Source organism: Microbacterium sp. bgisy189 (assembly GCF_965345345.1).
Classification (GTDB): domain Bacteria; phylum Actinomycetota; class Actinomycetes; order Actinomycetales; family Microbacteriaceae; genus Microbacterium.
Window position 1 is genome coordinate 56,778 of record NZ_CBDRMZ010000009.1, and the last position, 57,536, is coordinate 114,313.

The following is a 57,536-nucleotide window of genomic DNA, read 5'->3' on the forward strand; positions in this document are numbered from 1 at the left end:
CCCGGCGACCCGGTCCGGGCCGTACTCCTTGACGGTGTACACGTGTGCGGCGGCGGCAATCTCCATCGCCTCGTCCCACGTCGTGCGCAGCAGGCCGCCCTTGCCACGGGCGCTCTTGTAGGCGCGCGACTTCTCGGGATCCTCGACGATCGAGGCCCACGCGTCGACGGGGTCGGGATGCGTGCGCTTGGCGTCGCGGTACAGCTCGGCGAGCGTGTCGCGGATGTACGGATACCGCACGCGCGTGGGGGAGTAGGTGTACCAACTGAACGCGGCGCCGCGGGGGCATCCGCGCGGTTCGTACTCGGGCGAGTCGGGGCCGACGGACGGGTAGTCGGTCTGCTGCGTCTCCCACGTGATGATGCCGTCCTTGACGTACACCTTCCACGAGCACGACCCCGTGCAGTTCACGCCGTGCGTCGAACGGACGACCTTGTCGTGCGCCCAGCGGTCGCGGTAGAAGACGTCGCCCGAACGTCCGCCTTTGAGGAACACGGAGCGCAGGTCCTCACTCGTCTCGCCGGGGCGGAGGAAGCGGCCCATGCTCAGCAGTGCGTCCGCCAGAGGACCGTCCGTCGAGGGAGTGCTGCGGATCTGTGGTGTCATCGTCTCCTCCAGCCCGGATGGCTGCCCTCAGTATCCGCATCGTCGCGGCAGGGAACCAGCCCGTACACCGTATTTAATACGGACTGAAGGTCGGGGGCAATGGATGCCGCGGACTCGTCGAATAAGGACGGTGAACCCGTGGTGCGGGAGTCGTCGTCGCCGCTACCGTGAGCGTGTCGAATGGAGTAGCCGTGACTACGAAAGTCCCGCACCGTCCCGCCACAGAGGCCGCCCCCGATCTGCGCGGGGGGCTCGGTCAGGTGATCCTCGCCACCCTCGCGTCGACTGTCGGCTTCTGGGCCTGGATGTCGATCGCTCCGCTGCAGAACGTCTACGCCGAGAATATGGGGCTCGATCAGGGGCAGATCTCGCTGATGCTCGCCACCCCCGTGCTCGTCGGTGCGCTCGGCCGCATCGTCGTCGGGGCGCTGACCGACCGCTTCGGTGGGCGACGCATGTTCACGCTCGTGCTCCTCGCCTCGGTCCCCGCCGTCCTCCTCGTTGCGTTCGCCGGATCGATCGGCTCCTACCCGCTCCTGCTCGTCGCCGGCTTCCTGCTCGGTGTGGCGGGCACGATCTTCGCGGTCGGCATCCCCTTCTCGAGCGCCTGGTTCCCCGCCGCGCGGCGCGGACTCGCCACCGGAATCTTCGGCATGGGCATGATCGGCACGGCGGTGTCGGCGTTCGTCACACCGCGGCTCGCACTCGCGATCGGGTACATCCCGACCCACCTGCTCATCGCCGGAGTGATGATCGTGGTGGCCGCGGCGGTGTGGTTCTTCCTCCGCGAGTCGCCGGCGTGGGTACCGAGCCATCAGGCGCTGGTCCCGAAGGTCGTCGGGGCGTTGAAGTTGACGGTCACTTGGCACATGTCGTTCCTGTACGCGATCGTCTTCGGTGGATTCGTGGCGTTCTCGACCTACTTGCCCAAGTACCTGACCACCATCTACCCCGACGAGGTGGACGCCGTGGGGGCAGGTACGCGGACGGCCATCTTCGCCGCGGCCGCGGTGATCGCGCGACCTGTCGGCGGCGTGCTGGCCGACAGGCTCGGACCCAAGGTCATCTCCCTCATCTCGCTGGCAGGCATCGTCTCCACGGCCTACATCGTTGGTCAGCAGCCGCCGGAGGGCGTGCTCACCGGCTTCGTCTTCAACCTCATGGCCGCCGCGATGGGCCTCGGGATGGGCGCGGTGTTCGCCTGGGTGGGGCCGTCGACGCCGCCGGACAAGGTCGGCGCGGTGACCGGCGTCGTGGCTGCCGCGGGCGGACTCGGCGGGTACTTCCCGCCGCTCGTGATGGGAGCGACGTACCAGGCGGAATCGAACTCGTACGCGCTCGGCCTCTGGCTCCTCGTCCTTGTGGGTGCGGCGGCGCTCGTGGTCGCCGGAATGCTGCGGGACGCGCGATCAGCCCCTGCCCTGAAGGAAAGCTAGTCCCGCGGCGGGGGTGATTCGTCGTGCGCGGGTCGCATCCGGAGGAGCAGCTCGCACCGATGCTCGGTCACGAGCGGGAGCAGTCGGTCGACCTCGACCGGCCCGCCCGCGCGCTCGAGGACGTCGCGGACGAGCCCTTCGTGCACGCGGCACAGCACCTCTCGGTGACCCTCGACGAGAGTGTGGAACTCGCACGGCCGCAGCGAGACCTCGAGACGATGCTCGTCGATATCGGGGTCGAGGCCCACCTCGTCGAGGTGCTCGTACAGCGCGTCGATCTGGTGGACGGCCGCGGGGTCGAGGTCGGGTGCCGCCGACGGCACCATGCGCCGCAGGAGATCGCCGCGGCGCTTCGCCTCGTCGACGCGTCTCTGGGCGGTCTCGTTCTCGGTGGCTGCATCGACGGGGTAGTAGAGCGCGCGCGGTCGACCACGGGTGCCGCGCTGCTCCGGCATGCTGCGGATGATCCCCTCCGTCTCCAGCACGCGCACGTGATCGCGGAGCGTGTTGGCGTGGAGGCCGGTCTCGACCGACAGATCGGCGAGCGAGACGCCCGGCCGCTGCATCACGGCATCCACGATGCGCAGACGGCTCGCCTGCGCGATCCCTCGGTGGGCATGCATCGGCCGTGGCATCCTTCGATTATCCGTGCATTCGGCCGCGGGTGGGCCCATGTATCGAAGCGCGCCGCGCGTGGGCTGGCTGTGTGCCGATTGCCGCTGCCGTTGTGACCGTGTCTGATCGCTCCGCCCGAGGCGAGCGCGTCGACGCCAGTGGCCCCCTCGCCGTCGCCGCACTGCGGGCGGCGGGCTACACGTGCCACGGTGCCACGGTCGTCGCCGACGGGATCGAGTCGGTCGAAGTGGCGCTGCGGCAGGCACTGGCGTCGGGCTCGAGAGTCGTCGTCACCACCGGGGGCACGGGGCTCGCGCGCCGCGACCTGACGCCCGAAGGGACAGCGCGTGTCGCAGAGCGCACCCTGCCGGGGATCGCGATGGTCGGCTTATCCGTGAGCGGGGTCTCCACGTCAGGCCCCTCCGTCGGCCAAGGCGACCGCGTGACGCCGGCACCACCAACCCGCCCCCAGGGTGCGCGCCAACAGAGTTTGTCAACCCTCTTCGGCACCTTCGCACCCAGGTGATTTGGTAGCTGTGAAGGCTCCGACACTCGGCTGCCGGAGAAGGGAACCATGGCTGACGTAGTGCGCCAGCGCGATCCGGAAGGGGACGCCATCGCGGGCGACGGTCGCGACGAGACGGAAGCGGAGAAAGCGGACCGCAACTGGAGCGACATCCTCCAGGAGCTGCGCGCCGTCCAGACCGGGACACAGATCATCACCGGGTTTCTGCTCGCCGTCGCCTTCCAGCCGACCTTCCACGATCTCGAGCCCTATCAGGTAGGTCTGTACCTGGTGTTGATTGTGCTCGCAGGTTGCGCGACAGTGCTGGGGCTAGCGCCGATCATCATGCACCGGCAGGCCTTCGGCAAGCAGCGCAAGCCCGAACTGGTCCGGTCGGCGAACCGACTGCTTCTCGCTCTCCTCGTGGTCGTCTCGCTGCTCGCCGCGGGCGTTGTCGGGCTCGTCTTCGACGTCGCCGCAGGTCGCGCGGCCGGACTGGTGGCACTCGGTGTTTCAACGGTGATCCTGATCGTCTTCTGGACCGTGGTGCCGCGATACGGACGGAGTCGGACATGACTGAGCGAGAGACGAGCACGGGGACCGATGCTGTCGACGACGTGATGGTCCGCCCCATTCACTCGGATGACGCGGGCGAAGTCCTCACGGTGCAGCGAGCCGCCTTCGTTCAGGAGGCGCTCATCTACCGCGACCCCGACATGCCCGCGCTGACTCAGACCCTCGAACAGCTCGAGGCAGAACTGGCCGACAACCTCGGGTTGGTCGCAGAGAGAGGGCCGCGCATAGTGGGCGCGATCCGGGCCGTCGCCGCCGACGAGCTGCTGCTGATCGGACGCATAGCAATCGTTCCTGACCAACAGGGCGAAGGCATCGGCCGAATGCTGCTCGAGGCTGTCGAAGAGCGTGGCTGGTCGGTCGGATGTCGCGAGGCCGAACTCTTCACCGGGTCGCACAGCGACGCGAATCTGCGGCTGTACGAGCGGCTGGGCTATCGCAAGACCGAGCAGATCGACCAAGGCGACGGCACCGCCCAGATCTTCATGCGCAAGCACTTGCGAACAGAATCGCCGTCCAGCTCCTCAGCGGAATAGCGCTCTGACCGGCCGCCAGAACGAGTTGCCGCGCATGGACGCCGGGATGGCAACCCTCTCCCCGGTTTCGTGGCCGTCGTGTTCGCTGAAGCCGCGAGAGGAGATCACCATGCCCCGGGGCAAGAACTCGAGTCTGAAGGACCCTGAGATGCCTGAGAACAACAGCGGACCCGCCCTGCGCGCGCTCGCTCTGAACTGCACGCTGAAGGCTCACAGCGAGTCGTCGAGCACGGAGAAGCTGCTGGGCGAGGTCCTTGATGCCCTGCGCGAGCACGGGGTCGAAGGAGAGCAGGTGCGTGTCGCCGACATGGACACTCGTCCCGGTGTCGAGACTGACATGGGTGACGGGGATCATTGGCCGGCGATTCGAATGAAGCTGCTCGCCTCCGACATCCTCGTCATGGGAACCCCGGTATGGATGGGGCACCCGTCGAGCATCGCTCAGCGAGTGCTTGAGCGCCTCGACGCAGAGCTCGCCGAGACGGATGAGCACGGACGCCCGGAACTGTTCGACAAGGTCGCGGCGGTCGCCGTGGTCGGCAACGCGGACGGTGCCCACAAGATCACCGCGGATCTGCTGCAAGCCCTCAACGACGTCGGCTTCAGTGTGCCCGCGCAGGCGGGGACGTACTGGGTCGGAGAGGCGATGCAGACCGTCGACAACAAGGACCTCGACACGATCCCAGAGCCTGTTGCCGGTGCGACCGCAATGCTCGCCCGCAATACGGCGCATTTGGCCCAGCTGCTTCGCGCACACGCCTACCCCGCCGAGTCCTGAGTTCGGCGAACGGTCACCTGAACCGGCTCCGGTGACCCGGGGGAAGCGGTGGCGACATAGCCTTCGGGCCACGATGGCGGTCGCCGCTGGTCTGAGTTCGGCGACGAGGCCCGTTCAGGACCAGAGTCGTGCGATCGCGAGCGCGTTCCCGATGACGCGCTCGGCGGCGCGGTGGCCGGACAGCATGGCTGCGGGTACCGTCGCCGGGTCGTCGGTCCAGGTCGCTTCTCCCGCGAGGTGCAGCACCCCGCCGATGGGCGTCGCGAGATCGTCGTGGTCGCTCGTCGTCGAACCGACAGTCATGTACGCGTACGAACCGTGCGAGAACGGGTCATCTTGCCAGTGCGTCACCGTGACGGTGACCGGGTCTGGCGCAGCCGGGAAGAGTCGTCTGAGCGCCGCCATGACCGATGCGGTCACCTGCTCATCGCCCCACCGACGGATCGCCCGGGCGGCCGGGCCCGCCGCGAACGTGAGCAGGGTCGGTTCGCCGTCGAGCGCCGACAGGTCGTACCAGGAGTGCCACCACGCGGCATCCGCTCCCTGTCGTCGCAGCGCGTACACTTCGTCGGGCCAGAACGCGCGATCGAAGCGCAAGAAGACCTTCTCGAATGCGTTCATCCGCAGGCGACCGAGCGGCTCAGCCACGACGGCGGGCAGCGGGGGATCGAAGGTGAGATCGCCTCGGTGGAGGACGCCGACCGGCACCGTGACGACGGCCTGATCGGCCGCGAACGCGCCCGCGTCGGTCGACACGATCACGCCGGTCTTCGACCAGCCCACCTGCGTGACCACGTGCTGCAGACGCACATCGAGCCCCGCTGCCAGACGAGCGGGGAGTCGGTCGTAACCGTCGGGGAAGACGACCTCGTCGCCTTCAACGAGATCGTCGTCGAGGCCGTGCGCCGCGAGGTCGGCGATCCATGCACCGTATTGCTCCTCCGACCGGTGCCGAAGGTACTCCCGCACGCGCTCGGTGCGCTCGTCCGCCCACCCCTGAGAGGCGAGTGCGACCTCTGCGACATCCTCGTACGACGCGTCGGGTGCCGACTCGGCGATCGCGCGCGCCAGGGCGGCGTCGACAGTGTGGATGTCGGCGATGAAGGCGGCGGTCGTCGCGCCATCCAGGCGCGCGTCGTCGGGTCCGTAGTACGCGATCGGGCGGCTGTCGGGCTGATACCCGCCGACGGTGAACTCCATCGTCGGCATACCGAACGCCGTGACAGCTGCCGCGACCGGGCAGCCGTCGACACCGTGGATCCATGAGGCGCCCAGATCGGTCACGCGGTCACCGGTGCGCTCGGTCACCACGCGTCCGCCGATACGATCACGCCCCTCGAGCACGACCACCCGCTGGCCGGCATCCTGCAGGAGTCTGGCCGCACTCAAGCCCGAGACGCCTGCACCGACGACGACCGTGTCGAACCGCTCCACAGCGCCACGCTACCGTCGCGGCGACGCTCAGCGCATCGCGTCGCCGATGTAGGAGTACTTCAGGAAGACCTCGCTCGCGATTCCGGCCTCTTCGAGCACGCCCTGCACCGCGGTCAGCATGTACTTCGAGTCCCAGCCCATGTAGAGGTACTGGCCCTCCGCGAGTTGATCCCACTGTCCGTTCCAGGCCATCTCGGCGTAGACGGGCCCGCCATGGCGAGCGCTGTATGCGATGACGCTCTGGCGCGAGTCCGCCCACAGTCGTTTGAAGATCCGGTTGAAGAGGTACCTGACGTCGGGGACTTCCCAGTGCTCACCGCGGTACTCGACGTAGGCGAACTCCCGCTGCCAGCCCCTGGGCCAGCCGCGTCGCCGCCGTCCGTCGAGGATGGGCGTGAGGTTGTCGTCATCGATCCCGACGACGGCGGGCCGACGCCACAACTGAACGAACGCCCTGGTCAGCTCCTCGGTGCGCTGCGCGATGCTCGCGGTGCCCCACGCTTCGTGCGCGGTGACGTCGGCGGTAAGGGGGATGCCGCTGCGTGCGTAGACATCGCGTTTGACGGGGAAGGATGCGTCGAACGCCTGCTCGAACAGGTTCGGTTCGAGCAGCGTCAGATTTCCGAGGGTCGATGCGAGCGCGCGGTGGCTGTTCTGCTCGTCCTCGGTGTACTGCGCCCACCGGCGGAAGCCGTCACCGCTCCATTCGTCGCCCGGCGCTTGCGGCACGATGTGGTCGAGGTCGGCCGTGGCACCCGGGTCGATGCCGGCGAGCCGCCCGAGCACGTATCGCGGGTGCGGAAGATCGCTGTACTTGAGGCCGACGCGCGTGCGCTCGTCGGACGGCGTGATCCGGGCGACGGCCAGGCGAAGCTCGTCCGCGCCGCGCGCGTATGCGCGGACGAGGCGCGCGACGAGCCGATCGGTGGCGAGCCCCACCACGGTGCGACGCAGCAGGAGCGATTGCAGGTCTTCGAGCGCGTCGATGAACGCCGACGGACTGATCGCGCCGTCGAGGCGGTCGCGGTAGAGCGTCAGGACGAGCGGGTACATGCCCCGACCGAAGGTGTTCAGGTGGGTCAGGTGGCGGGCCACTTCGGCATCCGGCGCCTGTGCGGGGTCCAGCAGCACGCCGTAGGTCTCGGCGAGTGCGCGCCACCGCGCCGCTTCGATGCGAAGTGTGGCGACGTCGAGACGGGGGAACTGGCCGCGGAACGCGTCGTAGACGCCACGCTCGCCGGCGACGGTGACCTCACGCCCCGTGAGCATGACGAGCACATGCCGCCAGAAGGAGCCGATCTGTTCGCCGGTGTGTGCTTCGATCGGCAGCCAGAAGTCGCGTTCGATCTCTGTCTGCTCGCCGTGCGAGAGGCCCATCAGCACGTAGTTGTGGATCAACTCGTGGTCACCAAGTGGTTCGCCCGTCGAGTTCAGGCTCTCGAAGATCTGCTGCGCGTTGGCTCCGGACCCGAGCGTGATGGAGACGTGCTCGAGCTTTTTGAGACCGCGCCAGATGTGTGCGGCCTCATCAGGGCGGATCTGGCTGCGGAAGAACGCGTAGTTGTCGTCGAACCGCGACTCGCGGGTGGCGTCCTCGGGGCTGCGCCGATCCAGCACGACGCTTTCGAAGACGTCGGCCCATGCGCGGTGAGGATGCAGCTTGGTGCGACCATCGGCACTCACCAGCACGCGTGCCAATTCGGATGCCAGTACCGGATCATCGTCGCGCAGCGTGTGCTGCAGCGCTGCGATGAGGAGCATGAGCGTCGTGATGCGCTGCTGTCCGTCGATGAGCACCAGGTGGGCGTCATCGACGGACGAGGTGCTCGCGGTCGAGAGGATGGACCCGATGAAGTGCGTGTGGCCGTCGTCGGTGTCGGCGACGCGGCGGATGTCGGCGAGCAGCTGTTCGCATCCGCCGATGTCCCAGCGGTACTGGCGCTGGTAGACGGGGACCACAATGGTCGTCTCGGCATCTGAGAGCCAGCCGATCGTGTTGACGGCTGTCGCTCCGACATTGGTGGCACGGGTCATGATGATGGGCGGCACTCCTTCGGCAAACCCTTTCGAGTCTATTCGGGCCCTGATATTCACGGCGTTGACACGGCGGGTTCGCAAGGGCCGAGGGTAGGGTGACCTCAGTCGGGCCTGTAAAAACTTCGCTTGTCCGACAGAAAGGTGATGAGACCCATGGGTTACATCAAGTCCGCTGCGCTCGAGGAAACCGGCTACGTCGTCCTCGACCGCTACAACCGAGAGATCGATCCGAAGGAATGGCTCGACATCGAGTATGTCGACTGGAAGTCTTCGGGCGACACCCGCTTCGCGCCGCTCGCGTCGGCCAAGGGTGAGATCGAATGCAACGGCTTCTGGAACCACAAGCCGCCGCGCACTGACAAGGACGGCGTCTGGATCGACGCGCAGACCGAGCTTGCGCCCACGCTCACCGAGCGCGCGCAGGAGCCCGGCGCGAACGTCGGACGCTGCCGCGTCATCGAACTGCAGCCGAACACGTACGCCGACTGCCTCTACAACCTCCACCAGGACGACAACAACCGTCTGAACCCGGACGGCACCGGCTGGGTCGTGCGTGGGTTCTTCAACCTCACCGACGACACCACGAGCTACTTCGTGCTGCGCGAGAACCGGACCGATCCGAGCGAGGAGACGCGCATCGCGCTGCCCGCCGGTGCTCAGCTGATCGTCGACACGCAGCGTCTGTGGCACGCATGCGCCCACTACGGCGACGAGCCGCGCTACTGCCTCATCACCTCGTGGGAGTCGGGTCCCGAACTCGACGCCTACATCGCCAAGTACAACGGCGTGAACAAGGTCGAGAGCTACCCGGTCGATCAGGAGACCCTGGATGCCGGTCAGATCGAGCAGGAGCGGCGCATTGCCGCTCGCGCCGCCGCCCTCGCTGCTCGTGGGCAGCAGGAGGTCGTGGCGATGAGCGAGGCCTGAGCCTCAGCATTCTGCCGCCGACGCCGGCCCCGATCACCACGGTCGGGGCCGGCGTCGCGTTGCGGGAGCACAAACGGACGGGAGGGCCCGGCCGCGGCCGAACCCTCCCGTATGCGCTCCGATCAGATCACGCCCGCTGCGCGGTTGCGGTGGCTGATGCGGTGTCCGATCCACAGTGCGACGGCGATCAATCCGGCCAGCCCAACGCCGATGAGCCACGGCAGCAGCGTCGGGGTGAGTCCGGACGTTCCGGCGACGAGTTCGCCCGTGCCTGCGGCGAGCTGCGCGTTGCCGTCGCTCAGTTCTCCGGTGCCGCTGGCAAGCGTGGTCGCACCGTCGGACAGACGGGTGGTGCCGTCCGAGAGCTTGTTCGCACCGTCCGAGAGTGAGCCGAGTCCATCCGACAGCGTCGTCGCACCGGCGGACAGCTTGGTGGCACCTTCGGAGAGGCTGCCCGCACCCGTCGAGAGCTCTCCGGCGCCGGTGGCGACGCTCTCGGCGCCGGCCAGCAGCCGAAGCGATCCGTCGGCGAGGCGCTGCGTGCCGTTGCGGATCTCGCCGAGGCCGTTCGCGAGCGTGCCCGCCTTCGTCGCGAGCGTCACACCGCCCTCGCTGAGCTCACCCGTCTTGCCGCTCAGAGTGTTGAGACCGGCCGCGACCGTGCCTGCACCGGTGTGGATCTTTCCGAGGCCTGCGGCCAGTTCGCCCGACTTGGTCGTCGCCGTGTCGAGACCGGTCGCCAACTCGCCCGACTTGTCGGCGAGGGTGTCGAGTCCGGCGACGAGCTCACCCGACTTCGTCGAGAGCGTGTTGAGCCCTGTCGACAGTTCGCCCGTCTTGGTCGCGAGCTGGCTGGAACCGGCCGCGAGCTGCTGCGTTCCTTCGTGGAGCTGAGCGGTGCCGTCGCGCACCTCGACCGCACCGTCGCGCACCTGGACGGCACCATCGCGCAGACGCTCGGCGCCATCGGCCGCCTCGTCCATCATCGGACCGTAGACGGGGTGTGCGGCCACGAGCACGGCGGCTGCGCGCAGCTTGGTGGCGAGCTCGGTCGCGCCGTCGGCGACCTGCGAGGCTCCGCCGGCCAGCGTCGTGGTGCCGTCGGCGAGCTTCGTGGTGCCGGCAAGGCCCTGCTGGAGGCCGGCATCCAACTGCTGAGCGCCGCCCGCGAGCTGCGATCCGCCCGCGGCCGCGGTGGCGATGCCGTCGGAGAGCTGCTTGCCGCCGGCCGCAGCGGTGCTCATGCCGGCCGAGAGCTGGTCGGCGCCGTCGGCGGCCGTCCCGAGCCCGGCAGTGAGCTGCTTGCCGCCGTCAGCGGCGGTCTTCGCACCCTTCGCGAGGTCTCCCGCGCCCGTTTCGAGCTTGACGACACCGGCCTGCGCCTTGGTGAGGCCGTCTGACAGACGACCCGCGCCGGCAGAGAGCGCGCCCGCGCCGTCAGCGGCGCTGATCGTGCCGGTGAGCAGTCGCTGCGCGCCGTCACGGTTGCTCACGGTGCCGTCGGCGAGGGTCTGCGCGCCGGTCGCGAGGCGGGTCGCGCCGTCCGAGAGCCGGGCAGCCCCGTCGGCAGCCGAGGTGGCACCTTCGGCCAGCTTGCCGGCGCCCTCGGTCGCGCTGACAGCCCCGTCGTCCAGTGCTGCGGCGCCTTCGGCGAGCTCGCCGGCCCCGGATGCGAGGTCGGCTGCGCCGTCTGCCACGCGCGTGGATCCGTCCGAAGCGGAGGCGGCGCCGGCGTCGAGGCGGTTGGCTCCGTCGGAGAGTTTGGCGGCGGTCAAGAGGAACAGGGTCGTCATGGCGGCAAGCAGCACGCCGAGGACGATCACCGTGATCCGCATGCCCATCCCGTGGACGTGTGCGTGTGTTCTCGACATCGAGGACTCCGTAGTGTCTCGCGCCCGCTGCGCTGCGGGCGTGGTGGGGGTGCTCCGATGGGTATCGGTACGACGGCGGACTCTTCGGTGGGTCCATGCGTTCTCGCGTGCGGCCATTGCCGTGGAGGACGTGCGCCGTGAAGCGTGACGACGCTAACAGCGGGGGAGACCGGCTCCGAGGAGGCTGGGAAGAAACTTCGGCTGAAACTAAGTCCCACGCCGCGTGGGCTTGAGTTTCTTGTGCGCTTTCTACAAATGGCTCGCAACTCGTTGGTTGAACCCGACACGTCGACTCGCGCAGATCATCGGCGAAAGATGGATCTTGTTCTCTGTGGGTCTGTGTTGTAATGTGTTGGAAACGCGGGGAGGCAACTGTGTACGCGACGGAGCGACAGGACCTGATCGAACGACTTGTCGGCAGCGATGGCCGGGTTGCCGTGATCGATCTCGCGGCCCGCTTCGGCGTCACGACAGAGACCGTGCGCCGCGACCTCGATCTGCTGGAGCGCGCGGGACTCGTCCGCCGTGTGCACGGTGGCGCCGTTGCACCCGAACGTGTGAGCACGGCGGAGTCATCGGTGATCGAACGCACCGCCCGGCACACCGGCGCCAAGCGCGCGATCGCAGCCGCCGTCATTGCGACGCTGCCGCCCGGCGGGTCTATCTACCTCGACGCGGGAACGACGACCGCGGCCGTCGCCGCGTTGCTGGCCGATCGTCGGGGTGCCGCGCCGGTGGAAGTCGTCACGCATTCCATGGCGGTCGCGCAGATCCTCGCCGGTGTTCCTGGCGTCGCACTCACCGCCATCGGCGGGCGTGTTCGCGGGCTCACCGCGGCAGCGGTGGGATCCGAAACCGTCTCGGCGATCACGCGCCTTCGACCCGACGTCGCGATCGTCGGCGCGAACGGGTTGACCGCGGCGTTCGGCGTCAGCACACCGGATCCCGACGAAGCGGCGGTGAAGCGGGCCGTCGTCGACTCGTCCCGCCGGGTGGTCGTGGCCGCCGACAGCTCGAAGTTCGGCGCGGAGTTGCTCGTCTCGTTCGCAGCACTGTCGGCGATCGATGTGCTTGCGACCGATGTCGCGCCGCCCGGCCCGCTCGCCGGCTCGCTGGCGGAGGCCGACGTGGAGGTGCTGCTGCCGTGATCGTCACCGTCACCGCGCATCCGAGCCTCGATCGCACCGTCTCGCTCGAGGCGGCCCTGACTATCGGCGACGTCCAGAGCGCCGCAGGCGTCCGCGAAGACGCAGGTGGAAAGGGGGTCAACGTCGCCGGCGTGGTCGCCGCGGCGGGGGAGCCCGCGGTCGCGATCCTGCCCCTGGCGCCGAGTGATCCGTTCGGCGCCGTCCTCGCCGAGACGGGCCTGCAGACGGTCGCCGTGCCGGCATCCGGACGTGTGCGCAGCAACATCGCGGTCGTGGACCCGTCGGGGGTCACCACGAAGATCAACCTGCCGGGCGCAACGCTCGGGCCCGAGGTGCTCGACGCGCTCGTCGATGCCGTGGTGACAGCTGCAGAAGGCGCCGACTGGCTCGTGCTCGCCGGCTCGCTGCCGCCTGGAGCGCCCGAAGATCTCTATGTCCGCATGATCCGTGCAGTGCGCGCGGCACATGCGTCGATTCCGCGAATCGCCGTGGACACCTCCGGCCCCGCGCTGCGCGCCGTTGTCGAGGCAGGGGGAGCGGACCTCATCAAGCCGAACGAGATCGAACTCGCCGAACTCGCAGGCGCGACGTATGGCGAGGATGTCGACCTCGTGGATGCTGTGACGGTCGTCGCCCGCGAATTGGTGCCCGGTCGCGTCGGGGCGGCTCTCGTGACGCTCGGCGCCCGAGGCGCTGTGCTCGTCGAGGCTGGGGGTGCGTGGGCGGGTTCACCGCCGCCGATCACGGTTCGCAGCACGGTCGGCGCCGGCGACAGCTCGCTCGCCGGATACCTCCTCGCTGCGGTGCGCGGGGCCGGCCCGGCCGAGCGCCTGCGCTCCGCAATCGGCTACGGCGCCGCCGCCACCTCGCTCGACGGCACGCAGCCGCCGACCCCGAACGACCTACCGGCCGGGGACATCCCGGTGCACGCACTTCCGAACTGAATCCAAACCGCCCGCACATCGACCACAGGAGGTCACCGTGGCAGACACCATCACCGCACGATTGGTCAGCATCGACGCCGACCTGGGCGCCGACAAACGCGCCGTCATCACCGCGCTCGCGAAGCGGGTCGCCGCCGAAGGGCGTGCCGACGACGCACAGCGGCTCGCCGATGACGCGTGGGCCCGTGAGCAGAAGGACGAGACGGGACTGCCCGGTGGGATCGCGATCCCGCACGCGAAGAGTCCCGCGGTGACGCAGGCATCCCTCGCGTTCGCCCGACTCGCACCGGGGGTCGACTTCGGCGCGCCCGATGGTCCCGCCGACCTGGTGTTCCTCATCGCCGCCCCGGATACGGCTGCAGAGGAGCACCTCGCGGTGCTGTCGAAGCTCGCCCGCTCCTTGATGAAGGACGAGTTCACGGCAGGACTGCGCGCAGCCGGCAGCGCCGACGACGTCGTCGCGATCGTCCGCGAGGCGATCGGCGAGGGCGATGTCGAAGCGGCTCCTGCAGCAGCCTCCGCCGCAGCAGCGCCCGCAGCGACCGAGCCGGCTTCCGGACCGAAGATCGTCGCCGTGACGGCGTGCGCCACCGGCATCGCGCACACCTTCATGGCCGCCGACGCGCTGACCGCGGCCGCGGCGGAGGAGGGGATCGACCTCGCCGTCGAGCCGCAGGGCTCGAGCGGCTACAAGGCGCTCGACCCCGCAGTGATCGCCGCCGCCGACGCCGTCATCTTCGCCGTCGACGTGGATGTGCGTGAGCAGCAGCGGTTCGTCGGCAAGCCGGTCATCCGCTCCGGTGTCAAACGCGGCATCGAGCAGCCCAAGCAGATGCTCGCCGAGGCGGTCGCTGCGGCAACCGACCCCAACGCGACCCGCGTGAGCGGCGTCGCCGCCGAGACCGTGTCGTCGTCGACCGAGAAGATGTCGTGGGGGCGTCGCATCCAGCGGATCCTGCTCACCGGCGTCAGCTACATGATCCCGTTCGTCGCAGGCGGCGGCCTGCTCATCGCGCTCGGGTTCCTGCTCGGCGGGTACGACGTCACCGACGATGCGGCGAAGGTCATCGTCGAGAATTCGCTCTGGAGCCTGCCGGCGGGTGGGCTCGGGCAGTATCTCGGCTCGGTCGCGTTCATGATCGGGTCCACGTCGATGGGCTTCCTCGTGCCGGTGCTTGCCGGGTATATCGCCTACGCGATCGCCGACCGTCCCGGTATCGCGCCCGGGTTCGTTGCCGGGGCCGTGGCGCTACTGATGACGGCCGGCTTCATCGGCGGAATCGTCGGTGGCCTCCTCGCCGGGTTCATCGCCTGGTGGCTCGGCACGCTCAACGCACCCCGCTGGCTGCGGGGGCTCATGCCGGTCGTGATCATCCCGCTGGTCGGGTCGATCGTGGCATCCGGCTTGATGATCCTGTTCCTCGGTCGTCCGATCGCGGCGCTGATGGAAGCGCTGACTGCGGGCCTCACCTCCCTCACCGAGAGCGGCGCAGGACTGATCGGCGTCGGTGTGATCCTCGGCCTCATGATGTGCTTCGACCTGGGCGGACCCGTGAACAAGGTCGCCTACGTCTTCGCCACAACAGGTCTGGCGGCCGCGAGTGCCGACAACACGGCGCCCTACCTGATCATGGCCGCCGTCATGGTCTCGGGCATGGTGCCGCCGTTGGCGCTCGCGCTCGCCTCGACGGTGCTCGCTCGTCCGCTGTTCACCCCGGTCGAGCGTGAGAACGGCAAGGCCGCGTGGCTGCTCGGCGCCTCGTTCATCAGCGAAGGTGCGATCCCGTTCGCGGCCGCCGATCCGCTGCGCGTGATCCCGGCATCCATGGTCGGCGGGGCGGTCACCGGTGCGTTGAGCATGTGGTTCAACGTGACGAGCTACGCGCCGCACGGCGGCATCTTCGTGCTGTTCGCGATCGAGCCGATCTGGGGCTTCCTCGTCGCGCTCGCGGCAGGCACAGTGGTCTCGGCGCTCGTGCTCGTCGTCCTCAAGAAATACGTCCGGCGCTCGACGCCGGCAGTCGCGACCGATAGCGTCGCAGTCACCGCGTGAAGGTAGGGAGACCGACATGGCAGAACGCACAACCACCATCGCCAGCAGCTCAGGACTGCACGCCCGCCCGGCGAAGCTCTTCGTGCAGGCCGTGCAGCAGACCGGCATCCCGGTGACGATCGCGGTCGAAGGCGGCCCTGATCTGAACGCGGGCAGCATTCTGAGCCTCATGGGGCTCGGCGCCACCCAAGGCACGGTCGTCACGCTCAAGGCCGAGGGCGACGGAGCCGATGCGGCACTCGACGAACTGGTGGCCTTCTTGCAGGTCGACCACGACGCCGAGGGCTGAGCCACAACGACACGAAGCGGATGCCGCGCCGAGGAGGCCGGCATCCGCTTCGTCGTGTGCGGGATCAGAGGTCGACGGCGTCGCCCGGGTCGAGCTCGACGAACTCGCCGCCGCCCTGCTCGGTGGCCCACTTCAAGCGACTGCGTCCCATCGTGAGCCCGATGCGCGACAACGTCATGTCGTGCGTGCCGAACGCACGTCGCGGTGCCACGGCGAGCACGAAGTCCATGGCTTCGCCGATCTTGAGCCACGGTGCGCCGACGGGAGCGGCGAGCATCCGCACGTCGGCGCCCCGCGGAACCGTGTAGGAGTCGCCCGGGTAGTAGAACTCGTCATCGACGAGCACACCGACGTTGTCGATGCCGGGGATCGATTCGTGGATCACCGCGTGGGCGCCGCCGAAGAACCGCAGCCTGAACGGGTCGAGCGTCACCGAATCACCGGCCGACACCTCGATGACGCCGTATCCAGCCGCCGCGCGAGCGACGCCGGCAGGCCCGTACACGGGGATGTCGGGGTGGTGGTCACGGATGCGATCGAGATGCTCGGGCGTCCAGTGGTCCGGGTGTTCGTGCGTCAGGACGACGCCGACGACGTCGTGCAGGTCGTTGAGGGGGAGCGTGAACGACCCCGGGTCGATCAGGAGGGTCTTTCCGTCCTTCTCGATACGAAGACAGGCGTGTTCGTGCTTGGTGACGCGCATGCCGCCAGTCCACACCGCGCAGCGTCGCGAGGCAAGTGCGAGTCCGATTTGGCGGGCACGGTCGGCCGTGGCATACTTGAACGGTTGCCTTCGGGCAGCTCGGTGAGGCCCCATCGTATAGCGGCCTAGTACGCCGCCCTCTCACGGCGGTAACGCGGGTTCGAATCCCGCTGGGGTCACCACAGGAAGAACGTCCCATCCATCGCGGATGGGACGTTCTTCGTTTCCGGGATCTCGATACACCGCGCCTTTGCCGCGGCACTCGATCACCGGGCGACGGCAGCTCTAGTCGGTGGCGCGGCGGCGACGTCGCACGATCCACACGATCAGCACGACCATGCCGGCCACGACCAACCAGGGGAGCAAGAAGCCGAACGCGACGACGATGCCGTTGAGCGTCGCGACGAAGCCGCTCCAACCCGCAGTCAGGCCATCCCCGAACCCGGCAGGGTCGGCTTCGACCACCTCGGCCGGCTCGACGAGCTGAATCGTGAGGGTCGACAGCGCGACACGGTCTTCGATCGCGGCCAGCTGCTGCTTGGCGGCCTCGAGCTCGCCTTGTCGGGCTGCGAGCGCCTCCTCGGCGGCCAGCAGTTCGGTCAGCGAGGCACTTTCGTCGATCAGCCCCTGCAACCGCTCCACCGAGGTCTCGAGCGCCGTGATGCGAGCACGCAGATCGCGGGCGCCGTCGGTGACGTCGTCGCGGACGATCTGCGATGCCTTCACCTCGCCGAATGCCGAAAGCCCCGTCGTGAAGTCGTCGAGGGCGTCTGCGGGCACCCTCACGCTCACCCAGGCGCCCGACGTCGGCGGGTACCAGACGTCGCCGCCCTCGAGGTACTCATCGCTCATCGGTGCGTCGGCAGAGCCTGCGTCGTCGGCCGACACGCTCATCGACTCGACGTACCCGCCGACGGCCTGCGCTGCGGCAGCGATCTGCTCGGAGGCCTCGGTGGCATCGGGCACCTCGAGGGTGGCCGAGGCGGTGACGGTGACCTCACGGTCGCTGATGGCGCCATCGCTCTCGGTGCTGTCGCCTGCCTCGGCGCCCGTGCCCGGGTCTGCGCTCGTCCCCCCGGCATCCGAATCCTCACGACCCATCTCGGGGGCGCCGGGCGCCGCTTCGTCGGCGGTGCTGCTGCCGGAGGCGTACGGCCGCAGGCTGTCGAGCACGAACGGCACTGCGACGGCCGAGACCAGCACGACGGATGCCGCGATGCCGATGCCCGCCCAAACCCTGCGCCGACGTCGAGCCCGAGCATGCGCAGGGGTCGCCGCATCGCGCGTCGCGTTCGTCTTCGCGTCAGCCTCTTCGCGGGTGATCGCCGCGAAGATCTCCTGCTCCATCGCCGCGATCCGCTCGTCGGTCAGCGGCGGCAGTTCCACCCTGTCCATCGTCATGGTCCCTCCGTTCCGATCGCGGTGCGCACCTGCGCGCGCACCCGGGAGAGACGATTGCGCACGGCACCGTGTGAGATGCCGAGTTCATCTGCGGCGGCCTGATAGCCGTATCCCTCGGCGGCGCAGAGGCGGAACACCTCTCGGTCGATCTCACTCATTCCCGCCACCTCCTCCAGAATCCGATCCACGAGCCCCGCCGTGACCACCTGCTCTTCGACGTCGATCGTCGCCGGCAGGGTCTCCTCGACAGCCGCCTGCGTGTGCTCTCGGTCTCGCTTGAGCCGCCGGATGCGATTGGCGCATTGGAACCGGCAGATCGTCGCGAGCCACGGGAGCAGCGATTCACTGCGCAGTTCCAGCCCGGGAAGCTTCCGCCACGCAGCGAGGAATGTCTCCTGCGTGACCTCTTCGGCATCCGCCGCCGAGCCCACCAAACCGTGGGCGATCCAGTACACCGGTCTCGCGTAGGCCCGATACAGCGTGCGGAAGGCGTGCTGGCTCCCGCCGGCCGCTTCTGCGACCAACGCGGCGTCGTCACGATCCTCAGGCTGTGCCATGGCTTCCCCTCGCGGCGGTCTCCCACCCCGCACTCGATTCGTCGCGGTCATCGTCTCGCAGGAGGAGTGTCCCGATCGACACGATCGTCTCACCGTGCGGATCCTGTCAACATCGCCCTGTATTCTGGTGCGAGCGAGAGGGAGTATCCCGTTCTTGCGCGCCCGTCATCACGGGCCCCGACGGAGGGGCCTCGGGTGCGCACCGCCCGTCGGGTGGGGGAGAGACTTTCGATCCCTCGTCATACCTCCGAAAGGCCCGCATGGACCTCCCTGTCTGGTTCGAGGTCGGCTCGCTCGTCGTGCTGACCCTCATCCTCATCGCCGACCTGCTCATCATCCTGAAGCGGCCGCACATCCCATCGACCCTCGAATCCACACTCTGGGTCGTCTTCTACGTCACCCTCGCCCTGATCTTCGCCGGGCTCATGTGGCTGTTCGCCGGTGGTGAGTACGCGGGGCAGTTCGTCGCCGGTTGGCTGACCGAATACAGCCTGTCGATCGACAACCTGTTCGTCTTCGTGCTGATCATGAGCCAGTTCTCGGTGCCGCGCCGCTATCAGCAGGAAGTGCTGATGGTGGGCATCATCATCGCGCTCGTGCTGCGCGGGCTGTTCATCCTCGCGGGCGCTGCCATCATCGAGCAGTTCAGCTGGGTCTTCTACATCTTCGGCGCCTTCCTCATCTGGACCGCGATCCGTCAGGCGTTCCCGGGTGGCGACCACGACGACGACGTCAAGCGCGAGAACTTCCTCGTCCGTCTGATCCGGCGTCGCATCGACATCAGCGAGGAGTACGACGGCGCGAAGCTGCGTACGGTCGTCGACGGCAAGAAGATCTTCACGCCCATGATCATCGTCTTCGTCGCGATCGGCATGACCGACCTGCTGTTCGCGATCGACTCGATCCCCGCGATCTTCGGCATCACCCAGAACGCGTTCATCGTGTTCACGGCGAACCTGTTCGCGCTCATGGGGCTGCGCCAGCTCTACTTCCTGCTGGGCGACCTGCTGGACCGTCTGAAGTATCTGCACTACGGCATCGCGTTCATCCTCGCCTTCATCGGCGTGAAGCTGGTTTTCCACGCCATGCACGAGAACGAACTCCCGTTCATCAACGGCGGCGAGCACATCGAGTGGGTTCCGGTCATCTCCACCTGGATGTCGTTGGGCGTCATCGTCGGCTCGATGGTCGTCGCCACCGTCGCGAGCCTCATCGTGTCGTCGCGTGAGCGTCGACTCGCTCCCGCCGGCCCCGTCGAAGCGGCTGAAGCCGTCGCCGACGAGAAGGGCACACCTGCCACGGTGGACGGGCAGGCGTCGTTGCCTGAGCGCGCCGACGAACACTGACGACGACCCGTCACACACCGGCGTCGCGCGTCATCGACGCCGGCGCCGGTGCTAGTCTGGGCGGGTGCGGATCGCGCTCCTTCTCCTTAGCGGCCGCGACGAGATCTCGTTCTGAGCCCGCTCTCGTCGCGGAGTCCGGCATGGGCTGATCCGATGCAAGGAGAACGACAGCAATGACCACCCACATCCCCGATCACCCGCGCACGCTCGCCGAGAAGGTCTGGGACGACCATCTCGTCGTCAAGGGCGAAGACGGTCAACCCGACCTGATCTACATCGACCTGCACCTCGTCCACGAGGTGACCAGTCCGCAGGCATTCGACGGCCTGCGTGCAGAGGGCCGACCGGTGCGCCGCCTCGACTTGACGATCGCGACGGAGGATCACAACACCCCGACGCTCGAGATCGACAAGCCGATCGCAGACCCGACCAGCCGCATCCAGATCGAGACGCTGCGTCACAACGCCGCCGAGTTCGGCGTTCGCCTGCACTCGCTGGGTGACAAGGAGCAGGGCATCGTCCACGTCGTCGGTCCGCAGTTGGGCCTGACGATGCCCGGGATCACGGTCGTATGCGGAGACAGCCACACGTCGACCCACGGCGCGTTCGGCGCCATGGCATTCGGCATCGGCACGAGCGAGGTCGAGCATGTCCTCGCGACGCAGACGCTGCCGCTCAAGCCATTCAAGACCATGGCGATCACCGTCGAGGGCGAACTACGCGAGGGGGTCACGGCGAAGGACATCATCCTCGCGGTCATCGCCAAGATCGGCACGAACGGCGGACAGGGCTACGTCCTCGAATACCGCGGCTCGGCGATACGCGCGCTCTCCATGGAGGGCCGCATGACGATCTGCAACATGTCGATCGAGGCCGGCGCGCGCGCCGGAATGGTCGCGCCCGACGAGACGACCTTCGCCTACCTCGAGGGCCGCGACCACGCGCCGAAGGGGCAGGATTGGGACGACGCCGTCGCATACTGGCGAACGTTGCCGAGTGACGATGGCGCCGTCTACGACGCCGAGGTCTTCCTCGATGCGAACGACCTCGAGCCGTTCGTCACGTGGGGCACGAACCCCGGGCAGGGCGTGTCGCTCAGCGATGTCGTCCCGACGCCGGCAGACATCGCCGACCCGAATGAGCGCGTGGCCGCAGAGCGGGCGCTGCAGTACATGGACCTCGCGGCGGGGACGCCGATGAAGGACATCGCGGTCGACGCGGTCTTCATGGGCTCGTGCACGAACAGCCGGATCGAAGACCTGCGTCAGTTCGCCTCGATCATCGAGGGTCGCACCAAGGCCGACGGTGTTCGCGTCATGGTCGTGCCGGGGTCGGCGCGAGTGCGACTCGAGGCCGAGGCCGAGGGACTCGACAAGGTGTTCACGGATTTCGGTGCCGAGTGGCGGTTCGCGGGGTGCTCGATGTGTCTCGGGATGAACCCCGATCAACTCGCCCCGGGCGAGCGCTGCGCATCGACGAGCAATCGCAATTTCGAGGGTCGGCAGGGCAAGGGCGGACGCACGCACCTCGTCTCACCGGTCGTCGCCGCCGCCACGGCGGTGCTCGGCCATCTCGCCAGCCCCAGCGACCTGCCCGTGCTGACCGGTTCGGAGGCCTGATCATGGAGAAGTTCACGACCCACACCGGCATCGTCGCTCCGCTTCGGCGATCCGCGGTCGACACCGACCAGATCATCCCCGCGGTCTACTTGAAGCGCGTCACGAAGACCGGGTTCGATGACGCCCTGTTCTCGAGCTGGCGGCAGGACCCCGACTTCGTGCTCAACCAGGACGCGTACCGTCACGCCTCCGTGCTGGTGACCGGTCCGGATTTCGGCACCGGATCCAGCCGGGAGCACGCCGTGTGGGCGCTGCGCGACTACGGATTCCGCGTCGTGCTGAGCCCCCGTTTCGCAGACATCTTCCGCGGCAATGCGGGCAAGCAGGGCCTGGTGACGGGCGTCGTCTCCGAGGCCGATGTCGAGGCGATCTGGTCGGCAGTCGAAGCCGACCCCGGTGCGTCGATGACGGTCGACCTCGAGACGCGCACCGCCACGATCGGCGACCTCCGCGTCACTTTCGACATCGACGATTACACTAGGTGGCGGCTTCTCGAAGGGCTCGACGACATCGGGCTCACACTGCGCAACGAAGAGCGGATCGCGCAGTTCGAGGCGCGCCGAGAGGCGTGGCGGCCGCGGACGATTCCCGTCCCGTAGCCCGGTGAACGCCCCGCACAACGGGGCGCGAACCGTTCAGAGCATCCTCGAGAATCAAGTGAGGTCCACCGTATGAAGCCACTCGTGAGCGCTTCGGACGCCGCCAACAGCACGGAACCCGCCGCCGCCCCAGGGCAGGCGCTCGTGATCCGCGGAGGTCGTCCGCTCACGGGTCGCGTCGACGTGAAGGGTGCGAAGAACCTCGCCACAAAGGCGATGGTCGCAGCCCTTCTCGGCGAGTCTGAGTCGGTCCTTCGCGATGTTCCCGAGATCAGCGACGTCAATGTCGTCCGGTCGCTTCTCGAGGTGCACGGTGTGCGCGTCGACGATGAGGGCGACGGGGTGCTGCGCCTCGATCCGAGTGGGGCCGTCTCGGCCCACATGGAGGAGATCGACGCGCACGCGGGGGCATCTCGCATCCCGATCCTGTTCTGCGGGCCGCTGCTGCACCTGCTGGGAGAGGCGTTCATCCCCGACCTCGGTGGATGCCGCATCGGCGACCGGCCGATCGACTTCCACCTCGATGCGCTGCGCTCGTTCGGCGCCGTCGTCGAGAAGCTGCCGAGCGGCATCCGGCTGTCGGCGCCTGAAGGCGGCCTGACCGGCGCGAACATCGAGCTGCCCTACCCGAGCGTCGGCGCAACCGAACAGGTGCTGCTCACGGCCGTGCGCGCGAAGGGGACGACCGAGCTTCGCAATGCGGCGATCGAGCCCGAGATCATGGACCTCATCGCGGTCCTGCAGAAGATGGGCGCGATCATCTCCTACGAGCCGAACCGCGTCATCTTCATCGAGGGCGTCGACCGACTCGAGGGCTACGATCACCGCTGCATCTTCGACCGCAACGAAGCCGCCTCGTGGGCGTGCGCCGCGCTGGCCACCGACGGCGACATCTTCGTCGCGGGTGCCAAGCAGCAGGAGATGCTGACCTTCCTGAACGTCTACCGCAAGGCCGGTGGCTCGTTCGACATCCAGGAGGACGGCATTCGGTTCCGCCGCGGCGAGGCTCTCAAGCCCGTCGTCGTCGAAACCGATGTGCACCCCGGCTTCATGACCGACTGGCAGCAACCGCTCATCGTCGCGCTCACCCAGGCTGCGGGCACGTCGGTGGTGCACGAGACGGTGTACGAGAACCGACTGGGCTTCACGCAGGCGCTCAACAAGATGGGGGCCGACATCGTCGTGCACCCGCACGGGTTCGCGAGCCCGGAGCGACGCGTGCCGCGCCGCGAGCTCGAGCAGGCCGCCGTGATCAATGGCCCGACGCCGCTGCACGGCGCGGATGTCGTCGTTCCGGACCTTCGCGGCGGTTACAGCTACGTCATCGCGGCTCTCGCCGCCGAGGGGGAGTCGATCGTCCGCAACATCGGTATCATCCGCCGAGGCTACGAGAAGATCCTCGACAAGCTCACGGCGCTCGGCGCTGACTTCGACGTCCTCGGGTGACCTCGTGACCTCGAACCCGCGTCGACGGTCGTCGCCCGAGACGGCCAGACCCAGTGTGTTCTGGCCGGCGGCGGCGATCGTCGTCCCCGCAGTAGGCTGGTTCGCCCGTATCGAGATCACTGGCGGAGAACACCTGCCGCTCGAGGGGCCGTACGTCCTGGTGCCGAATCACTACAGCGAGTTCGATCCGCTCATCCTCGCCGTCGCCACGTGGCGTCTGGGGCGGGCGCCACGGTTCATGGCGAAAGAGAGCCTGTTCCGCGTGCCGGTGCTCGGCGCCTTGCTGCGCGCGACCGGCATGGTCCCTGTCGCGCGGGCATCGAGCGCCGGTGCTGCGAAGCAGACGATCGAGCAGGCCGCTGCACTCGTCGAACACGACCGGGGCGTGATCGTCTACCCCGAAGGCTCGCTGACGCGCGAGCCCGACCTGTGGCCGATGCGCGGCAAGACCGGTGCCGTGCGCGTTGCACTCGCGGGCGGCATCCCCGTCATTCCGGTCGCAACGTGGGGTGTGCAGCGCATCCTGCCCCGTTACGGCAAGCTGAGCTTCTGGCCTCCTCGCAAGCGGGTGCAGATGAAGTTCGGTCCGGCCGTCGACATGTCGGAGTGGGAGGGCAAGGTCGCCCCCGCGCAGCTCGCCGCGGCGACCGATCGCGCGATGGCGGCCGTCTCGGGCCTGCTCGGTGAGCTGCGCGGCGAGACGCCGCCAGCGCAGCGGTGGAACCCGTCCGACCACGGTCAGAAGGAGACGGGCCGCCTTGAGTCGTAGGAGCGAGAGCGCGATGCCGCGCGTCGCCGTCATCGGCGCCGGAAGCTGGGGCACGACGTTCGGCAAGGTGCTCGCCGACGGTGGCGCGCATGTGGTCATGTGGGCGCGCCGCGCGGAACTGGCCCACGAGATCAACGCGGCCAAGCGAAACAGCGAGTACCTTCCCGGCATCAACCTGCCTCGCAGCATGTCGGCGACGGATCACCTCTCCGAGGCCCTCGACGGTGCGAGCCAGGTGTACCTGGCGATCTCGAGTCAGGCGCTGCGGCAGAACCTCAAGGCCGTGCGGCCGCTCGTCCGCAATACCGATGCGCCCGTCGTCTCCCTCATGAAGGGCGTCGAGAAGCGCACCGGACTGCGGATGAGTCAGGTCATCGAGCAGGAACTGCACTGTGATCCCGCGCGTATCGCGGTGGCGAGCGGGCCGAACCTGGCGCTCGAGATCGCGCGTGAGCAGCCCACGGCGGCGGTCATCTCATCGACCAGTCAGGAGACGGCCGACGCGGTTGCCCGTCGCGCACGCAACGGGTACTTCCGAACCTTCGTGAACACCGACGTCATCGGCACCGAGTTCGGCGGCGTGCTGAAAAACCTCATCGCCGTCGCGATCGGCATCGTCGATGGGGTCGGCTACGGCGAGAACACGAAGGCGTCGATCATCACGCGCGGCCTCGTGGAGATGACCGACTTCGCGGTCGCCCAAGGTGCGCACCCCGAGACCCTGCAGGGGCTTGCCGGGCTCGGCGACCTCATCGCGACATGTCAATCGCCTCTGAGCCGCAACAACACGGCAGGCCGACTCCTCGGTCAGGGCTACGGGTTCCAAGACGTCGTGAAGCAGATGAATCAGACGGCCGAGGGGCTCGCCTCGGTCGCCCCAGTCCTGCAGCTGGCCCGAGAGGCCGGCGTGCAGATGCCGATCGTGGAACAGGTGAAGATGGTGCTCGACGGCACCATGAACCCGCGCGACATCGCGCCGCACCTCACGACAGACGATGATCAGCCCACGGGCGAGAGGACGCAGAATGGTGGAAGCGGCGGTAGCGGTGCTCTTTGGCGGTCGTTCCAGCGAGCACTCGATCAGCTCCGCCACGGCCGGGGGCGTGCTGCAGGCGATTGACCGATCGCGGTATCGGGTCATTCCGATCGGCATCACGCGTGACGGCGCGTACGTGCTCGAGGACGACGATCCGGGCAAGTTCGCGCTCGACCCCACGCATCTGCCGGAGGTGACCGACAACGGCACCCGCGTGCTGTGGCCCGAATCGGCGACGTCGCGCGAACTGCGCGTGCGTCGCGCCGACGGCACCGTCGACTCGCTCGGCGACGTCGACGTGGTGTTCCCGATCCTGCACGGCCGGTTCGGTGAGGACGGCACCATCCAGGGATTCCTCGAACTGCTCGACCTGCCCTACGTCGGCGCAGGGCTCCTCATGTCGGCGATCGGCATGGACAAGCACACGACCAAGAGCGTGCTGCAGGCCGCGGGCGTTCCCGTGGTGCCGTGGGTGACCGTGACACGTTCGCGTCTGGATCGTCAGGGCGACCTGTGGCGGCGACGCATCCGTTCTCTCGGGCTGCCCGTTTTCGTCAAGCCTGCGCGTGCCGGCTCGAGCGTCGGCGTGTCGAAGGTGTCTGACTGGGATCAGCTCGATGCCGCGCTCGAGGTCGCATTCGCCGAAGACGCGACGGTGCTCGTCGAGCAGTCGGTGGTCGGTCGTGAGATCGAGTGCGGCGTGCTGGCCGGGCGCGAGGGCGGCGAGCCGCGCGTGAGCCTGCCCGGTGAGATCGTCATCACCGGTCGCGACTTCTACGACTTCGAGGCGAAGTACCTCGATGCCCCCGGCATCGACCTCGTCTGCCCGACCGAGATGGCGCCCGGTGAGATCGCCGAGATGCAGCGGATCGCGGCCCGCGCGTTTGAGGCCGTGGGCGGGCAGGGGCTGTCGCGCGTGGACTTCTTCTTCACCGGCACCGAGTTCTTCGTCAACGAGGTGAATACGATGCCCGGGTTCACCCCGATCTCGATGTTCCCGAAGTGCTGGATCGCGTCGGGGCTCAGCTACGAAGCGCTCGTGACCGAGCTGATCGACATGGCCCGAGAAGGCTGAGGAGACGTCGCCCCGGCGACGCGATCAGTCCGTCGGGCGATCGGTGCACACCGCGCCGGTCGGGGAGAGGGCATCGTCTGCGACGGCGCCGATGCGCTCGAGGACATCGCGTGAGCTGACGACCTCGTTGTCGAGGTACACCTCGATCGCAGGCTCCCGCCCGAAGGAGACGAACCGGTAGTTCGGAGCCTGGGACTCGTCGATCAGCCAATCCACGCCGCCCGCGGACTGGCAGGGGAGGGTGGACGCGTCGACCGCGTCGAGTCCGCACGTCATCAGCACCGTCGACGGGTCGCCCCACGAAGCCGTCGCCTGCGCGTCGGTCCAACGCCGCTGTTCGCCGCCGACCGTGTCGGGCAGACGCACCATGACCTCGGCGCAGGCCGGGTCGTTCGCGGATGCGGCCGGCTCCATCGACACCGTCGACGAGCACCCGGTGAGTGCGGCTGCGCCGGTCAACGCCACCGTTGCGATGACGAGCGCGGAGCGGACAGGACGCAGACGTGGCACCCCTCCAGGCTACCTGCGCGGCGGCGACGACCAGCCCCGGTAGCGTGGGGGGATGCAGGAGGAGACGGTGGGTTCGTCGAGCGAGGGGGCAGTGCTCGCACGCATCCTGCGCAGCCTCGCTGGAACGAGCACCGCGGAGGTCGGTCCCGGCGACGACGCCGCCGTGATCGCCGCACCCGACGGGCGCATCGTCGCGACCACCGACACGCTCGTGCACGGACCGGACTTCCGTCTCGCCTGGTCATCCGGCTACGACCTCGGGTTCAAGGCGGCCGCCGTCAACCTCGCCGACGTCGCCGCCATGGGGGCGAGGCCGACGGCGCTGCTGGTCGCGCTCGCGATGCCCGATTCGACCCCGATCGCATTCGTCGAGGCGATCGCTTCGGGTCTGCGCACCGCGTGCGAGAGGCTCGCCCCGGACTGTGCGGTCGAAGGCGGCGACCTCACCGCGTCAGACACACTCACGATCGCCGTGACCGCGCTCGGGAGTCTCGACGGGCGCGATCCCGTGCTGCGCAGCGGCGCACGGGTCGGCGATGTCGTCTGCGTGTGCGGTGAGCTCGGCGCCGCGGGGCGGGGTCTGGCGCTGTTGTTCGACCGGTTCCGTGACGTGGACGGCGCACCGGTGCCGGTCGACGCGGCTGACTTGTCGGATGCCGAGCAGCATGACCTCGCTGCGCAACTGCGTCCCTCGCCGCCCGTACGCACAGGGGGAGAAGCCGCGTCGGCCGGTGCGACCGCAATGATGGACGTCTCCGACGGGCTGGTGCTCGATGCGACGCGCATGGCCCTGGCATCCGGCGTGACGCTCGCGCTGGACCCGCTCGATGCCGATGCCCTCACCGGCGGCGAAGACCATGCGCTGCTGGCGACCTTCCCGCCTGATCTCCGACCTCTGCCGGAGGGGTTCCGCCGGATCGGACTCGTCATCGAACGCGGCGAGCACCCGGTCCTCGTCGGTGGGCGCGCGCACGACGGTCGCGGCGGCTGGGATCCGTATCAGGACTGGGACGCCGGTCGCGGCTGATCCGCGCGGGTCAATCCGCTGCGAGCCACCACACCGTGGTGTCGCCGTAGCGGCGATCGCGTTCCGGCTGCCAGCCGTCCGGCAGCGTCGGTCTGCCCGACCTGGTCGCCCGTTCGACCAGTGCCAGCCCGTCGGTCGACATGCGCGGGCGCAGCAACTCGAGTGCGCCGCGCAGTGCGGTGTCGTCGAGGTCGTACGGGGGATCGAGGAAGGCGAGGTCCCAGGTCGCTGAGCTGGCGCGCAGGAAGGAATCGACAGCGCTCTTGTGCACGCGGATGACAGCGCCGTCCACCGCCTTCGCGACGATCCGTGCGTTCGCGGATGTCACTGCCGCCGCCCGTGGCGACTTCTCGACGAGGTCCGCCGAGGCCGCGCCACGTGAGACGCTCTCCAGTCCGAGCGCGCCCGAGCCGGCGTAGAGGTCCACGACTGCGGCGCCGTTGAGGATGCCCGCTGATTCGAGGGCGCCGAAGACCGACTCCCGCACCCGGTCGCTCGTGGGCCGGGTGCCGGCGTCGGGCACCGCGAGGGTGAGTGAACCGGCACGGCCGGCGATGATCCGCGTCACAGGCTCACGATACGTTGTCGTCGGAACCGCCGTGCGCGCCGGTCGACTCGTCGCGCAGGCGGGGCTCGGTGCGCAGATCCGGCCGAACGCCGGCTTTGTCCGCGTAGAACGCGCGGATGCGGTCCATGTCGGCGCCGACATCGCCGGTGAGGCCGATGGTGGGGCCGAGTCCCGTCGTCATCGTCGTGCGGTCGACGTATCCGAGGGTCACATCGAGGCCGGCTTGGCGGGCGATGCGGTAGAAGCCGCTCTTCCAGTAGCTGCTGCGGCGCGTCCCGTCGGGTGTGACCACGAGGGAGAACACCTCGCCGGCGGCGATGCGGGCGACCACGTCCTCGACGACCCGTGACGCGTCATCGCGATCGACCGGAATGCCACCCCACGCGCGCATGATCGGACCGCGCCAGCCGCGGAACAGCGAAGACTTGCCGAGCCAGCGCACGTGGATGCCGAGCCGCCACGCGATCGCCAGCATCAGGACGAAGTCCCAGTTCGAGGTGTGCGGCGCACCGATGAGCAGGGTCGGTCGGTGCGGAGCCGGCTGCGTGACCAGACGCCAACGGCTGACTGCCCAGTACGCCCGGGCGATGAGGGATCGGAGCACGATCCAACGGTAGTGCCGTCGGCTGTGGATGCCGGCCACCGTCGTGTCCGCAGCCGACCCTAGACTCGTTGCATGCCGACGGTGAGCCTCGAGTCCCGCATCGACGGGATCGTCGGGGGCAAGACCGCGTCCGCGCTGTCGCGCGCGTTCGGCATGTCGACGGTAGGCGATGTGCTCGCTCACTATCCGCGCCGGTATGCGCGTCGGGGAGAGCTGACGCCGATCGCGTCGCTCCCGGTCGGTGAGCAGGTCACGATCGTCGCCGAGGTGCGCTCCGTGTCGGTGCGGCCGATGCGTCAGAAGCGCGGCTCGCTCCTCGAGGTGGTGATCAGCGACGGTGAGGGCACCGTCAGCCTCACCTTCTTCAACCAGGCCTGGCGCCAGAACGAATTGCAGGTGGGTCGGCAGGGCATCTTCTCGGGCAAGGTCGGCGAGTTCAAGCACGTGAAGCAGTTCGCCCATCCGGCCTACGAGATGTTCGACGACGTCGACGAGGCGCGAGCGAGCGCCGAGGCACAGCAGCACCTGCCGATCCCCATCTACCCGGCCACCTCCACGGTGCCGAGCTGGCAGTTCCAAAAGGTCGTTGCGCTCGTCCTCGCCTCCCTCGGCGAGGTGACGGACCCGCTCCCAGATGACCTGCGCGCGGCGCACGGCCTGGTCGACGCGCGCACGGCGATCGTCGGCATCCACACGCCGGCCTCGCTCGACGAGATCGAGATCGCGCGGCATACCCTCCGCATGCACGAGGCGTTCGTGCTGCAGGCGGCCCTCCTGCAGCAGCGCCAGCGGGTGCGGGCCCTGTCGGCCGTACGTCGCGCTCCGGGAGGACTCCTGCGCGATTTCGATGCGACCTTGCCGTTCGAACGCACCCCGGATCAGATCGCCGTCGGCGACCAGATCGCAGACGACATGCAGGGCGACTGGCCGATGAACCGACTCGTGCAAGGCGAGGTCGGCTCAGGTAAGACGCTCGTGGCGTTGCGGGCGATGCTGCAGGTCGCCGAGTCGGGTGGGCAATCGGCGCTGATCGCACCCACCGAAGTGCTCGCCGCCCAACACGTGCGATCGATCGCCCGGATGCTGGGCCCGAAGCTCGCGCCCGAGCTGATGCCGACGCTGCTGACGGGGCAACTGCCCGCGGCGGAACGTCGAAAGGCGGCCCTGCGGGTGGCGTCGGGGCAGGCGCGCATCGTCGTCGGCACACACGCGTTGCTGAGCGAGTCGACGACGTTCGCGGACCTCGGACTGGTCGTCGTCGATGAGCAGCACCGTTTCGGCGTCGAGCAACGCGAGACGCTGCGCGCGAAGGGCACCGCGCCGCATGTGCTCGTGCTCACGGCGACACCGATTCCGCGCACGGTGGCCATGACCGTCTTCGGCGACCTCGACGTGTCGACGATCCGAACGTTGCCCGTCGGGCGCGCAGGGATCACCTCGCACGTGGCGCCACTGGCGGAGAAGCCCGGGTGGTTCGCTCGCGTGTGGGAGCGGATCGCCGAAGAGGTCGCGGCCGGGCATCAGGCGTTCGTCGTGTGCGCCGCGATCGATGCCGAAGCGGCGGAGCAGTCCGAAGCGCCGGCGGCTCCCGAAATGCCGGGGGAGCAACCGCGAACCCGATGGGGCGTCGTGCAGGTCGGTGAGCTGTTGGCACGGCATCCGTCGTTCGCGTCGGTGCGCGTGGAGATCTTGCACGGCAAGATGCCCTCCGAGCAGAAGGATGCCGTCATGCAGGCGTTCGCCCGCGGGGAGGTCGACGTGCTCGTGGCGACGACGGTCGTCGAGGTCGGTGTCGATGTCGCGAACGCCTCGACGATGGTCATCCTCGAGGCCGACAGATTCGGCGTGTCGCAGTTGCACCAGTTGCGCGGTCGGGTCGGTCGAGGTGAGTTGCCAGGCCTGTGCCTGCTCGTGACGGAGGCTCCTGCGGGGTCGCCCGCACGATCACGCGTCGAGGCGGTCGCCGGGACGACCGATGGGTTCGCCCTCGCCGAAGTCGACCTCGAACTGCGCGGCGAAGGCGACGTGCTGGGCGACGCGCAGTCGGGTGCCCGCTCATCGCTGCGACTGTTGCGTGTGGTGGCCGACGCCGACTTGATCGCCGAAGCCCGTGCCGCCGCAGAGCGGGTCATCGACGCCGACCCCGACCTGGACCGGCACCCCGGTCTCGCCTCGGCCATCGAACGGCGCGTCGGGCTCGAGGAACGCGCAGCACTCGCGAAGAACTGAGCGGCACACCGCGACACGCGTGTCTGGTGCGCGCCCCTAAGCTGGGTTCCATGAACAACCGGATCGCCGTCGTCCCCGGCTCGTTCGACCCGCCCACCCTCGGCCATCTCGATGTGATCCGTCGCGCCGCAGGCCTGTATGACCAGCTGCACGTGCTCGTCGTCCACAACCCGGGCAAAGAGGCGATGCTGCCGATCGCGCAGCGCCTGACGCTGCTCGAGCAGTCGATCGAAGAGCAGCAGATCGCAGGCGACGTGGTCGTCGCATCGTGGAGCATGGGGCTGCTCGTAGACTATGCGAGCGATGTCGGTGCCGGGGTGCTCGTGAAGGGGATCCGCTCCCAGGTCGACGTCGCCTACGAGACGCCCATGGCGATCGTCAACCGCGATCTCGCCGAGATCGAGACGGTGTTCCTGCTGCCCGACCCGTCGCACGCGATGGTGTCGAGCTCACTGGTGCGTCAGGTCGCCGCGCTCGGCGGCGACGTCTCACCGTACGTGCCTGGACCGGTGGCGCGCTTCCTCGACACGGGCGCCCGCGACATCTGATCGCGACCCGCACCCGGTGCGCGGCGACTAACATGTCGGAGTGGTCAGAAAGCATGTGAGCGGTCCGTTCGTGTTCCCCGCGCACGACATCGTGCGGCGCCCCGGCGAGATGCGGGAGTTCGAGGTCTCGGTCCCCGCGCCGGCCAAATGGGGCGAAGGACTCGTGGCGGTCGCGGCCGGCGAGCCGATCGAACTCGACGTCCGTCTGGAGTCCGTGCACGAGGGAATCCTGGTCACCGCAGATATTCGGACGCGGTATGCCGGGGTATGCGGTCGATGCCTCACCGACATCGCCGCGCCTGTCGAAGTCGAGTTTCAAGAGCTCTTCGGGTATCCTGGGCAGGAAGCGAACGACTTCGAGCTTCAAGACGACCACGTGGATCTTGAAACTCCGGTCAGGGATTCGATCGTCCTCTCGCTTCCGTTCCAGCCGGTGTGTCAGCCGGATTGCCCCGGGCTCGACCCGACGACGGGCGAGAAGCTGACCGCAGGTGCCGAGCCGGAAACCCCGATCGATCCGCGCTGGGCCGCGCTGCAGGCCTACACCACAGACCACGATGACGAGGCGCAGAGCCACGTCGTCGACAACACAGAGAAGAGCTAGCCATGGCAGGTAACCCCCCGAAGCGCAAGGTCTCCCGCTCCAACACCCGCTCGCGCCGCGCGCAGTGGAAGGCTGAGGCGCCCGCGCTGGTCAAGACCGTCGAGAACGGCAAGGTCGTCTACAGCCGCCCGCACCAGGCCAAGGTCGTCACCGACTCGCAGGGCACCGAGCTGTTCCTCGAGTACAAGGGTCGCAAGGTCGCTGACGTCTGATCCGACGGCGTTCGCCGTGGATGACGCGTTTCAGCCGAACGGGCTCACCGACAAGCTCGGGGTCGAGATCGACCCCGAGCTTCTGTCGCTTGCCCTCACACATCGCTCGTACGCGTACGAGAACGGCGGCATCGCGCACAACGAGCGTCTCGAGTTCCTCGGCGACTCGATCCTCGGGCAGGCCGTGACGGTGCATCTGTTCACCCGGCATCCCGATCTCGACGAGGGTGCGCTGGCCAAGCGGCGCGCGTCGGTCGTCTCGACCGTCGCCCTGGCCGAGGTGGCACGTGCCATCGGACTCGGCTCGCACCTCCTGCTCGGACGCGGCGAGGACCAGACCGGCGGCCGCGACAAGGATTCGATCCTCGCCGACACGATGGAAGCCGTGCTCGGTGCCGCGTTCCTGTCCGCCGGGGCCGATGCGGCGACGGCGCTCGTCCTGCGCCTGGTCGAGCCGCTCATGGCCGACCCCGAGCGCTACGGCGCCGCGATGGACCCCAAGACCAGTCTGCAAGAGCTCGCTGCCCGTCTCGGGCTCACCCCTCCCGCATATGCGGTTTCAGCGACCGGCCCTGACCACCACCGCGTCTTCAGCGCGACGGTGACCGTCGGCGAGGTGAGCCGCACGGGGCAGGGGTCCAGCAAGAAGCAGGCCGAGATGGCAGGCGCCCTCGCGGTGTGGCGCGACCTGTCGGCCCGCGACTGACCCCGTGCCCGAGCTTCCAGAGGTCGAAGTCGTTCGCGCGGGCCTCGCGCCGGCGGTCACCACGGCCACGATCACCGGGGTGAGTGTGTTCGACGAACGCGCGCTTACTCGGCATACGGGTTCTGGCGATGACTTCGAGCGCACCCTCACCGGTCGGACAGTGCTCGCGGCGGCCAGACGCGGCAAGTTCCTCTGGCTGCCCCTGGACGGCGGCGCCGAGGCCATCGTGGGTCATCTCGGGATGAGTGGACAGCTGTTGCTTCGCGCGCCCGGCTCACCGCCCGAACGTCACGAACGTGTGCGGCTCGACGTCGCCCACCCCGTGCACGGCGATCTCGCGATCGCGTTCGCGGACCAACGCACATTCGGCTCCCTCGCCGTCGACGCGCTCCAGCCGACACCGGATGGCGCGCCCGGCGGGTTCGGTGACGCCGCGGCGACGGTGCCGACGCAGGTGGCGCACATCGCCCGCGACGCCCTGGACCCTGCGCTGGACGAGAAGGCTGTCCGCGCACGGTTCTCGCGATCGGCCTCCGGCATCAAGCGGGTGCTGCTGGATCAGACGGTCATCAGCGGCATCGGCAACATCTACGCCGACGAGGCGCTGTGGGCTGCCCGCATCCACCCCGAGCAGCCCGCGCGCGAGCTGTCTTCGCGGGCGGTGGGGTCGCTGTTGGCGGCGGTGCGTGCCGTGCTCGAGAAAGCATTGGCAGAGGGCGGAACGAGCTTCGACGCGCAGTACGTCAACGTGAACGGTCAGGCGGGCTACTTCGCGCATTCTCTCAACGCGTACGGCCGCACGGGGGACCCGTGCCCGAGGTGCGGGAGATCCATCGTGCGGGTGGCCTTCACGAACCGGTCGTCGCATTTCTGCGCGTCGTGCCAGCGACGTCGGCGCGCCGAGTAGCCTCGTGGCGTGGACGCAACCTACGAACGACTCGAGGCTGCTATCGCCGGCGCCACCGGATGCAAGGACGGCACCCAAGAGGAACTCAGGGAGGCGCTGCGGCATCTCTCCGAGGCCGACCGTGCGGCGCTCGTGCCGCGCATCGCCAAACTGCTGACGCGCGCGGGTTCGGCTGAGTGTCGAACCAGTACTGGACGAAGTCGACAGCGGTCGAGGACGGCTGGCCCCCAGGGCTCGCCTGTCACAATCGTGGCTGCGCGGGCACCTTTCGTGACAGGCGAGCGCGTGGCGTGAGTCGGTGGGACGCTCGCCTGTCACGATCGCGGCTGCTCGAGCACGTTTCCTGACGGGGGAGCGGCGCGCTCACGCCAGCACCTTCTTCCAGGCGCCGTTGTAGGCGGCCGGAGCGAAGCCGATCGCCTCGTTGATGTCGAGCATCGGTCGGTTCTCTTCGGCGTTCCAGGTGATCACCCGCGGCGACGCCGGCGCCACCTCCCGCCATGCGACGAGCCCGGCGCACTTGACGAGCAGGCCCAGCTTGTGGCCGCGGTGCTCCTTGAGGACGAGGGTGTCCTCTTGGTGCGTCACGGCGGCGTGGTCCTCGCCGATCACGAGTTCGTTGAACGCGACGACGTCGCCCGACGCCTCATGCACAGCTGCCGTCACCAGGACGGTGCGCCCCGATTCCAGGTACCGGGCATCGTGCCGCGCGATGCGTTCGGCATCCCACGTCTCCTCATCGAACTCCATGGCTGCCGACGGTGCGTCGGTCGACATGCGCGACTTCGCCCAGGCGTAGCCGGCGACGTGCTCAGGCGGCGTCGGGGCCGTCCACTGCACGACGCGATATCCCGTGGATGCGGCGCGCGCGACATCCAGCAGACGATCGATCTCGGCGCGGCTCTCGGCGAGGTCGAGGAGACTCTTGCGCTCGACCTGCTCCAGCACGTAACCCAGCCGGCGATAGAACCGTGCCGGCCGATCGATCGGGATCGACCCGAACCCGGTGGGGGAGTCGAGTCGCTCGCCCGGGGCGTCGGGGTGTTCTGCCCACGACTGCAGCACGGTGCGGCCGAACTCGCGGGCCGTCTGCTCCACGAGCTCGTATGCGCGCGTGCCGATGCCACGCCCCTGTGCGGATTCGAGCAGCTCGATCAACCAGAAGGCGACCCGTGAGCCGGCCTCATGCGGGATGTCGACGCCGACGCGGCCGACGATTCGCCCGCCCTCGACGACGACCCACATGCGGCGCGTCTCATCGGGGTCGGGCGCGAAGTACGGCAGCAGTTCTTCGGGGCTCATCGCCTCGTCGTCGCTGCCGCTGATCTCGCGGTAGACGGTGTTGCGGACGGCCACCATCTCGATGAAGTCGGCGGCGTCGGCGGCATCGATGGATGCCGGCACGGTGAGAGGTCGGAACTCGACCTCGGGTGAAGCGTTCATGTGTGTTCCGTTCGTTTGGTGGGGCCCCGTCGAGGGACCCCACCCGGTCAGAGGAGGGGAAGGGTGCGGTGATCGCGCAGCCAGGCGTGCTCGCGCGTCGACTGGGCGACCACCGCAGCGCGTCGCCGCGCGACGGTGGTGTGGTCGGGCTGTGGGCGTGTGCTCCACAGCACGAGCGCGAGCGCGATGCGCATCGCGATGCGGTCGGGCAGGCTCGTGCGCGCGGGGCGCTCGAGCACGATGGGATGTCGCAGCGTGTGGTCGAGCCGGTGCTGCGACGTGGACACGGTGTTCACGATGGTCCTCTTCTCGAGAGGAAGTGCAGATGTGCCGCGGGAGCAGGCTCCTGACGGCGGGGTCGTGCGGCAGCACGGGATCGGCGGGTATCGAGGTGATACCGGGCGATGCGGCGGGACAGATGGGCCGACGCGCCAGATGGACGCAGTCGTACCCGTGAGAACCGGCGGGACGGCGGCTCGGTGCTGCGGAGTCTGTCAGCAGGCCGAGGGGTATGCGCGAAGCGCGGCGCCGAAGGAGACGGTCCCGGACGTGCGGAACGCGTTGCCTGTGCCGGTTGCGGTCAGGCGGGTGGCGTGCATTGAAATCATCTCGGGACCTCCTTTCTCGACTTCTGATGCGAGCAGTGACACTAGCGCGCGTCGAGGCGTCCCGTCAAGACACCGTCCGATAGCGTGTACACGACACCGAGCCGGAGGCACCCCGAATGCACTTGAAGAGCGTCACGCTCAAGGGCTTCAAGTCGTTCGCGCAGCCGACGACGTTCCAGCTCGAACCGGGCGTCACCTGCATCGTCGGACCCAACGGATCCGGCAAGTCGAATGTCGTCGATGCGCTTGCGTGGGTCATGGGTGAGCAGGGGGCCAAGACGCTTCGCGGCGGCAAGATGGAAGACGTCATCTTCGCCGGCACGTCGACGCGCGGCCCGCTCGGGCGCGCTGAGGTGCAGCTCACGATCGACAACAGCGATGGGGCGCTGCCGATCGAGTACAGCGAGGTGACGATCAGTCGCACGCTGTTCCGCAACGGCGCCAGCGAGTACGCGATCAACGGCGAGGGATGCCGTCTGCTCGACGTGCAAGAACTCCTGAGCGACTCGGGGCTCGGGCGCGAGATGCATGTGATCGTGGGGCAGGGCCGCCTCGACGGCGTGCTGCAGGCGAGCCCGGAGGACCGGCGCGGGTTCATCGAGGAGGCGGCCGGCATCCTCAAGCATCGCCGTCGCAAGGAGAAGACCCTCCGCAAGCTCGAGGCGATGGAAGCGAACCTCACCCGGTTGAGCGACCTCGCCGGCGAGCTCCGGCGCCAACTCAAACCGCTCGGCAAGCAGGCCGAGATCGCGCGCGAGGCGGCGACGATCGCAGCGGTGGTCCGTGACGCGAAAGCGCGCCTGTACGCGGCTGAGCTGGTCTCGTTGCGCACGCAACTCGCCGACCACGCGCGCAACGAGCAGGAACGCCACACCGAACGCCTCGTGCTGCAGGACCAGGCCGACCAGCTGAAGACCCGAATCGACGAGCTCGAGAACTCGCAGCGTTCCGAAGCGGTCGATCGCGCCAGAGCGGTCGCATTCTCGCTCGAACAGGTGCAGGAGCGGCTTCGCGGACTGTATTCGCTCGCCGGGCAGCGACTCGCACTGCTCGAGGACGACGGCCAGCTCGCGATCGAAGTCGCGACAGTCAGCCAGGCGTCGATCGACGAGGCACGCAACGAGATCGACGAGATCTCGAGCGGCCTCGGCGATGCGCAGGATGCCGCGGCCTCAGCGGCGCGCGACGTCATCCGTGCGCGCGCCGAACTCGATGCGCTCGATGTCGACATCGCCGCCCAGAGCGCGCTCGTCTCCGAGCACGACATGCGACTCGCGTCGTTGCGGGGCCGGGCCGAGGCGGCCGCTTCAAAGCTCGACGCGGTTCGCGCGGCCGTCGAGCGGCAGCAGCGCGCGCTCGACGCGGCCCAGCAGCGCCGCGCGGAGGCCGAGGAGGTGCTCGCCGGCATCGATCCCGACCTCGTCCCTGAGCAGTCCGCAGCCGAGCATTCGTCGGCCTACGAGCGCGCCCAGCGCGACGCCGCCGACGCGGAGGCGAAGGTCGGCGAGCTGCGCGAACGGCTCCATGCGACCGAGCGCGAAGTGGAATCGCTCACCGCGCAGACTGCCGCGCTCTCGCGAGCCCTGGATGTGCGCAATGCCGCGGCTGCGCTCGTGCAGCGAGGCGGCCCCGGCGTCCGCGGCCTTGTCGGCGATGCGATCAAGGTCAAGCCCGGGTATGAGGCGGCGATCGCGGCTGCGCTCGGATCACTCGCGGAGGGTGTGCTCGTCGACGACGTGGATGCCGCGCTGCGACTGGTCGACACGGTACGCGACGAAGATCTCGGCACGGTCGACATCGCGATCGCGGGCGCCGGTGCCATGACCCCACCGCTCGGCGGAATCGACGGTGTCGTCGCCGCACGTGACGTGGTCACGGGGCCCGAAGGTGTGCTCGGGGTGCTGTCGTTCGTCGCTGTCGTCGACGACCTCAAGGCTGCGCACACCGTCGGTGCCGCGCTTGCCGCGCGGGAGGTCGGCGGGCCGGTCACGATCGTGACCCGCACCGGAGAGATCGTCACCGAGTACACGGTGCGCGCCGGCTCAGGCGTGGGGCGATCGAGGCTCGAACTGAGTGCCGAACGCGACGCCGCGGCCGACCGCCTCGGTGAGATCACCATCGTGGCCGACTCGCTGCGGGAGGCGCTCGCGGACGCGCAACAAGCGTGGGACCACGCGCGTCGTCGCACGAGGGAAACGCTCCAGACCCTGCGCGAGCACGATGCCGCGCTGGCCGCCCACACCGAACAGGTCAACCGCGCGACCGTCCGGCACGAGGCGGCATCCGCCGAGTGCGAGCGGCTCGAAGCCGGTGTCCGACAGGCATCCGCTGCCGTCGCCGACGCCGAATCCGGCGCCCGGACGGCGAACGATGCCCTCGCCGCTGCTCAGGAGGCTCCGCGCCCGATCCTGGACGCCTCGGCTCGCGACGGGCTGCTGGACGCGCTCGAAGCGGCGCGCGAAGGCGAAATGCGTTCGCGGTTGGATGTCGAGACGCTTCGAGAACGGGTGCGGGCGGGTGAGGCTCGCGTCGCTCAGCTGGAACGTCAGCGCGAGCGAGAGCGGGCCGCTGCCGAAGAGGCCGCCCGCCGTGCCGTCATCCGTCGGCAGCAGCGCGAGCTCGCAGCCGAGGTGCACGGACAGTTGCCGCCGCTGCTGGATTCGGTCGACCGTTCGGTCAGCCAGGCCCGCGTCGAGCTGGCCGCTGCCGAGCAGGAGCGAACGGCCTTGACGGAGGAGCTGTCGCAGCTGCGCACGCAGGATGCCGGTGTCCGTGAGCGTCTCGCACGCTTGACCGAGAGTGTTCACGGCATCGAGCTGCAGATGCACGAGCAGCGTCTGCACGTGACGAGCCTGCTCGAGCGGGTCGGATCCGAGTTGAGCCTCAGCGAAGACATTCTGATTCGGGAATATGGCCCGGATCAGGAGATTCCATCCACGGAAGAAGGCGGAGAGTCGACGGCGTTCGACCGGGCGACGCAGAAGCGACGCCTGCAGGATGCCGAGCGCAAGCTCGCGCAACTCGGCCGCGTCAATCCGCTCGCGCTCGAGGAGTTCGCCGCGCTCGAGCAGCGCCACACATTCCTGACCGAGCAGCTCAGCGATCTGCAGCAGACCCGCAGCGACCTGCTCACGATCATCGAGGAGCTCGATGAGCGCATGCAGACGATCTTCCTGGCCGCATTCGAAGACACGAAGGTGGCCTTCGGAGAGGTGTTCCCGGTCCTCTTTCCAGGCGGCACCGGTTCGATCGCGCTCACCGACCCCGACAGTCCGCTCACGACCGGTATCGAGGTCATGGTGCGCCCCGTCGGGAAGAAGATCGAGCGCCTCTCACTGCTTTCGGGTGGCGAGCGTTCCCTCGCTGCGGTGGCGTTGCTGACGGCCATTTTCAAGGCACGCCCGAGCCCGTTCTACATCCTCGACGAGGTGGAAGCGGCGCTGGACGATGCGAACCTCGGCCGGCTGCTCGGCGTGTTCGAACAGCTCCGGGAGTCGAGCCAGCTCATCGTCATCACCCACCAGAAGCGCACGATGGAGATCGCCGACGCGCTCTACGGTGTGTCGATGCGCCAGGACGGCGTCTCCGCAGTTGTGGGCCAGCGTGTCCGCGAGAAGGCGACTGCCTGAGGCGGGGCGCCTAGGCTGTACACATGGCTGAGAATCGATGGTCGCTCGGGCGCGCCCTGCGCGGCATGTTCACGGCGCCCGCGATCGACGAGAACACGTGGGACGACCTTGAGACCGCGCTGCTGACCGCTGATTTCGGCCCCGACATCACCGAACGGCTCGTCGACGAGCTGCGGGAGAAGGTCGATCGATACCGGACAACCGATCCGCGCGACCTGCAGCGGATGCTGAAGGAGTCGCTCGAAGAGCACTTCGCGCGCTTCGACACGACACTCAAACTCACCGAACGCCCGGCTGTCGTGCTGGTGGTCGGTGTCAACGGTGTGGGCAAGACCACGACGATCGGCAAGTTCGCGAACTATCTCAAGCGGTTCGGTCGGTCTGTCGTCGTCGGGGCAGCCGACACGTTCCGCGCCGCCGCCGTCGACCAGCTCGCCACGTGGGCAGAGCGTGGGGGAGCAACGATCGTCCGGCCACAGCAAGAAGGCCAGGATCCGGCATCCGTCGCCTTCCAGACGATCGACCACGCCAAGCGCACCGGCACCGAGATCGTCCTCGTCGACACAGCCGGACGACTGCACACCAAGGGTGGGCTCATGGACGAGCTCACCAAGATCCGACGCGTCATCGAGAAGCAGGCGCCCATCAGTGAGGTACTCCTCGTCCTCGACGCCACAACCGGCCAGAACGGGGTCATGCAGGCGCAGGCGTTCCTCGAGCACGCCGGTGTGACCGGACTGGTCATCACCAAGCTCGACGGCTCCGCCAAGGGCGGCTTTGTGCTGGCGGTGCAAGAGCGCACCGGTATCCCGGTCAAGCTCTTGGGGCAAGGCGAGGGGATCGGCGATCTGACCGGCTTCACACCGCACGTCTTCGCGTCGCAACTCGTCGACTGACCCGACACGCCCATCCAGGGTCGCGCGCGGCCCGCGGTTGCGGTTTCATGGGCGTATGGCGATCGAGCACGACTACTTCGGCTTGCTGGAGTCCGGCCCGGACGGCTCGATCTTCTGGTCCGAGGTGGTCGACTTCGGCGACCAGAGGGTCACCGTCGATCTCACCGCGCCCGATCAAGACGACGTCTCAGCCGACGCGCTCGACGTGGCAGCCGGCATGATCTCGTCGCTCGAGGCGATCGACCTGAGCGCACGGAACGCGATGATCTCCGAACTCGACGACCGCACCAGCGAGGTGACCGAGTACATCCTGCAGCAGCAGGAAGAACTCGGTGAAGAGCTGGAGACCCTGCTCGTGGACATCTCGGGAGATGTCCACGTCGACGTCATCCGCTCGCTGCAGCTGGTCAGCATGACGATCCTCGCCGACGAGCACGGCGGCGGCGACCCGTTCGCGGTGCTCGAGTACGCCCTCGACCCCGACGCGACCGAAGAGGTGCTGCTGGTGAACCTGACCTCAGACGGAAGCGTCCAGTCGGTCACCAGCGCCGAGTAGCACCGGCCTGCTCAGACCGCCTGTGCGAACGCCCCGTCGGTGAGGTGCGACAGGTGCGTCGGGATCTCGCGGCCCTTCGAGACCATCGACTGTGCCCAGAGGCGCCCCGCGCGATACGACGAGCGCACGAGCGGGCCGGCGAGAACACCGAGGAACCCGATCCGCTCGGCTTCCTCCTTGAACCCCACGAACTCGTCGGGCTTCACCCAGCGATCCACGGGCAGATGCCGCGGCGACGGCCGGAGGTACTGCGTGATCGTGATGATGTCGGTCCCGGCATCGTGCAGATCCTGGAGCGCCTGCACGACTTCTTCGGGTGTCTCGCCCATACCGAGGATCAGGTTCGACTTCGTGATGAGCCCTGCGTCGCGCGCCTGTGTCAGCACGTCGAGTGAGCGCTCGTAGCGGAATGCAGGGCGGATGCGCTTGAAGATGCGCGGCACGGTCTCGACATTGTGCGCGAAGACCTCGGGGCGGCTGTCGAAGACCTCGCCGAGCAGCTTCGGGTCGCCGTTGAAGTCGGTGGCCAAGATTTCGACGCCGGTCCCCGGATTGTCGGCGTGGATGCGGCGCACCGTCTCCGCGTGCAGCCACGCGCCCCCGTCGGGCAGATCGTCGCGGGCGACGCCGGTGACGGTCGCGTAGCGCAGCTGCATGCGTTGCACGCTCTCCGCGACACGGCGGGGCTCGTCGGTGTCGTAGTCCGCGGGCTTGCCGGTGTCGATCTGACAGAAGTCGCACCGCCGCGTGCACTGCGAACCGCCGATGAGGAACGTGGCTTCACGGTCCTCCCAGCATTCGTAGATGTTGGGGCAGCCGGCCTCCTGGCACACCGTGTGCAGGTCCTCGCTCTTCACGAGCTTCTGCAGTGACTGGTACTCGGGCCCCATCTTCGCGCGGGTCTTGATCCACTCGGGCTTGCGCTCGATGGGCGTCTCGGCGTTGCGCACCTCCAGGCGCAGCAGCTTCCGGCCAGCGGGCGCGGTCGTCGTGCCGGACGCGGGTCCGGTTCCGCAGGCGCTCACGCGGCGACCTCCTCGGGATACGCGGTCTGGAAGGCCGATGCCACTCGCTGGACGACATCGGCCGGTGAGACGTCGCGGCCCAGCACCTCGCTCAGCGTTGTGACACCGGCATCCGAGATGCCGCAGGGCACGATCTGTGAGAACGGGGCGAGCGAGTTGTCGCAGTTCAGCGCGAACCCGTGCATCGTGACGCCGCGCTGCACACGGACGCCGATCGCGGCGATCTTGTCCTCCGACAGCGGGCGGCGCACCCACACGCCGCTGCGTCCGTCGACGCGGTAGCCGTCGATGTCGTAGGTCGCCAGCACGTCGATGAGAATCTGCTCGAGTCGCCGCACGTGCGCGACGACGTCGACCGGCTCGGGAAGCCGCACGATCGGATAGCCCACGAGCTGACCGGGGCCGTGCCACGTGATCTTGCCGCCGCGGTCGACATCGACCACTGGCGTTCCATCGGTCGGACGTTCGTGCCGAGCCGTGCGCGCCCCGGCCGTGAAGACCGGCTCGTGCTCGACGAGCAGCAGCGTGTCGCGGCGATCTCCCGCGACCACCTCGGCGTGGATGCTGCGCTGCAGCGCCCAGCCCTCCTGGTAGGGGACGAACGCGGGGGCAAGGCCCACCGTCTGGATGTCGAGCATCGCGCTCCTTCGCTTGTGGCGAGTTTGTGGATTGCGTCCAACAATACGCCCGTCGGAACCGTCACGGCGCGCCATAGGCTGTCGACATGTCCTCTGGAATCGGCAGACCCCGCGCATCGTCGCGCGAGACCCTCGCCGAAGCCGCGTGCGAGCTGTTCCTCGAACGCGGTTTCGCTGCGACGTCGATCACCGACATCGCCTCGCGCGCCGGCGTGAGTCGGTCGAGCTTCTTCAACTACTTCGCCGCGAAAGCCGACGTCCTGTGGGATGCACTCGACGACCGCATCGACACGTTCGAACGCGCCGTCGCGGCGGGGCCGCCGACCGCTGCCGCCCTGCGCTCCGCGCTCGACGAACTCGGCGAGGGGCTCGAACCCGACGCACTCGCACTGGCGATCGCGAACGCAGAGCAGATGGCGATCGGCGACGAACTGGTGCGGGATGCCGCACTGCGTCGAGCGCGGATCGCAACCGCCATCAGCGAACGACTCCGAGCCGGTGGGTGCAGCGCCCTGCAAGCCGATGTCGCCGGAGCCGCCCATGCCGGTGCCGTGCTCGCCGCGATCGAGGCGTGGGCGCACGCCGGCGCAGGCTCGTCGTCGTTGCGCGCGCTGTACCGCGAGGCGCTCGACGCTGCACTGTCGACGATGCCCGGCCCGGTCCGCCAGCTGCGCGTCGTCGCGAGAGCGGATGCGTTCGAACACGCGCTGCACTTCTATCGCGATGTCGTCGGGATGCCGGAGCAGGAGTCCTACGAAGGCGACGGCGGCGCCCGCGTCGCGATCCTCGGCGCGGGGCGCGCCACGCTGGAGCTGTCCAACGCCGCACAGATCGACCTGATCGACCGCGTCGAAACCGACGGCGACGCGCCGAGTGACGACATCCGTCTCGCGTTCGAGGTCGATGACACCGCCGCCATGACCGCGACGCTCACCGAGGCCGGTGCCGAGCTGCAGGCGACGCCCCGCGTCACGCCGTGGCGCTCGAGCAACGCGCGCCTGCGCGCCCCGGCATCCCTGCAGGTGACCCTCTTCCAGGAACTCGGCGACGCCTGACACGTGCGCGAGACTTCACGAATGTCACGAATCTCGCGCGATGTCGTGACATTCGTGGAGTTTCGCGAGTCACTGCGGACGAATCTCGAGGTGCCCGACAGGGAGAGGGTGAGGCGAAGTTTCGACGAAGGAGGGCGTCTCGGTGTGACGAACTGAGTGACAAGATCCGTCGCGCACCCCGACTCGGCGACGCTGCCCCTCGGGTCGATCCGAAGGGGCTCTTGCGATGGCGCCGGAAGAGGCGTATGCCTGACACTGTCACCGATGGGGTGGTGACGTGGGGAGGGTTGTGCCGTGGGGCGCACCGCACCTCGGGCGCGGCCGTGGCGCTCGAACACATCGACTCGTATCGCGATCACGGTGTTGAGCGCACTGTCGCTGATCGCTGCAGGGCTCACGGTGGGAGCGGCCCCTGCGAGCGCGGTCGCCACGAACACCGTGGCGTTCTACAGCATGGATGAGCCGGCCGGGGCGACGACCTTGGTGGACTCCAGTGGCAATGGCCGCGACGGAACGATCGGCTCCGACGTCACGACCGGTCAGGCCTTTCAAGGGGCGAGCATGCACCGTTTCGCCACTGTCCTGCCGGGGGAGATGGCGTATCGCCCGGGCCATGTGAACCGCGTTCCGCATCACAGCTCCCTGAACCCGGATGCGGGCGACTTCTCGATCACGCTCCGGTTTCGCACGGACTATCCGTTCGGGAACATCGCGCAGAAGGGCCAGGGGACGCAACAGGGCGGGTACTGGAAGGTCGAGAATCCGGCGGGCAAACCCCGCTGCCTGTTTCGGGGAGGCAATGGCGCATCTCGCACGGGATACTCCCAAGTCGAAGTCGACGACGGCCAGTGGCATGTTCTGCGCTGCGTCCGCACGTCGGCCTACGTCGAGATGTACATCGACGGCGTTCGTCAGAGCCGACTGACCGGTTCGACAGGCTCGATCTCCAACACCGCGCTCATGTCGATCGGCGGCAAGAGTTCCTGCAACGGAACCAGTACGACCTGCGACTACTTCGTCGGTGACATCGACTATCTCCGCATCGAGAAAGGGGCGTCCACCTCACCGAACCAGACTCCATCGGCGGATGTCGACGTCGATTGCGCGGGTCTGATGTGCGCCTTGTCGGGTGCGGCGTCGAGTGACCCTGACGGCGCGATACAGCGCTACCAGTGGGACTTCGGGGACGGCACCACGCACGATGGAGCAGCGATCCCGTCCACGAATCACCTGTACATGCATGCAGGGACGTACACGATTCGGTTGACGGTCACCGACGACAGGGGTGCCACTGACCAGCACGCGATGGCCGTGACTGTCACACCCGCGGCCGAGACGATCTCGTACGTGGGCCAGGCGACGAGGAATGCGAATGCGAGTAGCCACGCGCTCACCATCCCGACGAATGTGCGAACGGGGGACACGATGCTGCTGTTCCTCAGCCAGAACACGTCGGCCTCGCGCTCGACGCCCGCAGGATGGACCCAGATCGACTCGATCGCCGGCGGGTATGCCCGCACGACAGTGTGGCGGCGCGTGGCGAGCGCAACCGATGCCGGGTCCACGGTGAGTGTGACCCTCTCTTCGGCATCCAAGGTCAATATGGTGCTCGCCGCCTATCGAGGAGTGTCCGCTAGCGACCCGATCGCGGGCTACGCCGCGAGGACCGAATCGGCAAGTACGAACTCACGCCTCACCCCGACCGTCAATATCGAGGGCAACGCCAGCTGGGCCGTTTCGTACTGGATGCACGGCGACGCGGCCAGCTCCTCGCTGGTCGCCCCCGGCGGCGTGGCGGTGCGCAGTAACGGCTCGCAGACCGGAGGCGGCCGCGTGACAGGACTCCTCGCAGACTCCGCGATGTCAGTCCCGAGAGGTCAGTACGGTGGGCTCGTCGCAACCGCGACGGCGGCGAGCACGACCACGACATCGTGGACGGTCGTTCTCGCACCTCAGGACGGATCGCCGCCCGCCAATCAGCAGCCTGTATCGGCCTTTGTCGTGGATTGCTCCGGCCTCAGCTGCGCCGTCGACGGACGTGATTCGTCGGATGCCGAGGGAGGTCTCGACTTCAGTTGGGACTGGGGCGATGGGTCGCAATCGGGTGCGGGAGCGCCTCCGCAGATGGCCCACACCTACAACACTGCAGGGACGTACACAGTGAGACTGACCGTCACGGACGAGGACGGGGCGACGGCCACAACGACGCGGACCGCGAATGCTTCCACGCCGCAGGACGAGTCGATCGAGTACGTCGCCGCAGCATCGAGCGACCGCACGTCGGCGACACACTCGCTCACGGTGCCGGCTGCGGTGGCGGCGGGCGACACCCTTCTGCTGTTCCTCGCTGTCAGCGGAACGCCGACTGTGGGTGCCGTGAGCGGCGGCGGCACGTGGGAAGTCCTGGGTATGCGCGATGACGGAAACCTGCGCACGTCCGTATGGCGACGGACCGCCGGACCAGATGATGCCGGGTCGACGGTGGCGGTTGCGCTCGGAGCTTCCGCGAAGGGGAATCTCTCCCTTGTCGTCTACCGCGGTGCAGGGGAGGTCGCCGCGCTCGCGTCTGCCGCGGCCGATGGTGACAGCGCCCAGCGAGCGACGCCATCGGTTGCGGTGTCGGCCACGAACACCTGGGGTGTGTCGTACTGGGCGCATCGCGACAGCGCCTCAGCCGCCCTCGATCCGCCGCCTACGGTCGCCTCCCGCGCAACGGGGACGCAATCCGGGGGAGGCCGCGTGACCATTCTCGTCGCCGACAGTGCTGCCTCGGTGCCACCGGGCTCGTACGGGGGCCTCGCGGCAACAGCAGATGCGGCGAGTTCGTATGGCGTCACCTGGACGATCATCCTGGCACCCCCGCCCTGATTCCATCGACCGAGCCGCTCCCGCGCAGACGGATAGAATCGGGGGATCATGGCGACATTCGGCACTCTCTCCGACCGGCTCACCGAGACCTTCCGCAACCTCCGCACCAAGGGCAAGCTCACGCCTGCCGACGTCGACGGGACGGTGCGCGAGATCCGTCGCGCCCTCCTCGACGCAGACGTCGCACTGGTCGTGGTCAAGGAGTTCACCTCGAAGGTGCGCGAGCGCGCCCTCGGCGACGAGGTCAACCGCGCGCTGAACCCGGCGCAGCAGGTCGTGCAGATCGTCAATGAAGAGCTCGTCGCGATCCTCGGCGGGCAGCAGCGCCGGCTGCAGTTCGCGAAGAATCCGCCGACCGTCATCATGCTCGCGGGGCTCCAGGGATCGGGCAAGACGACCTTCGCCGGCAAGCTCGCCAAGCAGCTCGAGAAGGACGGCCACACGCCGCTCCTCGTCGCCTGTGACCTCCAGCGCCCCAACGCCGTGAACCAGCTGCAGGTCGTCGCGCAGCAAGCCGGTGCTGCGATCTATGCACCGCAGCCGGGCAACGGGGTCGGCAACCCGGTGCAGGTCGCACGCGAGGGCGTCGAAGTCGCCCGCCGCCAGCAGCACGACGTCGTCATCATCGACACCGCGGGGCGTCTCGGTGTGGATGCCGAACTCATGAAGCAGGCCGCCGACATCCGCAAGGCCACAGACCCCGATGAGGTGCTGTTCGTCATCGACTCGATGATCGGTCAGGACGCCGTCAACACGGCGAAGGCCTTCCAGGACGGAGTCGACTTCACCGGCGTCGTCCTGTCCAAGCTCGACGGCGACGCCCGAGGTGGCGCCGCACTGTCGGTCGCCTCCGTCACGGGCCGCCCGATCATCTACGCCTCCACGGGCGAGGGGCTCGACGACCTCGAGGCGTTCCACCCCGACCGCATGGCGAGCCGCATCCTCGACCTCGGCGACATCCTCACCCTCATCGAACAGGCCCAGCAGGCCTTCGACGAGGAAGAGGCGATGAAGGTCGCCGAAAAGCTCGCCAAGGAGCAGTTCACGCTCGAGGACTTCCTCGAACAGCTGCAGCAGATGCGCAAGATGGGCTCGATGAAGAAGATGCTCGGCATGCTGCCGGGCATGGGTCAGATGAAGCAGCAACTCGACAACTTCGACGAGCGCGAGATCGACCGCACCGAAGCCATCATCCGCTCGATGACACCGGCCGAGCGCACGAACACCAAGCTGCTCAACGGTTCGCGGCGCCTGCGTATCGCGCGCGGCTCCGGCATGACGGTCACCGATGTGAACCAGCTCGTGCAGCGCTTCGAGCAGGCCGCGAAGATGATGAAGACCGTGGCCCGCGGCGGCGTCCCGTCGATGCCCGGCATGGGGCCGATGGGCGGTAAACCCGGAGCGTCGGCCAAACGCGGCAACAAGCAGAAGAAGTCGGGTGGTTCACGTTCGGGCAACCCCGCCAAGCGGGCCGCCGAGAACGCCGGGATCGCGTCGCAGGGACCCGCCACCGGGTCGGGATTCGGGCTCGGAGGTCAGCAGCAGCCGACAGCCGAAGACCTCGCCGAGATCCAGAAGCTCTTCGGCAAGGGCTGAGCAGTCACCTCGTGAGCGCGGCGAGATGATCGCGTAGCGTGGGGCCGGCGCGGAACTCGCGGATGAGGTGGCGCACGACCTCTGAGAGGTCGCCGCTGGCAGCGTCGGCGACGAGCAGTTGGCGCGCGTAGCTGGCGCCCTGCGAGAGGATGCGCTCGAGGCCGCCGAACTCGCGTTCGCAGTGCAGCTCGACCGCGATCGGACGCAGCAGCTCGATGGTTTCGCGCAGATGCTCGGCGACCGGCCGTTGTGTGCCGTCGCGGTCGACGATGACTCGCGCGTCGAGCCCGTACCGTGCCGCGCGCCACTTGTTCTCGCGCACGAACCACGGCTGGATCGTCGGCAGCGTCCTTCCCTCGTCGAGCTCGCGCGAGAAGTGCTCGACGAGCACCTGCAAGAGCGAGGCCACCGCGGCGAGCTCGGGAAGGGTGGACATCCCGTCGCAGGCGCGTACTTCGATCGTTCCCCAGCGCGGGGCGGGGCGGATGTCCCATCGCACTTCGGAGACGTCTTCCATGACGCCGGTGCGGACCATGTCTTCGAGGTACGACTCGAACTGCGGCCAGGTCTCGAGCGGCCAGGGGAGTCCCGCCGTCGGCAGCTGCTGGAAGACGAGCGCCCGGTTCGACGCGTAGCCGGTGCGTTCCCCGGCCCAGAAGGGGCTCGACGCAGACAGTGCCTGCAAGTGGGGCAGGTACACGCTGAGCGCATTGACGATCGGAAGGACCTTTGCGACGTCCTCGACGCCGACGTGGACGTGGATGCCCCAGATCATCATGTTGCGCCCCCACCACTGGGTGCGGTCGATGAGCTTGTTGTACCGCGTCTTGTCGGTGACGGACTGCTTGTACCACTGCGCGAACGGATGGCTCCCGGCGCACAGCAACTCGATCTCCCGGGGGTTGGTGACTTCTCGCACCTTGCCGATCGCGTCGGCGATGTCGTCGACGGCGGCGGCGACCGTGTCACCCACGCCGCTGGTGACCTCGATCGTGTTCGTGAGCAGCTCGCCGGTCACCGTGTAGCGTTCGAGGGCCGTGGCATCCTCGACGAGTTCGAGCACTTCGGGTGCGCGGGGGACGAGGTCGCCGGTCGTGCCGTCGGCGAGCATCAGCTCCCATTCCAGGCCCACCGATGAGCGGGCCGAAGGTGCGAACGTGACCGTCATGCGCACAGTCTGACACGCGGCCGCCCGCCGGTTCGCAGGCGACGTCACGATCTGGCAGAATAGACGGTTGGACCGCCCGCTCGACCCTCTATCCAGCGGCCGGCCCACCCGCAGAGCTTCCGCCGGGTGTGCACCCCACGCTCTTGGCGACGTTCAAACCTCACATCACACCATTCAGGAGAATTGTGGCTGTCAAGATTCGTCTCAAGCGCCTCGGAAAAATCCGCGCGCCGTACTACCGCATCGTCGTCGCCGACTCGCGCACCAAGCGCGACGGCCGCGTCATCGAGGAGATCGGCAAGTACCACCCGACTGAGGAGCCCTCGTTCATCGAGGTCGACTCGGAGCGCGCGCAGTACTGGCTGTCGGTCGGCGCGCAGCCCACCGAGCAGGTTGCCGCCATCCTCAAGCTCACCGGCGACTGGGGCAAGTTCAAGGGCGACAAGAACGCCGTCTCGACCGTGAAGACGGCCGAAAGCAAGGGCGAGTTCGTGGCCGACACCGCCAAGAAGTCGGTCATCAAGCCCAAGGCCGAGAAGAAGGCCGAAGAGCCCGTCGCCGACGAGGCTCCCGCCGCCGAGGCCGACGCGGCCGACGAGACCGCGGCAGAGTAATCCGGTGCTGGCCGCCGCGCTCGAACATGTCGTGAAGGGGATCGTCGATCACCCGGACGACGTCACCGTCCGTTCTTCCTCGTCGCCGCGCGGCGAGGTGCTCGAGGTGCGTGTGCACCCCGACGACCGCGGACGCGTGATCGGGCGCGGCGGACGCACCGCCAAGGCCCTGCGCACCGTCATCGGCGCACTTGCCGACGGTTCGCGGGTCCGCGTCGACGTCGCGGACGACTGATGGGTTCGGAAGGACCCGCCCGCACGCAGCTGCGTGTCGGACGCCTCGTCAAGGCGCACGGGCTCAAGGGCGCCCTCAAGCTCGAGTTGTACACCGACGACCCCGACGGGCGATTCACCCCCGGTGCGGTCTTCACCCTGCAGGTGCCGGTCTCTTCGCCGTGGCACGGCAAGACCGTCACCGTGCGAGAGTTCCGATGGATGAACTCGCACCCCGTCGTCTTCCTCGACGACATCGAGGACCGTGACGCGGCCGAGTCGATCGTTCGCGCCATCCTCTGGATCGACAACGACGCGGATTCGGCGCCCGTCGAAGAGGATGCGTGGTACGACCACCAGCTCGTCGGTCTGTCCGTCGTCCGCGACGGATCGGTCGTCGGCACCGTCGCGCGCGTCGATCACCTTCCGGCCCAGGACCTGCTCATCGTCCGGCCGACCGGGGAGGACCGTGAGGTGCTCGTCCCGTTCGTCAAGGCCATCGTCCCCGACGTCGACATGGCAGCAGGGCGCATCACCGTGACACCGCCTGCCGGCCTGTTCGAAGACCTGCCGGTCGACGAACCAGTCACGGCCGCCGACGCGGTCGACGAGGCACCCGCCGCCGACTGACACCTTCACCTCCGCGGATCCACACGGCATACTTGCGTCGACGGAGAAGGAGTCCCGCGTGCGCAGAGCGAAGATCGTCGCGACCCTCGGCCCGGCGACCGTGTCGTACAAGGTCATCGAGCAGCTTGTGACCGCGGGCGTCGATGTCGCGAGGCTCAACTGCAGCCACGGCGACCATGCCGACCACGAACGGGCCTACGCGAACGTCCGACGCGCGGCAGCGCAGTCGGGGCGTGCCGTCGGCGTCCTCGCAGACCTCCAGGGCCCGAAGATCAGACTCGGCAGATTCACCGATGGTCCACATGTGTGGTCGGTCGGCGACCGTGTCACGATCACGACCGAGGCCGTGGCCGGCACGGCCGACACCGTGTCGACGACGTACGCAGCGCTCGCTCGCGACGTCCAGGTCGGCGACCCGCTGCTGATCGACGACGGCAAGGTGCGGTTGCGGGTGCTTTCGAGCGACGGGGTACGCGTCGCGTGCGAGGTCGAGGTGGGCGGGACGGTCTCGGACAACAAGGGCATCAACCTGCCCGGTGTGGCTGTCAGTGCGCCCGCGCTCACCGACAAGGACGAGGCCGACCTGCGCTGGGCACTGCGGCTCGGCGTCGACCTCGTCGCCCTCTCGTTCGTCCGCTCGCCCGCCGATGCCCATCGGGCGCGCGTGATCATGGCGGAGGAGGACCGCAGGGTGCCGCTGATCGCGAAGATCGAGAAGCCCGAAGCGGTCGCGCACCTGCAGGAGATCATCGATGCCTTCGACGGGGTGATGGTCGCGCGCGGGGATCTCGGTGTCGAGTTGCCGCTCGAAGACATTCCGCTTGTCCAGAAGCAGGCGATCGATGCCGCGCGACGGTGGGCGAAGCCGGTCATCGTGGCGACGCAGATGCTCGAGTCGATGACGGTCAATCCGGTGCCGACCCGCGCCGAGACGAGCGATGTCGCCAATGCGGTGCTCGACGGCGCCGACGCGGTGATGCTCTCGGGTGAGACGAGCGTCGGCGCCTACCCGGTCGTCGCGGTCGAGACGATGGCCCGCATCGTGGCATCCACCGAGGAGCACGGCATCGATCGGATCCCGCCGCTCGGCACCACGCCGCACACGCAGGCCGGGGCACTCACGTTCGCCGCAGCCGCGATCGGCGAATTCGTGCAGGCGCGGTACGTCTGCGTGTTCAGCCAGTCGGGCGACTCTGCGCGGCGTATGGCGCGGCTGCGACTGCCGCTGCCGATTTTGGCGTTCACCGATTCGCCCGACACCCGTCAACGATCCGCCGTGTTCTGGGGGGTCGAGACCTTTCTCGTGCCCAGGGCCCGCAACACCGACGAGATCATGCGCATCATCGATGACGTGCTGCTGGCCGACGGGCGTGCTGCGAAGGGCGACAAGGTCGTCGTCACGGCAGGAGCGCCTCCCGGGATCGCCGGGTCGACCAACAACGTGCGGGTGCACACGGTCGGCGCCGACGACGGCTCGTAGCGGACTCACCAGCGCACGCTCGGTCGGGTGAGAACGGTGTGATCCCCGTGTAACACGGTGGGCGTCCTGCCGGAACATGCCTCGGCGATCATCGGTGCATGACGGTTGGCGCGCAGGCTCCCGCGCAGACGTTGCGTACGGTCTGCTCGTACTGCGGTGTGGGCTGCGGCATCACCGTGACCGGCGGCGCGGACGGCGTCGTCAAGGCCGTCGGCGATCGTGAGCACCCGACGAACGCGGGCCGACTGTGCACCAAGGGCGCCACCCACGTCGACCTCATGGCGGCTCCGGGTCGCCTCACCCGCGCGCGCGTACGCCCGCAGCGCGGCGAGGCAGCGATCGAGATCGCACTCGACGAGGCGATCGAGCGCGCGGCGAGCGGATTGCAGGCGGTCATTGCGGAGCACGGACCGGATGCCGTGGCCGTCTACGTCTCGGGGCAGATGTCGCTCGAGGCGCAGTACCTGTCCAACAAACTCGTGAAGGGGCGGCTGCGCAGCCCGCACATCGAGTCGAACTCCCGGTTGTGCATGGCGTCTGCGGGCACCGGCTATAAGCAATCGCTCGGCGCCGATGGCCCGCCCGGCTCCTACGAAGACATCGACCATGCCGATCTCTTCTTCGTCATCGGTTCGAACACCGCCGACTGCCATCCGATCGTGTTCCTGCGCATGGCCGACCGCCTCAAGCGCGGTGCACGCATGATCGTCGTCGACCCCCGGCGTACCGAGACCGCCGCCCGCGCCGACCTGCACCTCGCCATCGCGCCCGGCACCGATCTCGCACTCCTGAACGGCCTGCTGCGTCTGCTCGTTGATGCGGGCGCGATCGACGAAGCGTTCATCGCCGCCCACACCGACGGATGGGATGCCGTCGTCGACATGCTCGCCGACTATCCGCCCGAGCGGGTGGCCGAGATCACCGGACTGGCGGTCCAAGACCTCCGGACGGCAGCTGCGTGGATCGCCGAGGCCGGCGAGTGGATGACCCTGTGGACGATGGGCCTGAACCAGTCAACGCAGGGCACGTGGAACACGAATGCGATCTGCAACCTGCACCTCGCGACAGGAGCCATCTGCCGCACCGGCAGCGGCCCGTTCTCCCTGACCGGGCAGCCGAACGCGATGGGCGGGCGGGAGATGGGCTACATGGGGCCGGGGCTGCCGGGCCAGCGCGTGGCCGCCGATCCGGCCGACCGCGCGTTCGTCGAGGCCGCCTGGAACATGGAACCCGGTTCGCTGCGAACCGATGCCGGCAGCGGCACGATCGACATGTTCCACGCGATGGCGGACGGCGATATCAAGGCCGCGTGGATCATCTGCACCAACCCGGTCGCATCGGTCGCGAACCGTCGCACGGTGATCGAGGGGCTGGAGGCGGCCGACCTCGTCATCGTGCAGGACGTGTTCGCCGATACGGCGACCGCCGCGTACGCCGACGTGCTGCTGCCGGCGACACTGTGGGTCGAGTCCGAAGGCGTCATGATCGGCAGCGACCGCACCCTCTCCCTCGTCCAGCACGCCGCACCCGCACCGGGCGAGGCGCTGCCCGACTGGATGCTGATCTGCCACGTCGCGCAGGCGCTCGGGTATGAGGGCTTCGACTATGCCGACGCGTCCGAGGTGTTCGATGAGATCCGCACCTTCTGGAACCCGCGCACGGGCTGGGACATCCGGGGCATCGACTACGACCGCCTCCGACGCGGACCCGTCCAGTGGCCGGCGCCCGCCGGCGATACGGACGACCGGCATCCGATCAGGTACGTCAACGACGGGGTGAGCCAGCACCTGCACGTCGACGACGACGGTGCACAGCCCGCGCTCGCGTTCCCCACGCCGAGCCGGCGCGCGCAGTTTCACGCGCGGCCGCACGTCGGGCCGGCTGAACTGCCAGACGATGACTACCCCTGGGTGCTGAACACCGGTCGCCTGCAGCACCAGTGGCACACGATGACGAAGACCGGCAAGGTCGACAAACTGGTGCGACTCAATCCCGACCCATTCGTCGAGATCCATCCCACGGATGCCGCTGCGTTCGGCATCGGGCCCGGCGATCGCGTCGAGGTCGCATCGCGCCGGGGGAGCGCCGTCCTTCCCGCCGTCGTGACCGACCGTGTGCGACCGGGCAACTGCTTCGCCCCGTTCCACTGGAACGACGAGCAGGGTGAGCATCTCACGGTCAACGCCGTCACCAGCGATGCCGTCGATGCCGCGTCGCTGCAACCCGAGTTCAAGTTCGCCGCGGTCTCGCTGCGTCGTGTCGCTGCGGCCGTCGAAGCGGCACCCGTGCAGGGGCTGGCGCTCCCGGGCCCGCCGACGCTGGGACCGACCGAGGCCGCATACGTCTCAGGCTTCCTGACGGCGATCGAGGCGACACCGCGCACCGGGGTGCCCGTCGTCCCCTCGACGGCGCCACTGGATCCGATCGCGCGCGCGTGGTTCGATGGACTGCTCGCCGGCAGGTACGCGGACCGCGCGGCGCCGTCCGCCGACGACGGCGCAGCCGTGACGATCGCGTGGGGGTCGCAGACGGGCAACGCTGAGGCGGTCGCCCGGCAGTGCGCCCAGGCGTTGCAGCAGGCGGGGATCGCGGCGCGCACGACGAGCATGGCCGAGCTGAGCCCCTCGGATCTTCGCGAGATCCCCCGACTGCTGGTTGTCACGTCGACCTTCGGTGACGGAGGACCGCCCGACAACGCGGCGGGGTTCTGGGCGGGCCTCAGCGGGGACGACGCTCCTGCGCTCGACGGCCTCGAGTACGCGGTCTTCGCGCTCGGCGATCCGAGCTACGACGACTACTGCGGCTACGGGCGAGGCCTCGACGCGAGGCTGGCAGCACTCGGTGCCTCGCCGCTCTGGGCGCGCGTGGAGAGCGACCCGGACTACGAGGATGCCGCCGCGACCTGGTCCAGGTCGATGGTCGCGACCTTGACGGGATCGGCGCCCGCGGCGCCGGAACCCCCGGCCGTGCGTCGCATGTTCACCCGCGCCAACCCGGTCGCCGTCCCACTCGTGCGCAACGTGCTGCTGAGCGGTGCGGGATCGGCCAAGGAGGTGCGTCAGTTCGGGTTCGACGTCGCGCGCCTGGGTGTCTCCTACGCCGCCGGTGACAGCCTCGGCGTGGTCTGCGCGAACCCACCCGCACTCGTCGAGGAGTTCCTCGAGGTGACGGGTTTGCCGGCAGACGCGATCGTCGACATCGACGGACGCGAGCAATTCCTCGACGACGCGCTCACCACCTCGCTCGACATCACGCGAACCGCGTCCTCGTTCGTCGACTTCGTGGGGGAGCGCAGCAGCGACTCGACGCTCGCGATGCTGCGACGTCGTGAGAACGCGGCGCGACTGGAACAGCACCTGTGGGCGACCCAGGCCATCGACTTGCTGCGGGAGTTTCCGATCGAGGCGACCGCGCAGGAGTGGGCCGACGTGCTCGGTCGCCTGCAGCCGCGTCAGTACTCGATCTCGTCGAGCCCGAAGACGAGCCCGCACGAGATCCAACTCACGGTCGCGGTCGTCCGCTTCCTCACCGATCGCGGCATCCGTCGGGGCGGGGTCGCCTCCTCGATGCTCGCCGATGCCGACTCCGCAGCACGTGTGCCTGTCTTCCTGCAGCGTTCGCCCCAGTTCCGTCCCCCCGAGGACGCGGACGCGCCGATGATCATGATCGGTCCCGGCACGGGCGTCGCGCCCTTCCGCGGGTTCCTCCACGACCGACGCGCAGACGGTCACCGCGGGCGGAACTGGCTGTTCTTCGGCGAACAGCACGCTGCGAGCGACTTCTATTACCGAGACGAACTGCTGGACCTCCACGCGGACGGCTTCCTGACGCGCCTGGACACCGCCTTCTCCCGCGACCAGCGACAGAAGATCTACGTACAGGACCGCATGGTCGAGCACGGCGCCGAACTGTGGCGCTGGCTCGAAGCCGGCGCGCACGTGTACGTGTGCGGTGACGCGTCACGCATGGCCGCCGACGTCGATGCGACTTTGACGGCACTCATCCACCGCCACGGCGGGATGGGTGAGGATGCCGCGGCCGAATACAAGGCGCAGCTCGTCGCCACCGGGCGCTACGTCCGCGACGTGTACTGACGAGGTCAGCAGGTCCTACGGCGAAAGGGCCGCCCCGTCAGGAGCGGCCCTATCGTGTGCAGGGTGATGGTCAGATGCGTTCACCCGCGAGGGAACGACGGGGGACGACATACACGAGCAGGGTCACGAGCAGCAGCACGAGGTACGCCCCGACGAAGCCGTAGAACGCGGCGCTGTAGCCGCCTGTTGCGGCCTGCGATGCGTTGAGCACCTGCGGGATGAGGAAGCCGCCGTACGCACCGATCGCCGAGATCAGGCCCAGGGCTGCGGCCGCCTTGCGCTTCGATGCGGTGAAGTCACCGGCATCCGGCGATGCGAGCGCGCGCGCGTGGAACACGTTCGGGATCATGCGGTAGGTCGAGCCGTTGCCGACGCCGGTCGCGGTGAACAACACGAGGAAGCAGACGAGGAAGACCCAGAAGTTGCCGAGCGGCAGCGTCAGCGGCAGCGCCAGCGCACCGGCGGCCATGACCGCGAACGCAGCCACCGTCATGCGCGCTCCACCGAAGCGGTCAGCGAGCTTGCCGCCGTAGGGCCGGGCGACCGAACCGACGAGCGCACCGAGGAACGCCAGCGACACAGCCGCGGTACCCACCTGCAGGGTCGAGAACTCGGGGAACTGGTCGGCGATCAGCTTCGGGAAGACGCTCGCGAAACCGATGAACGAACCGAACGTGCCGATGTACAGCAGGGCGAGCACCCACAGGTGCGGTTCGCGGAGCGCCGCAGCCGACCCGGCGAAGTCCGCCTTGGCCGACGACAGGTTGTCCATGTAGCGGTACGCCCCCCACATGGCGAGCAGGAT

The 57,536-nt window shown here is 68.5% G+C and carries 52 protein-coding genes and 1 tRNA gene (2 of these 53 cut by a window edge); 36 read left to right on the forward strand and 17 right to left on the reverse strand.

Going from position 1 to position 57,536, the window contains the following annotated elements; genetic code table 11:
- A protein-coding gene (locus ACSF8R_RS11740) for a nitrate reductase subunit alpha (protein ID WP_434812061.1) crosses the window boundary here: on the reverse strand, positions 1 to 606 show its 5' end (the start). Its footprint begins 3,138 nt before the window's first position; only the first 606 of its 3,744 coding nucleotides appear in the window; the start codon lies at positions 604 to 606; its stop codon lies beyond the left edge, outside the window.
- 191 nt (positions 607 to 797) lie between these two features.
- Here ACSF8R_RS11740 and ACSF8R_RS11745 point away from each other — a divergent pair, with 191 nt between their 5' ends.
- Entirely contained in the window at positions 798 to 2,042 is a 1,245-nt protein-coding gene (locus ACSF8R_RS11745; RefSeq protein WP_434812062.1) for an MFS transporter, read from the forward strand.
- On the opposite strand, the gene ACSF8R_RS11750 is transcribed toward ACSF8R_RS11745, so the two are convergent.
- Positions 2,039 to 2,665: a winged helix-turn-helix transcriptional regulator gene (locus ACSF8R_RS11750; protein WP_434812063.1), complete on the reverse strand. Its 627-nt coding sequence runs from the start codon at positions 2,663 to 2,665 to the stop codon at positions 2,039 to 2,041. The genes ACSF8R_RS11745 and ACSF8R_RS11750 overlap by 4 nt on opposite strands.
- 110 nt (positions 2,666 to 2,775) lie before the next feature.
- Between ACSF8R_RS11750 and ACSF8R_RS11755 the strand changes: the two genes are divergently transcribed.
- The 4 genes from ACSF8R_RS11755 (at position 2,776) to ACSF8R_RS11770 (ending at position 5,049) form a co-directional block, all read left to right on the forward strand.
- Positions 2,776 to 3,183 (forward strand): MogA/MoaB family molybdenum cofactor biosynthesis protein, encoded by a 408-nt coding sequence (locus ACSF8R_RS11755; RefSeq protein ID WP_434812064.1) that lies wholly within the window; start codon positions 2,776 to 2,778, stop codon positions 3,181 to 3,183.
- A gap of 60 nt (positions 3,184 to 3,243) precedes the next feature.
- Positions 3,244 to 3,738: a DUF6328 family protein gene (locus ACSF8R_RS11760; protein WP_434812065.1), complete on the forward strand. Its 495-nt coding sequence runs from the start codon at positions 3,244 to 3,246 to the stop codon at positions 3,736 to 3,738.
- On the forward strand, positions 3,735 to 4,271 hold the full coding sequence (locus ACSF8R_RS11765) for a GNAT family N-acetyltransferase (protein ID WP_434812066.1): 537 nt from the start codon (positions 3,735 to 3,737) through the stop codon (positions 4,269 to 4,271). The genes ACSF8R_RS11760 and ACSF8R_RS11765 overlap by 4 nt, the downstream gene beginning before the upstream one ends.
- A 148-nt stretch (positions 4,272 to 4,419) precedes the next feature.
- The gene (locus tag ACSF8R_RS11770) at positions 4,420 to 5,049 is read left to right on the forward strand and encodes a flavodoxin family protein (RefSeq protein ID WP_434812067.1); all 630 of its coding nucleotides are present in this window, start codon (positions 4,420 to 4,422) and stop codon (positions 5,047 to 5,049) included.
- A 114-nt stretch (positions 5,050 to 5,163) separates the two neighbouring features.
- Here the strand turns inward: ACSF8R_RS11770 and ACSF8R_RS11775 are convergent, their stop codons facing one another.
- Complete coding sequence (locus tag ACSF8R_RS11775) at positions 5,164 to 6,483, reverse strand: flavin monoamine oxidase family protein (RefSeq protein WP_434812068.1); 1,320 nt, start codon at positions 6,481 to 6,483, stop codon at positions 5,164 to 5,166.
- A 27-nt stretch (positions 6,484 to 6,510) separates the two neighbouring features.
- Positions 6,511 to 8,517 carry a DUF262 domain-containing protein gene (locus ACSF8R_RS11780; RefSeq protein WP_434812069.1) on the reverse strand — a complete coding sequence of 669 codons (2,007 nt, stop codon included), beginning with the start codon at positions 8,515 to 8,517 and terminating at the stop codon, positions 6,511 to 6,513.
- 156 nt (positions 8,518 to 8,673) lie between these two features.
- Here ACSF8R_RS11780 and ACSF8R_RS11785 point away from each other — a divergent pair, with 156 nt between their 5' ends.
- A complete protein-coding gene (locus ACSF8R_RS11785; protein WP_434812070.1) occupies positions 8,674 to 9,447 on the forward strand; it encodes a hypothetical protein in 774 nt (257 codons plus the stop codon).
- Positions 9,448 to 9,569: 122 nt separating this feature from the next.
- On the opposite strand, the gene ACSF8R_RS11790 is transcribed toward ACSF8R_RS11785, so the two are convergent.
- Complete coding sequence (locus ACSF8R_RS11790) at positions 9,570 to 11,318, reverse strand: hypothetical protein (protein ID WP_434812071.1); 1,749 nt, start codon at positions 11,316 to 11,318, stop codon at positions 9,570 to 9,572.
- Between the two features lie 374 nt (positions 11,319 to 11,692).
- Between ACSF8R_RS11790 and ACSF8R_RS11795 the strand changes: the two genes are divergently transcribed.
- Genes ACSF8R_RS11795 through ACSF8R_RS11810 form a run of 4 tightly spaced genes read left to right on the forward strand, consistent with a single transcriptional unit; the run spans position 11,693 to position 15,752 of the window.
- Positions 11,693 to 12,466 (forward strand): DeoR/GlpR family DNA-binding transcription regulator, encoded by a 774-nt coding sequence (locus ACSF8R_RS11795; RefSeq protein ID WP_434812072.1) that lies wholly within the window; start codon positions 11,693 to 11,695, stop codon positions 12,464 to 12,466.
- On the forward strand, positions 12,463 to 13,410 hold the full coding sequence (locus ACSF8R_RS11800; protein WP_434812073.1) for a 1-phosphofructokinase family hexose kinase: 948 nt from the start codon (positions 12,463 to 12,465) through the stop codon (positions 13,408 to 13,410). Before ACSF8R_RS11795 ends, ACSF8R_RS11800 begins: the two co-directional genes overlap by 4 nt.
- 37 nt (positions 13,411 to 13,447) lie before the next feature.
- Entirely contained in the window at positions 13,448 to 15,463 is a 2,016-nt protein-coding gene (locus ACSF8R_RS11805; RefSeq protein WP_434812074.1) for a PTS fructose transporter subunit IIABC, read from the forward strand.
- 16 nt (positions 15,464 to 15,479) lie between these two features.
- Positions 15,480 to 15,752: an HPr family phosphocarrier protein gene (locus ACSF8R_RS11810; protein WP_434812075.1), complete on the forward strand. Its 273-nt coding sequence runs from the start codon at positions 15,480 to 15,482 to the stop codon at positions 15,750 to 15,752.
- A gap of 64 nt (positions 15,753 to 15,816) precedes the next feature.
- Here the strand turns inward: ACSF8R_RS11810 and ACSF8R_RS11815 are convergent, their stop codons facing one another.
- Positions 15,817 to 16,455: an MBL fold metallo-hydrolase gene (locus tag ACSF8R_RS11815; RefSeq protein ID WP_434812076.1), complete on the reverse strand. Its 639-nt coding sequence runs from the start codon at positions 16,453 to 16,455 to the stop codon at positions 15,817 to 15,819.
- Between the two features lie 106 nt (positions 16,456 to 16,561).
- Here ACSF8R_RS11815 and ACSF8R_RS11820 point away from each other — a divergent pair.
- A tRNA-Glu gene (locus ACSF8R_RS11820) sits at positions 16,562 to 16,637 on the forward strand.
- A gap of 103 nt (positions 16,638 to 16,740) precedes the next feature.
- Here ACSF8R_RS11820 and ACSF8R_RS11825 read toward each other — a convergent pair.
- Complete coding sequence (locus ACSF8R_RS11825; RefSeq protein WP_434812077.1) at positions 16,741 to 17,856, reverse strand: DUF4349 domain-containing protein; 1,116 nt, start codon at positions 17,854 to 17,856, stop codon at positions 16,741 to 16,743.
- Positions 17,853 to 18,413: an RNA polymerase sigma factor gene (locus ACSF8R_RS11830; RefSeq protein ID WP_434812078.1), complete on the reverse strand. Its 561-nt coding sequence runs from the start codon at positions 18,411 to 18,413 to the stop codon at positions 17,853 to 17,855. Before ACSF8R_RS11830 ends, ACSF8R_RS11825 begins: the two co-directional genes overlap by 4 nt.
- Positions 18,414 to 18,673: 260 nt before the next feature.
- Between ACSF8R_RS11830 and ACSF8R_RS11835 the strand changes: the two genes are divergently transcribed.
- From ACSF8R_RS11835 to ACSF8R_RS11865, 7 genes are all read left to right on the forward strand, one after another.
- Positions 18,674 to 19,759: a TerC family protein gene (locus tag ACSF8R_RS11835; protein ID WP_434812079.1), complete on the forward strand. Its 1,086-nt coding sequence runs from the start codon at positions 18,674 to 18,676 to the stop codon at positions 19,757 to 19,759.
- Between the two features lie 173 nt (positions 19,760 to 19,932).
- Positions 19,933 to 21,378 (forward strand): 3-isopropylmalate dehydratase large subunit, encoded by a 1,446-nt coding sequence (leuC, locus tag ACSF8R_RS11840; RefSeq protein WP_434812080.1) that lies wholly within the window; start codon positions 19,933 to 19,935, stop codon positions 21,376 to 21,378.
- A gap of 2 nt (positions 21,379 to 21,380) precedes the next feature.
- Positions 21,381 to 21,977, forward strand: a complete 597-nt coding sequence (gene leuD / locus ACSF8R_RS11845) for a 3-isopropylmalate dehydratase small subunit (protein WP_434812081.1) — start codon at positions 21,381 to 21,383, stop codon at positions 21,975 to 21,977.
- A gap of 72 nt (positions 21,978 to 22,049) precedes the next feature.
- Positions 22,050 to 23,423 carry a UDP-N-acetylglucosamine 1-carboxyvinyltransferase gene (gene murA / locus ACSF8R_RS11850; RefSeq protein ID WP_434812082.1) on the forward strand — a complete coding sequence of 458 codons (1,374 nt, stop codon included), beginning with the start codon at positions 22,050 to 22,052 and terminating at the stop codon, positions 23,421 to 23,423.
- A gap of 4 nt (positions 23,424 to 23,427) precedes the next feature.
- A complete protein-coding gene (locus ACSF8R_RS11855; RefSeq protein ID WP_434812083.1) occupies positions 23,428 to 24,192 on the forward strand; it encodes a lysophospholipid acyltransferase family protein in 765 nt (254 codons plus the stop codon).
- A gap of 13 nt (positions 24,193 to 24,205) precedes the next feature.
- Positions 24,206 to 25,312 carry an NAD(P)H-dependent glycerol-3-phosphate dehydrogenase gene (locus ACSF8R_RS11860; protein ID WP_434812084.1) on the forward strand — a complete coding sequence of 369 codons (1,107 nt, stop codon included), beginning with the start codon at positions 24,206 to 24,208 and terminating at the stop codon, positions 25,310 to 25,312.
- Entirely contained in the window at positions 25,218 to 26,303 is a 1,086-nt protein-coding gene (locus ACSF8R_RS11865) for a D-alanine--D-alanine ligase family protein (RefSeq protein ID WP_434812085.1), read from the forward strand. The genes ACSF8R_RS11860 and ACSF8R_RS11865 overlap by 95 nt, the downstream gene beginning before the upstream one ends.
- Positions 26,304 to 26,327: 24 nt before the next feature.
- On the opposite strand, the gene ACSF8R_RS11870 is transcribed toward ACSF8R_RS11865, so the two are convergent.
- Positions 26,328 to 26,813: a DUF3515 family protein gene (locus ACSF8R_RS11870; RefSeq protein WP_434812086.1), complete on the reverse strand. Its 486-nt coding sequence runs from the start codon at positions 26,811 to 26,813 to the stop codon at positions 26,328 to 26,330.
- 52 nt (positions 26,814 to 26,865) lie between these two features.
- Between ACSF8R_RS11870 and thiL the strand changes: the two genes are divergently transcribed.
- Positions 26,866 to 27,840, forward strand: a complete 975-nt coding sequence (gene thiL / locus ACSF8R_RS11875) for a thiamine-phosphate kinase (RefSeq protein ID WP_434812087.1) — start codon at positions 26,866 to 26,868, stop codon at positions 27,838 to 27,840.
- A gap of 10 nt (positions 27,841 to 27,850) precedes the next feature.
- On the opposite strand, the gene ACSF8R_RS11880 is transcribed toward thiL, so the two are convergent.
- Entirely contained in the window at positions 27,851 to 28,408 is a 558-nt protein-coding gene (locus ACSF8R_RS11880; RefSeq protein ID WP_434812088.1) for an RsmD family RNA methyltransferase, read from the reverse strand.
- A 4-nt stretch (positions 28,409 to 28,412) separates the two neighbouring features.
- A complete protein-coding gene (locus ACSF8R_RS11885; protein WP_434812089.1) occupies positions 28,413 to 29,012 on the reverse strand; it encodes a 1-acyl-sn-glycerol-3-phosphate acyltransferase in 600 nt (199 codons plus the stop codon).
- 72 nt (positions 29,013 to 29,084) lie between these two features.
- Between ACSF8R_RS11885 and ACSF8R_RS11890 the strand changes: the two genes are divergently transcribed.
- The 6 genes from ACSF8R_RS11890 to mutM are packed head-to-tail and all read left to right on the forward strand — an operon-like array spanning position 29,085 to position 34,218.
- Positions 29,085 to 31,241 (forward strand): ATP-dependent DNA helicase RecG, encoded by a 2,157-nt coding sequence (locus tag ACSF8R_RS11890; protein ID WP_434812090.1) that lies wholly within the window; start codon positions 29,085 to 29,087, stop codon positions 31,239 to 31,241.
- 50 nt (positions 31,242 to 31,291) lie between these two features.
- Positions 31,292 to 31,789 (forward strand): pantetheine-phosphate adenylyltransferase, encoded by a 498-nt coding sequence (gene coaD, locus ACSF8R_RS11895; protein WP_434812091.1) that lies wholly within the window; start codon positions 31,292 to 31,294, stop codon positions 31,787 to 31,789.
- Positions 31,790 to 31,844: 55 nt separating this feature from the next.
- Positions 31,845 to 32,393, forward strand: a complete 549-nt coding sequence (locus ACSF8R_RS11900) for a YceD family protein (protein ID WP_434812131.1) — start codon at positions 31,845 to 31,847, stop codon at positions 32,391 to 32,393.
- A gap of 2 nt (positions 32,394 to 32,395) precedes the next feature.
- Positions 32,396 to 32,605, forward strand: coding sequence for a 50S ribosomal protein L32 (gene rpmF, locus ACSF8R_RS11905; RefSeq protein ID WP_050721097.1), 210 nt, complete (start codon positions 32,396 to 32,398; stop codon positions 32,603 to 32,605).
- Between the two features lie 16 nt (positions 32,606 to 32,621).
- On the forward strand, positions 32,622 to 33,311 hold the full coding sequence (gene rnc, locus ACSF8R_RS11910; protein WP_434812092.1) for a ribonuclease III: 690 nt from the start codon (positions 32,622 to 32,624) through the stop codon (positions 33,309 to 33,311).
- A 4-nt stretch (positions 33,312 to 33,315) separates the two neighbouring features.
- Positions 33,316 to 34,218 carry a bifunctional DNA-formamidopyrimidine glycosylase/DNA-(apurinic or apyrimidinic site) lyase gene (mutM, locus tag ACSF8R_RS11915; RefSeq protein ID WP_434812093.1) on the forward strand — a complete coding sequence of 301 codons (903 nt, stop codon included), beginning with the start codon at positions 33,316 to 33,318 and terminating at the stop codon, positions 34,216 to 34,218.
- 363 nt (positions 34,219 to 34,581) lie between these two features.
- On the opposite strand, the gene ACSF8R_RS11920 is transcribed toward mutM, so the two are convergent.
- Together ACSF8R_RS11920 and ACSF8R_RS11925 are read right to left on the reverse strand one after the other, a co-directional pair.
- Positions 34,582 to 35,661: a GNAT family N-acetyltransferase gene (locus ACSF8R_RS11920; protein ID WP_434812094.1), complete on the reverse strand. Its 1,080-nt coding sequence runs from the start codon at positions 35,659 to 35,661 to the stop codon at positions 34,582 to 34,584.
- A 47-nt stretch (positions 35,662 to 35,708) separates the two neighbouring features.
- A complete protein-coding gene (locus tag ACSF8R_RS11925) occupies positions 35,709 to 35,957 on the reverse strand; it encodes a hypothetical protein (protein WP_434812095.1) in 249 nt (82 codons plus the stop codon).
- 428 nt (positions 35,958 to 36,385) lie between these two features.
- On the opposite strand from ACSF8R_RS11925, the gene smc reads away from it, so the two are divergent.
- From smc to ACSF8R_RS11940, 3 genes are read left to right on the forward strand one after another with little or no spacing between them, the layout of a single operon-like run.
- A complete protein-coding gene (gene smc, locus ACSF8R_RS11930) occupies positions 36,386 to 39,898 on the forward strand; it encodes a chromosome segregation protein SMC (RefSeq protein ID WP_434812097.1) in 3,513 nt (1,170 codons plus the stop codon).
- 23 nt (positions 39,899 to 39,921) lie between these two features.
- On the forward strand, positions 39,922 to 40,794 hold the full coding sequence (gene ftsY / locus ACSF8R_RS11935) for a signal recognition particle-docking protein FtsY (protein WP_434812098.1): 873 nt from the start codon (positions 39,922 to 39,924) through the stop codon (positions 40,792 to 40,794).
- A gap of 55 nt (positions 40,795 to 40,849) precedes the next feature.
- The gene (locus ACSF8R_RS11940) at positions 40,850 to 41,350 is read left to right on the forward strand and encodes a DUF2004 domain-containing protein (RefSeq protein ID WP_434812099.1); all 501 of its coding nucleotides are present in this window, start codon (positions 40,850 to 40,852) and stop codon (positions 41,348 to 41,350) included.
- Between the two features lie 11 nt (positions 41,351 to 41,361).
- Here ACSF8R_RS11940 and lipA read toward each other — a convergent pair whose 3' ends face one another.
- Positions 41,362 to 42,375, reverse strand: a complete 1,014-nt coding sequence (lipA, locus tag ACSF8R_RS11945) for a lipoyl synthase (protein ID WP_434812100.1) — start codon at positions 42,373 to 42,375, stop codon at positions 41,362 to 41,364.
- Complete coding sequence (gene lipB, locus ACSF8R_RS11950) at positions 42,372 to 43,130, reverse strand: lipoyl(octanoyl) transferase LipB (RefSeq protein WP_434812101.1); 759 nt, start codon at positions 43,128 to 43,130, stop codon at positions 42,372 to 42,374. The genes lipA and lipB overlap by 4 nt, the downstream gene beginning before the upstream one ends.
- On the opposite strand from lipB, the gene ACSF8R_RS11955 reads away from it, so the two are divergent.
- From ACSF8R_RS11955 to ffh, 3 genes are all read left to right on the forward strand, one after another.
- Complete coding sequence (locus ACSF8R_RS11955; protein WP_434812102.1) at positions 43,100 to 44,068, forward strand: TetR family transcriptional regulator; 969 nt, start codon at positions 43,100 to 43,102, stop codon at positions 44,066 to 44,068. The two genes, lipB and ACSF8R_RS11955, sit on opposite strands and share 31 nt — an antisense overlap.
- A gap of 294 nt (positions 44,069 to 44,362) precedes the next feature.
- Complete coding sequence (locus ACSF8R_RS11960; protein WP_434812103.1) at positions 44,363 to 46,936, forward strand: PKD domain-containing protein; 2,574 nt, start codon at positions 44,363 to 44,365, stop codon at positions 46,934 to 46,936.
- A 48-nt stretch (positions 46,937 to 46,984) separates the two neighbouring features.
- Entirely contained in the window at positions 46,985 to 48,532 is a 1,548-nt protein-coding gene (gene ffh, locus ACSF8R_RS11965) for a signal recognition particle protein (protein WP_434812104.1), read from the forward strand.
- A gap of 4 nt (positions 48,533 to 48,536) precedes the next feature.
- Here ffh and ACSF8R_RS11970 read toward each other — a convergent pair whose 3' ends face one another.
- Complete coding sequence (locus ACSF8R_RS11970) at positions 48,537 to 49,700, reverse strand: glutamate--cysteine ligase (protein ID WP_434812105.1); 1,164 nt, start codon at positions 49,698 to 49,700, stop codon at positions 48,537 to 48,539.
- 185 nt (positions 49,701 to 49,885) lie between these two features.
- Between ACSF8R_RS11970 and rpsP the strand changes: the two genes are divergently transcribed.
- The 5 genes from rpsP (at position 49,886) to ACSF8R_RS11995 (ending at position 56,731) form a co-directional block, all read left to right on the forward strand.
- On the forward strand, positions 49,886 to 50,314 hold the full coding sequence (gene rpsP, locus ACSF8R_RS11975) for a 30S ribosomal protein S16 (protein ID WP_434812106.1): 429 nt from the start codon (positions 49,886 to 49,888) through the stop codon (positions 50,312 to 50,314).
- A 4-nt stretch (positions 50,315 to 50,318) separates the two neighbouring features.
- Complete coding sequence (locus tag ACSF8R_RS11980) at positions 50,319 to 50,549, forward strand: RNA-binding protein (protein WP_434812107.1); 231 nt, start codon at positions 50,319 to 50,321, stop codon at positions 50,547 to 50,549.
- Positions 50,549 to 51,157, forward strand: coding sequence for a ribosome maturation factor RimM (gene rimM / locus ACSF8R_RS11985; RefSeq protein WP_434812108.1), 609 nt, complete (start codon positions 50,549 to 50,551; stop codon positions 51,155 to 51,157). The genes ACSF8R_RS11980 and rimM overlap by 1 nt, the downstream gene beginning before the upstream one ends.
- Before the next feature lie 58 nt (positions 51,158 to 51,215).
- Positions 51,216 to 52,637: a pyruvate kinase gene (gene pyk, locus ACSF8R_RS11990; protein WP_434812110.1), complete on the forward strand. Its 1,422-nt coding sequence runs from the start codon at positions 51,216 to 51,218 to the stop codon at positions 52,635 to 52,637.
- A gap of 98 nt (positions 52,638 to 52,735) precedes the next feature.
- Positions 52,736 to 56,731 (forward strand): molybdopterin-dependent oxidoreductase, encoded by a 3,996-nt coding sequence (locus tag ACSF8R_RS11995; RefSeq protein WP_434812111.1) that lies wholly within the window; start codon positions 52,736 to 52,738, stop codon positions 56,729 to 56,731.
- Between the two features lie 70 nt (positions 56,732 to 56,801).
- On the opposite strand, the gene ACSF8R_RS12000 is transcribed toward ACSF8R_RS11995, so the two are convergent.
- Positions 56,802 to 57,536, reverse strand: the 3' portion of a protein-coding gene (locus ACSF8R_RS12000; RefSeq protein ID WP_434812112.1) for an MFS transporter. Its footprint extends 684 nt past the window's final position; the window shows 735 of its 1,419 coding nt (coding positions 685-1,419); its start codon lies beyond the right edge, outside the window; its stop codon occupies positions 56,802 to 56,804.

Coding starts and splice junctions, on each gene's coding strand:
- ACSF8R_RS11790 (WP_434812071.1), bottom strand. CDS start 11,318: ATGTCGAGAACACACGCACACGTCCACGGGATGGGCATGCGGATCACG.
- ACSF8R_RS11860 (WP_434812084.1), top strand. CDS start 24,206: ATGCCGCGCGTCGCCGTCATCGGCGCCGGAAGCTGGGGCACGACGTTC.
- ACSF8R_RS11810 (WP_434812075.1), top strand. CDS start 15,480: ATGGCAGAACGCACAACCACCATCGCCAGCAGCTCAGGACTGCACGCC.
- ACSF8R_RS11920 (WP_434812094.1), bottom strand. CDS start 35,661: ATGAACGCTTCACCCGAGGTCGAGTTCCGACCTCTCACCGTGCCGGCA.
- leuC (WP_434812080.1), top strand. CDS start 19,933: ATGACCACCCACATCCCCGATCACCCGCGCACGCTCGCCGAGAAGGTC.
- ffh (WP_434812104.1), top strand. CDS start 46,985: ATGGCGACATTCGGCACTCTCTCCGACCGGCTCACCGAGACCTTCCGC.
- ACSF8R_RS11995 (WP_434812111.1), top strand. CDS start 52,736: ATGACGGTTGGCGCGCAGGCTCCCGCGCAGACGTTGCGTACGGTCTGC.
- ACSF8R_RS11940 (WP_434812099.1), top strand. CDS start 40,850: ATGGCGATCGAGCACGACTACTTCGGCTTGCTGGAGTCCGGCCCGGAC.
- ACSF8R_RS11830 (WP_434812078.1), bottom strand. CDS start 18,413: ATGGCACAGCCTGAGGATCGTGACGACGCCGCGTTGGTCGCAGAAGCG.
- ACSF8R_RS11955 (WP_434812102.1), top strand. CDS start 43,100: ATGTCCTCTGGAATCGGCAGACCCCGCGCATCGTCGCGCGAGACCCTC.
- ACSF8R_RS11865 (WP_434812085.1), top strand. CDS start 25,218: ATGGTGGAAGCGGCGGTAGCGGTGCTCTTTGGCGGTCGTTCCAGCGAG.
- ACSF8R_RS11970 (WP_434812105.1), bottom strand. CDS start 49,700: ATGACGGTCACGTTCGCACCTTCGGCCCGCTCATCGGTGGGCCTGGAA.
- murA (WP_434812082.1), top strand. CDS start 22,050: ATGAAGCCACTCGTGAGCGCTTCGGACGCCGCCAACAGCACGGAACCC.
- ACSF8R_RS11780 (WP_434812069.1), bottom strand. CDS start 8,517: ATGACCCGTGCCACCAATGTCGGAGCGACAGCCGTCAACACGATCGGC.
- ACSF8R_RS11765 (WP_434812066.1), top strand. CDS start 3,735: ATGACTGAGCGAGAGACGAGCACGGGGACCGATGCTGTCGACGACGTG.
- ACSF8R_RS11815 (WP_434812076.1), bottom strand. CDS start 16,455: ATGCGCGTCACCAAGCACGAACACGCCTGTCTTCGTATCGAGAAGGAC.
- leuD (WP_434812081.1), top strand. CDS start 21,381: ATGGAGAAGTTCACGACCCACACCGGCATCGTCGCTCCGCTTCGGCGA.
- ACSF8R_RS11835 (WP_434812079.1), top strand. CDS start 18,674: ATGGACCTCCCTGTCTGGTTCGAGGTCGGCTCGCTCGTCGTGCTGACC.
- ftsY (WP_434812098.1), top strand. CDS start 39,922: ATGGCTGAGAATCGATGGTCGCTCGGGCGCGCCCTGCGCGGCATGTTC.
- ACSF8R_RS11785 (WP_434812070.1), top strand. CDS start 8,674: ATGGGTTACATCAAGTCCGCTGCGCTCGAGGAAACCGGCTACGTCGTC.
- thiL (WP_434812087.1), top strand. CDS start 26,866: ATGCAGGAGGAGACGGTGGGTTCGTCGAGCGAGGGGGCAGTGCTCGCA.
- rpmF (WP_050721097.1), top strand. CDS start 32,396: ATGGCAGGTAACCCCCCGAAGCGCAAGGTCTCCCGCTCCAACACCCGC.
- coaD (WP_434812091.1), top strand. CDS start 31,292: ATGAACAACCGGATCGCCGTCGTCCCCGGCTCGTTCGACCCGCCCACC.
- ACSF8R_RS11825 (WP_434812077.1), bottom strand. CDS start 17,856: ATGACGATGGACAGGGTGGAACTGCCGCCGCTGACCGACGAGCGGATC.
- ACSF8R_RS11750 (WP_434812063.1), bottom strand. CDS start 2,665: ATGCATGCCCACCGAGGGATCGCGCAGGCGAGCCGTCTGCGCATCGTG.
- ACSF8R_RS11890 (WP_434812090.1), top strand. CDS start 29,085: ATGCCGACGGTGAGCCTCGAGTCCCGCATCGACGGGATCGTCGGGGGC.
- lipB (WP_434812101.1), bottom strand. CDS start 43,130: ATGCGCGGGGTCTGCCGATTCCAGAGGACATGTCGACAGCCTATGGCG.
- smc (WP_434812097.1), top strand. CDS start 36,386: ATGCACTTGAAGAGCGTCACGCTCAAGGGCTTCAAGTCGTTCGCGCAG.
- ACSF8R_RS11770 (WP_434812067.1), top strand. CDS start 4,420: ATGCCTGAGAACAACAGCGGACCCGCCCTGCGCGCGCTCGCTCTGAAC.
- rimM (WP_434812108.1), top strand. CDS start 50,549: ATGGGTTCGGAAGGACCCGCCCGCACGCAGCTGCGTGTCGGACGCCTC.